Source organism: Nocardiopsis coralli (assembly GCF_014892575.1).
Taxonomy (GTDB): domain Bacteria; phylum Actinomycetota; class Actinomycetes; order Streptosporangiales; family Streptosporangiaceae; genus Nocardiopsis; species Nocardiopsis coralli.
Map to the genome: position 1 here is coordinate 1 of NZ_JADBGI010000024.1, position 57,671 is coordinate 57,671.

The 57,671-nt window shown below is 72.0% G+C and carries 46 protein-coding genes and 1 pseudogene (1 of these 47 running past the window's edge); 25 read left to right on the forward strand and 22 right to left on the reverse strand.

Annotated features, from left to right (window positions below; all coding sequences use genetic code 11):
• Window positions 1–47: 47 nt before the first annotated feature.
• From IDM40_RS22195 to IDM40_RS22210, 4 genes are all read right to left on the reverse strand, one after another.
• Window positions 48–506, reverse strand: coding sequence for a MaoC family dehydratase (locus IDM40_RS22195; RefSeq protein ID WP_328807095.1), 459 nt, complete (start codon window positions 504–506; stop codon window positions 48–50).
• Between the two features lie 89 nt (window positions 507–595).
• Entirely contained in the window at window positions 596–1,690 is a 1,095-nt protein-coding gene (locus tag IDM40_RS22200; RefSeq protein ID WP_193123981.1) for an enolase C-terminal domain-like protein, read from the reverse strand.
• Between the two features lie 202 nt (window positions 1,691–1,892).
• On the reverse strand, window positions 1,893–3,014 hold the full coding sequence (ald, locus tag IDM40_RS22205; RefSeq protein ID WP_193123982.1) for an alanine dehydrogenase: 1,122 nt from the start codon (window positions 3,012–3,014) through the stop codon (window positions 1,893–1,895).
• A gap of 145 nt (window positions 3,015–3,159) precedes the next feature.
• Window positions 3,160–4,377 carry a dihydroorotase gene (locus tag IDM40_RS22210; protein WP_193123983.1) on the reverse strand — a complete coding sequence of 406 codons (1,218 nt, stop codon included), beginning with the start codon at window positions 4,375–4,377 and terminating at the stop codon, window positions 3,160–3,162.
• 424 nt (window positions 4,378–4,801) lie between these two features.
• On the opposite strand from IDM40_RS22210, the gene IDM40_RS22215 reads away from it, so the two are divergent.
• Window positions 4,802–6,991, forward strand: coding sequence for a cytochrome c oxidase assembly protein (locus IDM40_RS22215; RefSeq protein WP_328807096.1), 2,190 nt, complete (start codon window positions 4,802–4,804; stop codon window positions 6,989–6,991).
• Between the two features lie 201 nt (window positions 6,992–7,192).
• Entirely contained in the window at window positions 7,193–8,083 is an 891-nt protein-coding gene (locus tag IDM40_RS22220; protein ID WP_193123984.1) for a TIGR03621 family F420-dependent LLM class oxidoreductase, read from the forward strand.
• Between the two features lie 52 nt (window positions 8,084–8,135).
• Here the strand turns inward: IDM40_RS22220 and IDM40_RS22225 are convergent, their stop codons facing one another.
• From IDM40_RS22225 to IDM40_RS22250, 6 genes are all read right to left on the reverse strand, one after another.
• Window positions 8,136–8,564, reverse strand: coding sequence for a hypothetical protein (locus IDM40_RS22225; protein ID WP_193123985.1), 429 nt, complete (start codon window positions 8,562–8,564; stop codon window positions 8,136–8,138).
• Between the two features lie 106 nt (window positions 8,565–8,670).
• Complete coding sequence (locus IDM40_RS22230) at window positions 8,671–10,209, reverse strand: alkaline phosphatase D family protein (protein WP_328807100.1); 1,539 nt, start codon at window positions 10,207–10,209, stop codon at window positions 8,671–8,673.
• A gap of 694 nt (window positions 10,210–10,903) precedes the next feature.
• Window positions 10,904–13,963, reverse strand: coding sequence for an AAA family ATPase (locus tag IDM40_RS22235; RefSeq protein WP_193123987.1), 3,060 nt, complete (start codon window positions 13,961–13,963; stop codon window positions 10,904–10,906).
• A complete protein-coding gene (locus IDM40_RS22240; RefSeq protein ID WP_193123988.1) occupies window positions 13,963–15,120 on the reverse strand; it encodes an exonuclease SbcCD subunit D in 1,158 nt (385 codons plus the stop codon). The genes IDM40_RS22235 and IDM40_RS22240 overlap by 1 nt, the downstream gene beginning before the upstream one ends.
• A gap of 92 nt (window positions 15,121–15,212) precedes the next feature.
• Window positions 15,213–15,872 carry an O-methyltransferase gene (locus IDM40_RS22245; protein ID WP_193123989.1) on the reverse strand — a complete coding sequence of 220 codons (660 nt, stop codon included), beginning with the start codon at window positions 15,870–15,872 and terminating at the stop codon, window positions 15,213–15,215.
• A gap of 263 nt (window positions 15,873–16,135) precedes the next feature.
• On the reverse strand, window positions 16,136–16,885 hold the full coding sequence (locus IDM40_RS22250) for a metal-dependent hydrolase (protein ID WP_193123990.1): 750 nt from the start codon (window positions 16,883–16,885) through the stop codon (window positions 16,136–16,138).
• A gap of 227 nt (window positions 16,886–17,112) precedes the next feature.
• On the opposite strand from IDM40_RS22250, the gene IDM40_RS22255 reads away from it, so the two are divergent.
• From IDM40_RS22255 to egtD, 9 genes are all read left to right on the forward strand, one after another.
• A complete protein-coding gene (locus IDM40_RS22255) occupies window positions 17,113–18,951 on the forward strand; it encodes an ABC transporter substrate-binding protein (protein WP_193123991.1) in 1,839 nt (612 codons plus the stop codon).
• Complete coding sequence (locus tag IDM40_RS22260) at window positions 18,948–20,003, forward strand: ABC transporter permease (protein WP_193123992.1); 1,056 nt, start codon at window positions 18,948–18,950, stop codon at window positions 20,001–20,003. The genes IDM40_RS22255 and IDM40_RS22260 overlap by 4 nt, the downstream gene beginning before the upstream one ends.
• A complete protein-coding gene (locus tag IDM40_RS22265; RefSeq protein ID WP_193123993.1) occupies window positions 20,000–20,953 on the forward strand; it encodes an ABC transporter permease in 954 nt (317 codons plus the stop codon). Before IDM40_RS22260 ends, IDM40_RS22265 begins: the two co-directional genes overlap by 4 nt.
• Window positions 20,950–21,963, forward strand: a complete 1,014-nt coding sequence (locus IDM40_RS22270; protein ID WP_193123994.1) for an ABC transporter ATP-binding protein — start codon at window positions 20,950–20,952, stop codon at window positions 21,961–21,963. Before IDM40_RS22265 ends, IDM40_RS22270 begins: the two co-directional genes overlap by 4 nt.
• Window positions 21,964–21,983: 20 nt before the next feature.
• The gene (locus IDM40_RS22275; RefSeq protein WP_193123995.1) at window positions 21,984–23,060 is read left to right on the forward strand and encodes an ABC transporter ATP-binding protein; all 1,077 of its coding nucleotides are present in this window, start codon (window positions 21,984–21,986) and stop codon (window positions 23,058–23,060) included.
• Between the two features lie 204 nt (window positions 23,061–23,264).
• Complete coding sequence (gene egtA, locus IDM40_RS22280; protein WP_193123996.1) at window positions 23,265–24,551, forward strand: ergothioneine biosynthesis glutamate--cysteine ligase EgtA; 1,287 nt, start codon at window positions 23,265–23,267, stop codon at window positions 24,549–24,551.
• A complete protein-coding gene (gene egtB / locus IDM40_RS22285) occupies window positions 24,548–25,885 on the forward strand; it encodes an ergothioneine biosynthesis protein EgtB (protein WP_193123997.1) in 1,338 nt (445 codons plus the stop codon). The genes egtA and egtB overlap by 4 nt, the downstream gene beginning before the upstream one ends.
• The gene (egtC, locus tag IDM40_RS22290; protein WP_193123998.1) at window positions 25,885–26,658 is read left to right on the forward strand and encodes an ergothioneine biosynthesis protein EgtC; all 774 of its coding nucleotides are present in this window, start codon (window positions 25,885–25,887) and stop codon (window positions 26,656–26,658) included. The genes egtB and egtC overlap by 1 nt, the downstream gene beginning before the upstream one ends.
• 36 nt (window positions 26,659–26,694) lie before the next feature.
• On the forward strand, window positions 26,695–27,669 hold the full coding sequence (gene egtD / locus IDM40_RS22295) for an L-histidine N(alpha)-methyltransferase (protein ID WP_193123999.1): 975 nt from the start codon (window positions 26,695–26,697) through the stop codon (window positions 27,667–27,669).
• A gap of 64 nt (window positions 27,670–27,733) precedes the next feature.
• Here the strand turns inward: egtD and IDM40_RS22300 are convergent, their stop codons facing one another.
• A complete protein-coding gene (locus IDM40_RS22300; RefSeq protein ID WP_193124000.1) occupies window positions 27,734–28,486 on the reverse strand; it encodes a VIT1/CCC1 transporter family protein in 753 nt (250 codons plus the stop codon).
• Between the two features lie 128 nt (window positions 28,487–28,614).
• On the opposite strand from IDM40_RS22300, the gene dapB reads away from it, so the two are divergent.
• Window positions 28,615–29,358 carry a 4-hydroxy-tetrahydrodipicolinate reductase gene (dapB, locus tag IDM40_RS22305; RefSeq protein ID WP_193124001.1) on the forward strand — a complete coding sequence of 248 codons (744 nt, stop codon included), beginning with the start codon at window positions 28,615–28,617 and terminating at the stop codon, window positions 29,356–29,358.
• A gap of 205 nt (window positions 29,359–29,563) precedes the next feature.
• Here dapB and IDM40_RS22310 read toward each other — a convergent pair whose 3' ends face one another.
• The 4 genes from IDM40_RS22310 to IDM40_RS22325 all read right to left on the reverse strand — a co-directional run bounded on the left by IDM40_RS22310 (window position 29,564) and on the right by IDM40_RS22325 (window position 32,427).
• Entirely contained in the window at window positions 29,564–30,241 is a 678-nt protein-coding gene (locus tag IDM40_RS22310; RefSeq protein ID WP_193124002.1) for a class I SAM-dependent methyltransferase, read from the reverse strand.
• A gap of 94 nt (window positions 30,242–30,335) precedes the next feature.
• Complete coding sequence (locus tag IDM40_RS22315; protein WP_193124003.1) at window positions 30,336–30,839, reverse strand: NUDIX domain-containing protein; 504 nt, start codon at window positions 30,837–30,839, stop codon at window positions 30,336–30,338.
• A gap of 10 nt (window positions 30,840–30,849) precedes the next feature.
• A complete protein-coding gene (locus IDM40_RS22320) occupies window positions 30,850–31,722 on the reverse strand; it encodes a 1,4-dihydroxy-2-naphthoate polyprenyltransferase (protein WP_193124004.1) in 873 nt (290 codons plus the stop codon).
• A gap of 147 nt (window positions 31,723–31,869) precedes the next feature.
• Window positions 31,870–32,427: a GNAT family N-acetyltransferase gene (locus IDM40_RS22325; protein WP_193124005.1), complete on the reverse strand. Its 558-nt coding sequence runs from the start codon at window positions 32,425–32,427 to the stop codon at window positions 31,870–31,872.
• A 108-nt stretch (window positions 32,428–32,535) separates the two neighbouring features.
• On the opposite strand from IDM40_RS22325, the gene IDM40_RS22330 reads away from it, so the two are divergent.
• The 9 genes from IDM40_RS22330 to IDM40_RS22370 all read left to right on the forward strand — a co-directional run bounded on the left by IDM40_RS22330 (window position 32,536) and on the right by IDM40_RS22370 (window position 43,325).
• On the forward strand, window positions 32,536–32,916 hold the full coding sequence (locus IDM40_RS22330) for a phage holin family protein (RefSeq protein ID WP_328807097.1): 381 nt from the start codon (window positions 32,536–32,538) through the stop codon (window positions 32,914–32,916).
• Window positions 32,917–33,306: 390 nt separating this feature from the next.
• Complete coding sequence (gene dapA, locus IDM40_RS22335; protein ID WP_193124007.1) at window positions 33,307–34,278, forward strand: 4-hydroxy-tetrahydrodipicolinate synthase; 972 nt, start codon at window positions 33,307–33,309, stop codon at window positions 34,276–34,278.
• The gene (locus IDM40_RS22340; RefSeq protein ID WP_193124008.1) at window positions 34,275–35,960 is read left to right on the forward strand and encodes a ribonuclease J; all 1,686 of its coding nucleotides are present in this window, start codon (window positions 34,275–34,277) and stop codon (window positions 35,958–35,960) included. Before dapA ends, IDM40_RS22340 begins: the two co-directional genes overlap by 4 nt.
• 224 nt (window positions 35,961–36,184) lie before the next feature.
• A complete protein-coding gene (locus IDM40_RS22345; RefSeq protein ID WP_193124009.1) occupies window positions 36,185–38,677 on the forward strand; it encodes a DNA translocase FtsK in 2,493 nt (830 codons plus the stop codon).
• A 153-nt stretch (window positions 38,678–38,830) separates the two neighbouring features.
• Window positions 38,831–39,967, forward strand: a complete 1,137-nt coding sequence (locus tag IDM40_RS22350) for a helix-turn-helix domain-containing protein (RefSeq protein ID WP_193124010.1) — start codon at window positions 38,831–38,833, stop codon at window positions 39,965–39,967.
• 238 nt (window positions 39,968–40,205) lie between these two features.
• Window positions 40,206–41,678 carry a 30S ribosomal protein S12 methylthiotransferase RimO gene (gene rimO, locus IDM40_RS22355; RefSeq protein ID WP_193124011.1) on the forward strand — a complete coding sequence of 491 codons (1,473 nt, stop codon included), beginning with the start codon at window positions 40,206–40,208 and terminating at the stop codon, window positions 41,676–41,678.
• On the forward strand, window positions 41,675–42,280 hold the full coding sequence (gene pgsA, locus IDM40_RS22360; protein WP_193124012.1) for a CDP-diacylglycerol--glycerol-3-phosphate 3-phosphatidyltransferase: 606 nt from the start codon (window positions 41,675–41,677) through the stop codon (window positions 42,278–42,280). Before rimO ends, pgsA begins: the two co-directional genes overlap by 4 nt.
• Window positions 42,277–42,810, forward strand: coding sequence for a CinA family protein (locus IDM40_RS22365; protein WP_193124013.1), 534 nt, complete (start codon window positions 42,277–42,279; stop codon window positions 42,808–42,810). The genes pgsA and IDM40_RS22365 overlap by 4 nt, the downstream gene beginning before the upstream one ends.
• Before the next feature lie 158 nt (window positions 42,811–42,968).
• A complete protein-coding gene (locus IDM40_RS22370) occupies window positions 42,969–43,325 on the forward strand; it encodes a helix-turn-helix domain-containing protein (RefSeq protein ID WP_193124014.1) in 357 nt (118 codons plus the stop codon).
• 90 nt (window positions 43,326–43,415) lie between these two features.
• Here IDM40_RS22370 and IDM40_RS22375 read toward each other — a convergent pair whose 3' ends face one another.
• From IDM40_RS22375 to IDM40_RS22395, 5 genes are all read right to left on the reverse strand, one after another.
• A complete protein-coding gene (locus tag IDM40_RS22375; RefSeq protein ID WP_193124015.1) occupies window positions 43,416–43,880 on the reverse strand; it encodes an RrF2 family transcriptional regulator in 465 nt (154 codons plus the stop codon).
• A 331-nt stretch (window positions 43,881–44,211) separates the two neighbouring features.
• Window positions 44,212–45,687: a glycoside hydrolase family 3 protein gene (locus IDM40_RS22380; protein WP_193124016.1), complete on the reverse strand. Its 1,476-nt coding sequence runs from the start codon at window positions 45,685–45,687 to the stop codon at window positions 44,212–44,214.
• Between the two features lie 101 nt (window positions 45,688–45,788).
• On the reverse strand, window positions 45,789–46,670 hold the full coding sequence (locus IDM40_RS22385) for a carbohydrate ABC transporter permease (protein ID WP_193124017.1): 882 nt from the start codon (window positions 46,668–46,670) through the stop codon (window positions 45,789–45,791).
• Window positions 46,667–47,653 carry a carbohydrate ABC transporter permease gene (locus IDM40_RS22390; RefSeq protein ID WP_193124018.1) on the reverse strand — a complete coding sequence of 329 codons (987 nt, stop codon included), beginning with the start codon at window positions 47,651–47,653 and terminating at the stop codon, window positions 46,667–46,669. The genes IDM40_RS22385 and IDM40_RS22390 overlap by 4 nt, the downstream gene beginning before the upstream one ends.
• A gap of 87 nt (window positions 47,654–47,740) precedes the next feature.
• Entirely contained in the window at window positions 47,741–49,024 is a 1,284-nt protein-coding gene (locus tag IDM40_RS22395) for an extracellular solute-binding protein (RefSeq protein WP_193124019.1), read from the reverse strand.
• A gap of 275 nt (window positions 49,025–49,299) precedes the next feature.
• Here IDM40_RS22395 and IDM40_RS22400 point away from each other — a divergent pair, with 275 nt between their 5' ends.
• Complete coding sequence (locus tag IDM40_RS22400) at window positions 49,300–50,514, forward strand: ROK family transcriptional regulator (protein WP_193124020.1); 1,215 nt, start codon at window positions 49,300–49,302, stop codon at window positions 50,512–50,514.
• Window positions 50,515–50,712: 198 nt separating this feature from the next.
• Here the strand turns inward: IDM40_RS22400 and IDM40_RS22405 are convergent, their stop codons facing one another.
• Both IDM40_RS22405 and IDM40_RS22410 read right to left on the reverse strand, forming a co-directional pair.
• Window positions 50,713–51,204, reverse strand: a complete 492-nt coding sequence (locus IDM40_RS22405; protein WP_193124021.1) for a GNAT family N-acetyltransferase — start codon at window positions 51,202–51,204, stop codon at window positions 50,713–50,715.
• A gap of 89 nt (window positions 51,205–51,293) precedes the next feature.
• Window positions 51,294–55,817, reverse strand: coding sequence for an ATP-dependent helicase (locus IDM40_RS22410; protein WP_193124022.1), 4,524 nt, complete (start codon window positions 55,815–55,817; stop codon window positions 51,294–51,296).
• 77 nt (window positions 55,818–55,894) lie between these two features.
• Between IDM40_RS22410 and IDM40_RS22415 the strand changes: the two genes are divergently transcribed.
• The 3 genes and pseudogenes from IDM40_RS22415 to recA all read left to right on the forward strand — a co-directional run.
• Window positions 55,895–56,089, forward strand: a complete 195-nt coding sequence (locus IDM40_RS22415) for a DUF3046 domain-containing protein (protein ID WP_193124023.1) — start codon at window positions 55,895–55,897, stop codon at window positions 56,087–56,089.
• A 144-nt stretch (window positions 56,090–56,233) separates the two neighbouring features.
• A pseudogene (locus IDM40_RS28975) lies at window positions 56,234–56,485 on the forward strand (recombinase RecA); the annotation flags it as partial.
• On the forward strand, window positions 56,459–57,671 hold the 5' portion of the coding sequence (gene recA, locus IDM40_RS22420; protein ID WP_407940038.1) for a recombinase RecA. 1,022 nt of this gene lie beyond the right edge of the window; only the first 1,213 of its 2,235 coding nucleotides appear in the window; it begins with the start codon at window positions 56,459–56,461; the stop codon falls past the right edge of the window. The pseudogene IDM40_RS28975 and the gene recA, both read left to right, overlap by 27 nt.

The window sequence follows — 57,671 nt, forward strand, 5'->3', positions numbered from 1 at the left end:
GGAGGTTTACGGGCCCGCCGCTTGACATAGAAGCGTCCCGCAGTCGGCTAGGGGACCCAGAGCCCGAGCGACTCGGCCACGAGCGCGGGGCGCTCCTCGCCCTCGATCTCCACGGTGTGGGTGACGGTGAGCAGAAGGCCCTTCTCGGACTCCTTCACCTCACTGAGCTCGGCCACGTCGCGCACGCGCGAGCCCGAGGCGACCGGCTGGAGGAAGCGCACCTTGTTCAGGCCGTAGTTGATCGACATCTTCGGGGGCTTCGCGACCTTGATGAGCTGCGGGGAGAAGTGCGCCAGCAGCGACAGCGACAGGTACCCGTGGGCGATCGTGGTCCCGAAGGGGCCGGCGGCGGCCTTCTCGTGGTCCACGTGGATCCACTGGTGGTCGCTGGTCGCGTCGGCGAAGAGGTCGATCCGGCTCTGGTCGATCGTGAGCCAGTCGGTCGGGCCCAGACGCGCGCCCTTGGCCTGGGCGACCTCCTGGACATCGGCGAATTCGCGCACCACGCCTCCGTTCGTCGGGTCCGGTTCATGGGGCCGGACGGGTGCGCTCACTCTACCTAACAGCGTTCGGTTAATGGAGGGGTGGGAGCGCCTCAGGTGTGCAGCGGACCCAACACCAGCGACTTGGCCGTACGCCCCTCCAGCACGTGCCGGTCGATGCCGTGGCCCAGCCCGCTCTCGGTCAACGGCACCGGAACCACACCCTCGTGCGCGCGCACCGGGGGCGAGACCACGTCGCGCCCGCGCCGTCCCGCGGGCGGCATCTCCACCGGCAGGGTCGCACCCGACAGCGATGCCAGCGCCACCGTCGCCGCACGCCCCACACCCGTGGTCGCCGAAGAACCGCACCAGACCTGCCACCCGGCGTCCACCGCCCGGTCCACGGCCCTCCGTGCCGGGGTCAGGCCGCCCAGCCGGGAGAGGTCGATGCCGAGCGCGCCGCCCGCCTCGGCCCGGACCACCGCGTCCACGTCCTCCAGGCACGTCAACGGGCGGTACAGCGCCACCGGCGTACGCAGCTCCGTCGACAGCCGGGCGTGCGCCTCCAGATCCCCCGGGTCGAAGGGGTCCTCGATCGCCAACAGACCCAGGCGGTCGAGCGCGTGCAGCGCCTCCAGGTGCTCGGGGGACTCGGTGTAACGGCCGCCCGCGTCGATCTGCAGCACCAGGAACGGGAAGCTCGCCTGCACCGCGTGCACCACGTCGAGGTCCCAGCCGGGGGAGACCTCCAGGCGGATGCGGCGGAACCCCGCGCCCACCTGGCGGTTGACCTCGCGCACCACCGACTCCACCGTCTTCTGCTGCGGCAGTGTCACCCCCGCCGTCAACGCCGTGCGCTCACCGCCCAGCGCGTGCGCCAAGGGTGTGTGCCGGCGGCGGCTCCAGAGGTCCCAGCAGGCGGTGTCGAGGGCGCCCGCGACCGCCGGGTCCCACGGGAGGTCGGCCCAGGCGTCGGAGGCCTCGGTCGGACGGCTCCAGGCGTGGTCGAACAGGGCCGGGGCGAACTGTGCCTCCAGCGACTCCCACTGCCGGGGGCTCGCTCCGGGGACCTCGCCCCAACCGCTGACACCGTCCTCGTCGGAGACCCGGACCAGCACCGGAGCGCCGCGCCCACCAGAGGGCGCGCGCAGCCGCACGAGCTCGAGCTCGACGATCCGGGTCGTGGTCGCCGCTCCGGTGTGTGCCACGCTGTTCCACCTTCGACAGTGCCGTCGTGCGTCGGACCCCGGGCCGCGATGGTCACGGCCCGGTCACCCTTCGACGGTACCCCCGGTTCGAGGGGGCGACCACCCCGAAGCCGCTGCCTGTGGACGCCTGCGTTCCTGGTCACAGAAGCGCCGGGCCGCGAGGGTGTCCCACGCGACCCGGCGCTCTGTTCGCGGCGACCGGTCAGCCCTCGGCCAGCACCTGCTCCAGCGGCTGGTGCTTGAGGTCGTGCGCCCGCGCGACCGGCTCGTAGACCACCTGGCCGTCGTGGGTGTTGAGCCCGCCGGCCAGCGCCGGGTCGTCGCGCAGGGCCTGGCGCCAACCCTTCTCCACGAGCTGGATCACGTACTGGAGGGTGTCCTTGGTCAGCGCGTGCGTGGAGGTGTTGGGCACCGCGCCGGGCATGTTCGCCACGCAGTAGAACACGGTGTCGTGCACTTCGAACGTGGGGTCGTCGTGCGTGGTCGGGCGGGAGTCCTCGAAGCATCCGCCCTGGTCGATGGCGATGTCGACCAGCACCGCACCCGGGCGCATGCGCGAGACCAGCTCGTTGGAGATCAGCTTGGGTGCCTTCGCGCCGGGCACGAGCACCGCGCCGATCACCATGTCCGACTCCAGCACCGACTGCTCCAGCTCCAGGGCGTTGGAGACCACCGTCTTCACCTGGCCCCGGTAGACCTCGTCGAGGTGGCGCAGCTTGCGCACGTTGAGGTCCAGGACCGTGACGTCGGCGCCCATGCCCACCGCGATCTGGGTCGCGTTGAGGCCCGAGACACCCGCGCCGACGACCGTGACACGGGCCGGGCGCACACCGGGCACCCCGCCCATCAGCACACCCCGGCCGCCGTTCGGGCGCTGGAGCGTCACCGAACCGACCTGGGGTGCCAGGCGGCCCGCGACCTCCGACATCGGGGCGAGGAGGGGGAGGGTGCCGTCGGAGGCCTGGACGGTCTCGTAGGCGATCCCGGTGACGCCGCGCTCCAGCAGTGCGTCGGTGCACTCGCGGGACGCGGCCAGGTGGAGGTAGGTGAAGAGGGTCTGCCCGCGGCGCATGCGGTGGTACTCGGCGGGCACGGGCTCCTTGACCTTGAGGATCAGGTCGCCGAACTCCCACACCTCGTCGGCGGTGTCGAGGATGCGGGCCCCTGCCTCGGCGTACTCCTCGTCGCCGATGGAGGAGCCCAGACCGGCGTCGTGTTCGACCGCGACCTCGTGGCCGCGGCTGACGAGTTCGTGCACCCCGGCGGGGGTGATGGCCACTCGGTACTCGTGGTTCTTGATCTCACGGGGCACGCCGATGCGCACGTTTCCTCCTCGGTATCTCCGTTGATACCCCTACTGTGACCTGCGAGGGCCACCCCACGCTATCGCCAACATGCATGCCACTGCGGCACCTTGTTGACAGGGTGTAAGGGCGATGTGTGGCCTGTGACACGGGGGAAATCGGGGGTCATTCCGGTGCCCTCGACCGGCCGGCCACCCACACACGTTCCACTCGTCCACGTACCCGCATCCCCGCGTAGGGACCCGGGTCGGACGCAGGGATGTGGACCTCCGCGCCGGGGTCGAAGGCGACCAGGTCCGCGTCGCGCCCCTCGGCGATGCACCCCTTGTCTCCCAGCCCCACCAGCGCCGCCGGTGTCTGCGCCGTCCACCGCGCGAGGGTGTCCAGCCCCAGCCCGCGGCGGGCCAGCGCCGTCCACAGCGCCGAACGGCTCCACTCCAGGGTGTGCAGCCCGTACGCCGGGAGGTGGCCGGAGGAGACCGTCGTGTCCTCCGGCTCCAGGCCCGGGGCGAGGGTGCTCCACAGGGCCCGGCGGTTGGCGTCCGAACGCAGCGGAGGCCGGAACGCGTGCCCGACGGAGTCGGGGGTCAGGTTCTCCGCGGGCAGGCACAGGTAGTGCGGGCTGGTCTGCGCGCTCAGCCGCACCCCCACCGACGCCGAGGCCGCCAACAGGGCAGCGCACTCCGCGGCGGTGAACGGGGTGATGTGCGTGCGGGTGCCCGTGACCCGGGCGGCCCCGATGACCCGCTCCAGGCCCCGGCGCTCGGCCCGCGGCGGGCGCTGTTCCGCCTCGAACGGGGGAGTGCCCAGCTCACGCGCGTCCTCCGCGTGCACGAACAGCACGGCGTCCAGGGTCGTCAGCTCCGCCATCGCCTTGCGCAGACGCACGTCGTCGATGGCCGCCATGTCCGGGGCGCCGCCGTCCGAGAGCGAGCACTGGAACGCCAACGCCCCGGCGGCGTGCAGATCGGCGATGTCCAGCGGGCCCGACGCCTGGGTCAGCCCACCGGTCAGGAACACCGACACCGGTGCCCCCGCGGACGCACGCTGGTGCACCTGGAGGGCGTCGGCGCTGGTCACGGACGGTCGTGCGGGGGCAGGGGCCGCCACGATCGTGGTCACCCCTCCGGCCAGAGCCGCTTCCGCCGCTCGGCGGTAGGAGTCCTCCAGGTCGCGCCCGGGCACGTGTACCCCGGTCCCCAGGTCGATCCCGCCCGGCAACAGCGCGACCCCGCCGAGGTCCACCTGTTCACGGGCCCGCAACGGTGCGTCGTGGGCGGCCACGGCCTCCACCCTGCCCTGCCGCAGTCCGACCGCCGCCGGGCCGACCCCTGCCGGGGCCACCACCAGCTCGGACCGGACCACGCAGTCGAACTCGGTCATCGTCGTCCCCTCATCGTCGTCCCGGCCGACGCTCCGTCCGAGAAGACCGTGCAACAGGCACGGGTGATGGCAGGCGGGGAGGACGGGCGCGCGGGAACACACGACGCTCTGCAGTGTGCTGCGTGCCACAACGACCTTACAGCGGGCGAGCGTTCGGGAAGGGGGAAACCTCACCATCGGAGGCCCCGGATCCCCTGCGTGTACCGAATTCGTGCGCTTCCCCGGGTTTGCAAGCGAACCCCTGTCCGACAAGGTGTAGTAGACGGTCTAGTGTCTGACTGGTGGACGCCTCCCAGGGCTCTGACCAGTACCGCGCCGCCCCCGCGACCGTCGGGGGAGGTGACGGGTGGGCGGGCGTCCGACCGGCGTCCCGGCCACGGGCCCGGACTGCCCGACCGAACATCCCTCGAACCCGGAGTGGCGCGTGGCTCCTCCCGCACAGAACGACACATCGACCCAGGTGGACCATCCCGATGCCCCCGGCACCGGACGGGTCCCACTCTTCGCCGGTGCGGCCGTGGTGCTGTCCCTGGCCAGCCTGGCATTGACCCTGGTCCTGGGAGGGGCCGCCTTCCCAGAGGTGATCCCAGGACTGCCGGACTCCGGTGAGGCCGTGCGCTGGGGCTACCCGATCGCCAAGGTCGTCATGGACGGCTCCGCGCTCATGGCCGTCGGGCTGCTGCTCATGGCGGTGGTCTTCCTGCCGTCCGAGCGCGGGCGCCTGACACCGCAGGCCGTCGGGTACGTGCGGGCCGCCACCTGGGCCGCGCTCGCCTGGGCCGTGGCCGCCGTGTTCACCCTGTACTTCCAGGCCGCCGAGTTCCTGGCCGCCACCGTCGGCCAGGTCAGCGTCGACGAGGTCACCGCCTACGCCGGTTCGGTCGGCGGCGGCATCGCGCTCATGTTCGTGGTGCTGCTGACCACGGGTGTCGCCCTGTTCGGCCGCACCGTCGTCTCGGCCACCGGCGGCCTCTGGCTGCTGGTCTTCGCCGGGATCGCGACCACGCCCCCCGCCCTGACCGGCCACTCGGCCTCCGCCGGCGCGCACGAGCTCGCCGTCACCGGCCTGGCGCTGCACATCATCACCGTGTGCGCCTGGGTCGGCGGTCTCATCGCCGTGGCCTACCACGCCATGCGCCGGGACGCCCAGGATCCGGTCGTGGCCGTCAACCGGTTCAGCCGCACCGCCCTGTGGCTCTACATCGGTGTCGCCATCAGTGGTGTGGCCAGCGCGCTCGCCCGCCTGTACTCCCTCGAGGACCTCTTCCTCACCGAGTACGGGCTCATCATCGTGGTCAAGGCCGCCATCTTCGCGGTCCTGGGTGTGTTCGGGTACATGCACCGCACCTCCGCGCTCAAGCGGATCGACGGTGCACCCGCCGGGGCCGCGGGCGAGACGCTGCGCCGCGGACTGTTCCTGCGGCTGGCGTCGGTCGAGGCGCTCATCATGGCCTCGGTCGTCGGTGTGTCCGTCGGACTGGGCCGCACCGCGCCGCCCCCGCCGCCCGAGAGCGAGGTCGACCCGGCCGCGGCGATCCTCGGGTTCCCCGTGCCGCCGCCCATGGACCTGCAGAACATCCTCACGCTGTGGCGCCCCGACCTGTTCTTCATCATGTTCGTGGTCGTGGCCGGCGGCCTCTACCTCGGCGGTGTGATGCGCCTGCGCAGGCGCGGGGACAGCTGGCCGATCGTGCGCACGGTCGCGTTCACGGCCGGCCTGCTGACGATCGTGGCCGTACAGCTCACCGGGTTCGCGACCTACGCGATGGTGCTGTTCTCCCAGCACATGATCCAGCACATGGTCATCTCCATGCTCACGCCGATCCTGCTGGTGCTGGGAGCCCCCGCCACGCTGGCGCTGCGGGCGCTGAAGCCCGCGCGGGTACGGGGCGACCGGGGCCCGCGCGAGTGGGTGAACCTGTTCCTGAACAGCAGGTTCTCGCAGGTCGTGACGCACCCGGGTGTGGCGGCGCCGCTGTTCGTGTTCAGCCCCTACGTCCTGTACTTCACGCCGCTGTTCCCGGCGCTCATGAACGACCATCTCGGTCACATGTTCATGAGCGTGCACTTCCTCATCACCGGGTTCCTCTTCTACTGGATCATCATCGGCCTCGACCCCGCCCCGCGGAAGGTCCCGTTCCTGCTGCGGATCCTGCTGCTGTTCGTGGTCATGGCCTTCCACGCGTTCTTCGGCGTGACGATCATGATGCAGACGGCGCCGATGGCCATGGACTTCTACAGCCAGTTCGAGGTGCCCTGGAGCGACCAGGCCGAGGACCAGTACGCGGGCGGCGGTATCGCGTGGGCGCTCGGTGAGATCCCGACGCTGCTGGTGACCGTCGCGCTGCTCTTCCAGTGGTCGAAGGACGACGAGCGCACGGAACGCCGGCGCGCACGCCACGCCTCCCGCGGCGATTCGGACGACGCCGACATGGACGCGTACAACGCCTACCTGGCCGAGCTGGCCCGCCGTTCGGGCGGCGGCACGGCCGTGCAGCAGGCGCCGGAGCGCACCACGGAGGACACCGTCGGCGAGGACGGGGACACCGGATCCGGCGCGGACGGCGACGGCGAGGCCGGTGGGTCCCCCGACAGCGGTGGCCCGCGCGGCTGAATCGATCCCGGGGCATCGACCCCGGTCGACGGGCGGGGTTCCCAGGTGGGTCCCCGCCCGTCGGCGTGTGCGGGGGAGCGCGGGCGACGGGGTGCCGGCCGCGGTTCGTCGTTCCGGTCGGCCCCGCGCCGTCCACCTGCATGGTTCTCCTGTCGGCAGAGAGGGGTGGTGCGCCGCAGGGCGATGGTGTTGGCTCGGCCCATGAGACCGTTCCGCTTCGGCGTCAACGCACCGTTGGACGACCCCGCCACCTGGGCCCGGACGTGCCACACCATCGAGGAGGAGGGCTTCGACCTGCTCCTGTGCCCCGACCACCTCGGGGCGCCCTCGCCCTTCGCGTTCCTGGCGGCCGCCGCGCGGGAGACCACCCGCCTGAGGCTGGGGACCTACGTGCTCAACAACGAGTTCTGGAACCCGGCCCTGCTCGCGCGCGAGGCGGCGACCGTCGACGTGGTCTCGGGCGGACGCCTCGAACTCGGGCTGGGCGCGGGCCACATGAAGAGCGAGTTCGACGACGCCGGGATCCCATGGCGTCCGCACGCCGAACGGGTAGCCCGCCTGGAGCGGAGCCTGGCCGAGCTCGACACCCGCCTGCGCGAGGGCGGTCAGGAGCCGGCGCCCGTGCAGCGGCCGCGTCCCCCGTTCCTGGTGGGCGGGCACGGACCGGCCACCCTCGATCTGGCCGCGCGGTGGGGCGACACCGTGGCGTTCAGCGGGCTCACCCAACGCCGGGACGCCGAACCGGGGCAGTTCACCCTGGCCGGCTCCGCGCAGACCCTGGAACGGGTGGAACGCGTGCGAGCGGCCACGGACGGGCGCTCACCCGAGTTCAGCGTGCTCCTGCAGGCCGTGAAGGTCACCGACGACGTCGAGTCGACCGCGGCCGAACTCGTCGAGTTCTTCGGGGCCGAGGCCGTTCCCGAGGGCGAACCGCTGTGGGAGAACCCGTACGTGCTCCTGGGCACGCCCGAGGAGATGGCGCGGGCCCTGCGCGAACGGCGGGAACGGTTCGGGTTCACCCACGTGGTCACCCACGCGCCGTTCCGTGCCGACCTCGCGCGCGTCATCCCTCTGCTGCGCGAGCAGGGCTGAGGCCGGGGCGGCCCGGGGCCGTGCAAGGGCGGCCGGACGAGAGGGGGCGGGCTCAGGCGGCCAGCAGGCCCACGATTGAGCCCAACAACCCCATGAGAAGGCAGATGCCCAGGCCGGCCAACAGCACCGGCAGCGAGGGACGCAGCTTGGCCAGCGCCGGCTGCCCGCTGACCGCGGCCTGTCGGCGCGCCACGACCGGAAGCAGGGCGATGTTGACCGCGTAGACGATCGCGACCACGCACGTGGCCGTGACGAAGGCGGTCCCGAACCCGGCACCGGTCGTCAGCGCGTTGGTGGCCGCCAGACTCGGCAGCGCCACCAGCAGCACGATCGACGCGCACCCGAAGGCCAGCCGCACCCGCGGCGAGGCTCCACGTGCGCTCCCGGAGGCGACCAGGAGGAGACCGATGAGGGCGGCCATGACGATGGCGCCCCCGATTCCGAACACGGCGATGTTGACCAGCGAATTCACGTCGGTCATTGTCTCACTGGTGTCGGTGTGCCCGGTTCCGGGTCCCGGGGAGGGAAGCGGCGCGGGGACACGGCCGCGGACGGCCGGCCCCCGTGCGTTCCGGTCGGCCGGGGTGTCAGTCGCGGGGGCGGGCCCCCGGTTCACCGGCGTCGATGACGAAGGTGGCGCGGTCGCGGATGGGGGCTCCCGGCTCGCTCACCCGGTCGACCACCCGGAAGTCGGCGGTCCACTGCTCGGGCGTGAGGGTGTTGCGAACATAACCCCGGCGGCGGTTGAGGAACCGGATGTGCGGGTTGCCGCGGAGCTGGACCTCGTCGGTCGGGTCCTGTTCCGATCCGTCCTGGCCGCTGGTGAACGAGGTACCGACCAGTTCGGTGGCGACGGTCTCCGAGTCCGGGTCGTCGAAGTCGGCCTTGACGTCCACCACGTAGTTGGCGTGCACGTCGCCGGTGAGCACCACGGGGGAGCCGACGCCGGCGAGCTCGTCGCGGACCGCGTCGCGTTCCACCCGGTAGTTGTCCCAGGCGTCGTCGCTGAACTCGTGCGGAGGGCCGTCCGCGAAGTCGCGCTGGGAGAAGAACACCTGCTGGGCGAGCACGTTCCAGACCGCCCTCGACCCGGACAGGCGGGAGGACAGCCACCGGCGCTGTTCGGCGCCCAGGAGCGTACGTTCCGGGTCGTCGCGTTCGTCGTCCTCCACCTGCGGGTCCCGGTACTGGCGGGTGTCGAGCATGTGCAGGTCGACGAGGGTGCCGTAGGAGAGCGTGCGGTAGAGGTGCAGGTCGGGGCCGTTCGGCCGTTGGGGCCTGCGTAGGGGCATGTGTTCGTAGTAGGCCTTGAGGGCGCGGGCGCGGCGTCTCAGGAAGCGTTCGCGCGGGATGTCCTCCTCGTAGGAGGTGTCGTCGGCCCAGTTGTTCTCGAGCTCGTGGTCGTCGAAGACCACCGCCCAGGGGAACGCTGCGTGGGCGGCCTGGAGGTCGGTGTCGGTCTTGTACTGGGCGTGGCGCAGACGGTATTCGGCCAGTGAGCGGACCTCGACCTCGGGGAAGTGCCCGCGGCCGATCTCGCCCTGGTCCTCGGTCTCGTAGATGTAGTCGCCGAGGAAGGCCACCAGGTCCAGGTCCTCCTCGGCGAGGTGGGCCTGGGCGGTGTAGTGGCCGTTGGTGTAGCTCTGGCAGCTGGCGATGGCGAAGGTGAAGCGGTCCGGGCGGGAACCCGGTTCCGGGGCGGTGCGGGTGCGGCCGACGGGGCTGATCTCGCCGTCCCAGCGGAAACGGTAGAAGTAGTCGGCGCTCGGGCGCAGGCCGCCGGGTTCCACATGGACGGAGTGTGCGTCGTCGGGACCGGTCTCGGCGGTGCCGGAAGCGACGACGTCGGAGAAGTGTTCGTCGTGCGCGACCTGCCACTCGACCTCGACGGTGCGGTCGGGCATGCCGCCCAGACCGTCCTCGGCCAGGGGGTCGGGTGCCAGACGGGTCCAGAGCACGACGCTGTCGTGGAAGGGGTCGCCGGAGGCGACGCCCAGGGTGAAGGGTTCGGTCATCACGGAGCCTCGGGGGGTGGGGGACGGGGGGACGTCCGCGTGCGCGGATGACTGTCGACTGTCCCCGAGTGCTACCCCGCGGGGCGGTGGACCACCGCGTTCTCCAGAGATTCTCCGGAACCCTGCCCATCCGGTGCCCCGCGCGCCGCTGGAGATTCCCTCGACCCTCCGGCGCCTGCGCACGTGCGTGTGCCCGGCGCCCGTTGCGCGTGCCCCTCGCACTGCGCTGAGGCGTGCCTTCGGAGATTCCCTGAAGTCCTTCGCGCGCACGGTGTGGTCCACGAGCAGGACGCGTGCCCTGGAGGTGGGCGTGCGTGCAGCTCCGCCGGTCCGCGGCTCTCACGCGCGCCGATCCTGCGTGGGATCCCTGCGCGCGTGTGCAGGCGCTCTGGCGCAGCCCCTCGTGCATGGACCGGGCGTTCCTCGGGGCGGCCGTGCGCGTGGAGAATCTCTGCGTGGTCCGACGTGTGCCCCTTGCCCTGTGCGGCCGGGGCCCCGCCGGGGCGCAGGGCAAGGGCGTTGAAGCATCTCCATGCCCTGCGCCGTACGCCTGCATGCGTGCGCCGGGCGTGGGCATGGCGCGTCCTGGGGGCCGCGCTTGCTTGCCTGTGCCCGCGTTCGCGCGTTCGCGCGTTCGCGCGTTCGCGCGTGCGCACGTGGCGCGTGAGAGCCGGGGGACCTGCGTTCTTCGAGCACGGCCGGGGCGCGCGTTGCTCAACTCGTGCGCATCCGTGCGCGGCTCGAGGGGGCGGCATGTGGGGGCTGGAGAATCTCCGGCGGTCGGAACGGCGCCCGTGCCCCCGGGTCAGCCCAGGTGCTCGACGCGTGACCCCGACGACCCCTTGTGCACCCGCAACTGCGACGTCACCCGGTCGCGCAGGTCGGCCACGTGGCTGACGACCCCGACCGCGCGGCCGCCGTCGCGCAACCCGTCCAGCACCTCGAGGACCTCCTCCAGCGTGTCCTCGTCCAACGTCCCGAACCCCTCGTCCACGAACAGGGTGTCGATGTCAGCGCCGCCTGCCTCGGCGCCGGCGACGTCCCCCAACCCCAGCGCCAGGGCCAGGGAACTGAAGAAGGTCTCCCCGCCGGACAGTGTCGCCGGGTCCCGCTCCACCCCCGTCCAGGCGTCGAGCACCCGCATGCCCAACCCGCCGGCGGAACGCGCGCGCCCGTCCCCGGCGGCCTTGTCGACGGTGTACCGCAGCTCGTACCGGCCGTCCGACATCGTCGCGAGCCGGTCGTTGGCGGCGGCCACCACCTGCTCCAGCCGCGCCGCGAGCACGTACGCGGACAACCGCACGTGGTCCTCGTTGTCGGCGGCGGTGCCCGAGGTCAGGGCCCGCATGTTCTCCGCGAGGGCGTACCGGTGCAGCACCGGTTCCGACCCCGCCAGGCACGAGTCCAACTCCACCCGGAGCTCGGCCAGCCGCCGCGCCCGGTCCCGCAGCCCACCGCGCCAGGCCACCGCCTCGTCCGCGGCCCGCCCGGCACGCGAGGCCGCCTCGCCCAGGGCCTCCAGGTCCGGCACGGGCCCGGCACCGGTCAGTTCCGGGTCCTCCAGCACCGCGCGGACCGCAGCCACTTCGTCGTCGTGCGCCCGCGCCCGTTCGCGCAGGTCCCGCCGTTCGGGGTCGGACAGCGCCGCCGCCCACACCTGTTCCTCGGTGGTCGACGAGAGCCCTGCCTCGGAAGGCTCGCCGTCCCCACCGCGCAGGTCCACCCCGGCCAACCGGCGCCTGACCTCCGCCTCGGCCTCCCGCAGCTCCTCCACGGCCCGGTCGCGCGAGGTGGCAGCCTCGGCCGCCGCACCCAACCGGTCCGCCTCCGACACCAGCCGCCGGGCCCGCGCGTCGATGGTCGGATCGTCGCCCCGCGCGGCGTCCAACACCCCGGTCAGCCGTTCGCGTTCGGCCACCGCGGCCTCGCGTGCGCTGGTCACCTCCGACACCCGCAGCGCCAGCGTGCCCTCACGTTCGCGGGCCCGCTCCAGGTCGGTCCCGGCGCGCTCCAACGCCTCCTCCAGACGCTGGACGGTGTCGGCCGCCGCCCGCGCCTCCGACAGGGCCTCGGAACGTGTACCCACCTCGGCCCGCGCGTCGGCGACCCCGCGCCCCTCGGCCCGTTCGGCGGCGGCCGTACGCCGCTCGCGCAGCACGGTCTCGGCGTTCTCGGCCTCGCTCCGGCGCACCGCGGCAGCGTCGGCCGCAGAGTGTGCCGCCTTCTCCTCCTCCGCCGAGACCACACCCTCGGGCCCGGCGACGGCGGGGGAGGGGTGCTCCGCGGAACCGCACACCGCGCACGGCTCGCCCTCGGCCAGGTCGGCGGCGAGCTCCGCCGCCATGTGCCCGATCCGCCGCTCGCGCAGCGCCAGGGCGTGGTCGCGCGCCTCCTGGGCCGCGTCCACGGCCGTGCGCCGACGCTCCTCGGCCCCGGCCAGTTCACCGGAGAGCCGCTCCTGATCCTGCGCCGCCGACAACCGCGCCCGCGCCGTCGCCAGAGCCGTCTCCGCGCCTTCGGCCCGGGCGGCCTGCTCCCGCGCCTCGGTGAGCTCACGGGTCAACGACTCCACCCGCGGCGGCAACACGGAAACCTGCTCCCGCGTAGCCTCCAAATCACGTGCCAGGCGCTGCAGCTCCGCGTCGTGCCCGGCCACCGTCCGGCCCAGGTCGCGCAGCCGTTCGGCGTCCCCGCGCAGCAGCTCCAGGCGTGCGTGCTCGTCCCGGCGTTCCTGCTCGGCCGAGCGCAGCGCCTTCTGCGGACGCGGCGCCCCGGCGTCGGGCCACTCGCCGGCGACCGGAACCCCGAGGGCCGTGCGGTCCACCCCCGGCAGCCCCTCCACCAGGGCCAACCGCTCCGCGAGTTCGGCCTCGGCCTTGTCCCTCTTCGTGCGCCGCTGGTCCCGCGCGTGCAGCGACGGGAGCACCGTGTCCGCCCGCTCGGCCGCGGCCAACCGCACGTCGATCCCGGAACGCTCCTGCGCCCGCTCCTTCAACTCCGCGTCCCGGAGCCGCGCCGCGGACAGGCGCTCGTGCCGGTCGCGCACCGCACGCCCGCGCTCCAGCTCCGCGCGTGCCTCCTCGCGCTCGGCTACCACCCCGGCGGTGACCGTCTCGGCGTCGCGTGCCGTCGCAGCGGTCACCGACGCAGCCTCGGCCGCCCACGCCGACAGCTCGGCCGGGTCCTGCGGGGCCTCGGACCGCGCCGCCTCCGCCAACCGCCCGGCGGCACCGCGCACCGCCTCCTCGGCCGATTCGACCTCCCTACGCAGCTTGGATGCGTGCCCGCGGAACCACTCCTCCACGTCCCGGAACACCCGGGTGTTGAAGATCCGCTCGAGCGACTCGCGCCGCTCCTCCGACCGGGCCCGCAGGAACCGCGCGAAGTCCCCCTGCGGCAACATCGCCACCTGGCAGAACTGGTCCAACGTCAGCCCCACGAGGTCGCCGATGAACTGCCCGGCCTCGTCGGGGCGCGTCGTGACCCCGACCCACGAACCCTCGACCCGCTCGGCCACCACGACCTTGGCGTTCTCGACCTTCGTGCCGCGGCCGCGCTTCTTGGGCCGCTCCCACCGGGGCTTGCGTGCGATGTGCAGGCGCCGCCCGCCGCAGGTGAACTCCAAGGTCACCTCGGGCTCGCGGTCCAACGGGGCGTGGTCGCTCTTGGGGGAGCGGTCGTTCTGGCGTGCACCCGGCACCCGCCCGTACAGCGCGAAACACACCGCGTCGAGCACCGAGGTCTTGCCCGCTCCCGTCGGCCCGTGCACCAGGAACAGCCCGCCCGAGGTCAGGCGGTCGAAATCCACCTGCTCCTGCCCGGCGAAAGGCCCGAAGGCCCGCACCGTGAGGGTGTGCAGCCGCATCAGCGGGCCCCTTCCTGGAGGCGGACCTCTTCGACGGCGGTGTCCACGAGCGCGCGTTCCTCCTCGGACACGGGTGCGCCCCGAGCCCACTCCACGAAGTCGGCCACCACCGCACGTTCGTCGCGGCCGGAGACCTTCGCGGTGACCGGACGGCGTTCGGGCGCACCGCCCTCGGGGTCGAAGTCCAACATGAGCGTGTGCGGGAAACGCTCCCGCAGCCGGTCCATGGGCCGGGACGGGCGGCGCGGGTCGGTGAGGGTGATTTGCAGCCAGTGCCCGGTGAAGCGTTCCCACTCGGCCCCGGACAGCAGGTCGTCGATGCGCCCGCGGACACGGGCCAGCGGACGCGGGACCGGGGCCCGCACGAACTCCGCGCCGGCCAGGCCCGAGGCGTCCAGGTCCACGATCCAGTACCCCTTGACCTGGTGTTCCTCGGAGAAGGAGTAGGCCAGCGGGCTCCCGCAGTACCGCACCGCCGGGCTCAGTGCCTGGCGCCCGTGCAGGTGCCCCAGCGCGGCGTAGTCCACCCCGTCGAAGATCGTCTGCGGCACGTGGCTCGCCCCGCCCACCGAGATGTCGCGCTCGCTGTCGGAGGGCTCGCCGCCGGTCACGAACGCGTGGGACAGCACCACCGACCGGGTCCCGGGGCGTTCGGCGAGGTCGGCGCGGACGAGGTCCATCGCGTGGCCGAGCGCGGCCGGGTGCCCCCGTTCGGAGAGCCCCCAGTGGTGGCGGGCGATCTCCGGCTCGAGGTAGGGGATGCCGTAGAAGGCGACGGGACCGTGCTCGTCCTCGACCACCACCGGGGTGCCCACACCGTCCATGGAACTGCGCAGGTGCACCCCGGAGGCGTCGATGAGGTCGGTGGCGAAGGACATGCGCGCCATCGAGTCGTGGTTGCCGCTGATGAGTACCGCCCGAGCCCCGGTGGCGTGGATGCGCGCCAGGGTGCGGTCGAACAGGCGCACCGCGTCGACCGGGGGCAGGGCGCGGTCGTAGAGGTCGCCGGCGACGACGACCACGTCGACGGCCTCGGTGCGGATGGTCTCGACGAGGTGGTCCAGGACGCGGCTCTGCGCGTCGAGGAGGTTCTCGCGGTGGAAGGAACGGCCCAGGTGCCAGTCCGAGGTGTGCAACAGGCGCATGGCACTGGACATTACCGAAGGTTGGGCCGGGGCGTGAGGGCCTCGTGTGGACCTGTGGACAACGGTGGTCGCCCCGGCCCGGGCCCCCAGCCCCGCCCACACCGTCAGTTCTTGCGGGCCAGCGTCAACCCGTCGCCGAGGGGCAGCAGCACCTGTGTGACACGGTCGTCGGCCACGAGCCGGTCGTTGAAGTCCCGGATGCCCTGGACGTGCGGCTCGGTGTTGTCGGGGTCGACCACCCGACCGTGGGAGAGAGTGTTGTCGGCCAGCAGCAGCCCGCCCGCACGCATGCGCGGGACGAGCTCCTCCCAGTAGTCGATGTAGCCGGTCTTGTCGGCGTCCAGGAAGGCGATGTCGAACTGCTCCTGCTCGGGCAGGCCCTGCAGCGACTCCAGCGCGGGGCCGATGCGCAGGTCGATGCGGTCTGCCACGCCCGCGCGTTCCCAGTAGCGCCGGGCCACCGACGTCCACTCCTCGCTGATGTCCAGCGCGAGCAGGCGGCCGTCGGAGGGCAGGCCCCGGGCGAAGCAGATGGAGGAGTACCCGGTGAAGGTACCGATCTCCACGACGTCGCGTGCGCCCTGGATCCGGGTGAGCAGGGTCGTGAAGGCGCCCTGCTCGGCTCCGATCTGCATGCCCTTGTGGTCGGGGTACAGGCGTGCGGTCTCCTCGGCGAGCTCGGCCAGCACCGGGTCGACGGGGTCGGTGTGGTCGACGATGTAGGCCTGGAGCTCGGGGGTGATGGTTTCCGTGGTTCGAGTCACGCCGCCAGCCTAGGGCCTGCTTGGCGAACACCCAGTTACCTGCTGCGCGTCGCCCCAGCGGCACCCTCGCTGCGTTCTCATCAGTCAACGGCACATCCAGGCCGACTCCTTCTTCGGCCTTGCGATTGCACCACTGTCCCGCCCGTCGCCCGCCACCACCCTCAACGGACGCCTCCGGCGCAGTATTCGTCGAAGCGACGGAAGGCGTCCACCAAACAGGCCCTGACTTCCCACCCGCCGGTGGCCTCCCACCGCGCGGCCGGTCACCAGCTGACGATGTCGGAACCGCCCGTGGCCTGGCTGTGGTCGGGCAGGATCTCCGGCCAGTCGAACAGGTACACCGAACCGAGGACCACGCCGACCGTCAGCAGCGGCGTGATGACCTTCTGCTCGAAGGGGCCGTCGGTGGCGAAGCCCTTCCCCTGCCCGATGCGCTGCCGGTAGAAGGGCCAGAAGATCGGAACGCCCATCTTCGTGACCATGTCGCCGAAGAAGTGCAGGATCACGCCGAACGCGACCGCCATGCCCAGCCAGCTGTAGTCGGTGCCCGTCGCGTACAGCGCCAACGTGATCGCGCCGGTGGCCAGGGCGTTGATGATGCCCGAGGCCGTGCGGTTCTTGTCCAGGCCGAAACCCAGGCCCTGGAGCGCGATACCGATCAGCAGGAACACGAAGATCTGCACGGCGAGGTCCGACCACAGTGCCAGCAGCGTCACGATCGTGCCCATGAGCGCGGCGAAGAAGAACGAGTGCGTGCCCATCCGGTGCCCGCCGAACAGGAAGTTCAGCATGTCGCTGAGCACCTCGGTGACCTTGCCGTAGGTCTTGGTCACCGTCGCGCTGCGGTGGTCGACGTCGGGCAACAACGCTGCACCCGCGCACACCAATGAGCCGGCGATGATCTCTCCCGGCCCCAACTCGAAGGTGAGTCCGAAGATCTCCCGGTCCTGAACGGCGGCGGCCACGGCCATTCCGCCCACCACGCCACTGAGTGCGTGCGAGTGCCCCATCATGTCCGGAAACCGTAGCGGAGTATGCCAAGGGCAGCCAATCGGGGGGAATTGCGGACGCCAAATCCTCGCCGACCGCGCTCCTGAGCCGCGGTTCGGACGCGAATGGATACCGATGTCACGGCGCCCGCCGAAGATCGTTGACCCCCTTCGGTCGGCGTTGGTAAACAACCAACAACCCCCAGCGGTGGCCCGGCCACCGACCCCACGAACCACGACAGGGGCCGTTCATGAAAAGTCCGTACCCTCCCGTCGGCACCCTTTCTCGGCGCTCCGCGTCAGCGGCTGCCGCCCTGCTCCTCGTCGGAAGCATGAGCGCGGTACCGGCCGCTGCCGACGAAGGCGGCACCGACACTCTGACCGTGGCCATGTCCCAGCAGGTCGACACGTTCAACCCGTTCATCGCGCAGCTCGCGGTGACGACCAACATCCTCAACCACGTCTACGACCGGCTGGTCACCGTCGACCCCGAGACCAACGAACCGGCCCCCGCCCTGGCCGAGAGCTGGGAGGCCTCCGACGACGGCCTCACGTGGACCTTCGACCTGCGCGACGACGTGTACTTCAGCGACGGCGAGCAGCTCACCGCCGACGACGTGGTCTGGACCCTCACCACGATCATGGAGAACGAGGACGCCGCGGTCGCCTCCGGCAACTACGTGTCCGCGTTCGAGGAGGTCACCGCCGAGGACGACACCACCGTCGTCGTCGACCTCGAGCAGCCCCAGGCCACCATGACCGCGCTCAACATCCCGATCGTGCCCCAGCACGTGTGGGAGCCCGTCCTCGAGGAGGAGGGCGACGCGTTCGCGGACTACGACAACGAGGACTTCCCCGTCGTGGGCAGCGGCCCGTTCGTCCTGGCCGAGCACGACCGCGGACAGTCGATCCGCCTGGAGGCCAACCCCGACCACTGGCGCGGCGCCCCCGGCTTCGACGAGCTGGTCTTCCGCTACTACACGGAGCAGGACGCCGCAGTCGAGGCCCTGCGCAACGGCGAGGTCTCCCTCGTCTACGAGCTCACCGAGGCCCAGGCCACCTCCCTGGAGGACGTCGGCGACGTCGAGGTCAACTCCGCCGACGGCAAGCGGTTCCAGGCCTTCACCATCAACCCCGGCGCCGAGACCCAGGACGGCGAGGAGTTCGGCGACGGCCACCCGGCTCTGTCCGACAAGACGCTGCGCCAGGCGATCGTCATGGCCCTGGACAACGACGAGATCGTCGAACGCGGCCACAACGGCCAGGCGGTCGCGGCCGGCGGTTACATCCCGCCGCGTTACGAGGACTTCCACTGGGCGCCGGAGGGCGACGAGGCCACCCTCGACTTCGACCCCGACGCCGCCAACGAGATGCTCGACGACGCCGGTTACGAGACCGGTGACGACGGGGTGCGCACCTCACCCGAGGGCGACCGCCTCGAACTGCGCATGCACGTTCACTCCGACCGGCCGGACAACGTGCAGACCGGCCAGATCATGGAGGAGCGCCTCGGCGACATCGGCATCGAGGTCGACAACCAGACCGTCGACCCGGGCATCCTCAGCGACGCCCTCTACGACGCCGAGTACGACCTCATCTTCACCGGGTGGACCGTCAACCCCGACCCGGACTACGTGTTCAGCATCCACACCTGCGACGGCCTGCCCACCGAACCGGGCACGATGCAGGGGGACGCGTACTTCTGCAACGAGGAGTACGACGAGCTCTACGAGGCCCAGCTCGAGGAGCACGAGGACCTCGACCAGCGCGCCGAACACGTCCACCGGATGCAGGAGATCCTCTACGACGAGGCCGTGGTCAACGTCCTGAGCTACCCGAACATCATGGAGGCCTACCGGACCGACCAGATCTCCGACATCCAGCTCGAGCCCGCCGACGGGGGCAACATCTGGGGCCAGGACGGTTACTGGGCCTTCTGGTCGGCCGAACCCGCCGGGGAGGACGCGCAGTCCGGCGCCGGGATCCCCACCGGGGTCCTCATCGGCGGCGGCGTGGTCGTGCTCCTCCTCGTGGCCGGTGGGGCCTTCTTCCTCCTCCGCCGCCGCGCCACCACGGGGGACCGCGAGTGACCGCGACCCCCACAGCGACCGAGGAACCGGCCGGGTCGCCCCGCGAGGACGCCCCGGCCGGGGGCGGCGGCCGCGTACGCCGGGTGGTCCTGTACGTGCTGGGCCGCCTGACCACCGCCGTGGTCTCCCTCGGCGCCGTCATCGTCGCCGGCTTCTTCCTGTTCCGGATCCTGCCCGGCGACCCGGTCCGCGCCATGACCGAGGGGCGCGAGGTCAGCCTGGAACAGCAGGAGGAGCTGCGCCGCCAGTTCGGGCTCGACCAGCCCCTGTGGGCCCAGTTCCTCGACTACGCGAGCGGGCTCCTGCGCCTGGACCTGGGTGTGTCCTTCCAGTACCGCGAACCGGTAGCCGACCTCATCCTGGAACGCCTGGGCCCCACACTGCTGCTGGCCGGGACCGGAACCCTCCTGGCGGCCCTGCTCGGCCTCTTCCTCGGCGCCCGCGCCGGGTGGCGGCCCGGCGGGCGGGGCGACCGCGTCAACACCGCGGTGGCCCTGTTCTTCTGGTCGGTGCCCACGTTCTGGCTGGGCCTGCTGCTCATCGTGCTGCTGGCCTCCGGCCGCGGCTTCTTCCCCGGCCTCTTCCCGACCAGCGGCATGACCGCCCCCGACGCCACCGGCTTCGAGGCGGTCGTGAGCACCGCCCACCACATGGTGCTGCCGGTGGTCACCATGGTCGCGGTCATCTATGCGCAGTACCTGATGATCATGCGCTCGTCCCTCATCGACGAGAAGGGCGCCGACTACCTCACCACCGCCCGCGCCAAGGGGCTGCGCGACGCCCTCGTGCGCCGGCGCCACGCGGTGCCCAACGCACTGCTGCCCACGGTGACGCTGGTCTTCCTCAACCTGGGCCAGGTCGTCTCCGGGGTCATCCTCGTCGAGACGGTCTTCTCCTGGCCCGGGCTCGGTTACCTGTTCTACTCCGGCCTGCACGTGCCCGACCTGGGCCTGGTGCAGGGCCTCTTCGTGCTCTTCGCCGCCTCGGTGATCCTCATGAACCTGCTGGCGGACCTGGTGTATCCGCTGCTCGACCCCAGGGTGCGCCCATGACCGACCTCGACCCGCGCCCGAGCCCCGCGGCCCCCGTGCCCTCGCCCCGCGCCCTGGCCCGGCGGCGCAGGCAGCGTGCGCTGGGCCGGTTCGCCCGCTCCTACGCACACAATCGCGCCGGGATGTTCGGTCTGCTGTCGTTGCTGGTCATCGCGACGGCGGCCCTGACCGCGCCGATGTTCATCGAGCAGTCCCACCTGAGCATCACCGGTGCGCCGGGACAGCCCTACGAACCGCCCAGCGCCGAGTACCCGCTGGGCACCGACAACTTCGGCCGCTCGGTGCTCGACCTCATCATCTGGGGCGCACGCGTGTCCCTGGCCGTCGGGCTGCTCGCCACCGTCGTCTCGGTCACCCTGGGCACCGTCATCGGCATCACGGCGGGACACTTCGGCTCCTCCGGAGGCACCGGCGGACGCATCGCCTCGACGGTGCTCATGCGCATCACCGACTGGTTCCTGGTGCTGCCGACCCTGGTGCTCGCGGTCGCACTGGCGGCCGTCCTGCCCGGCGGCACCGGAACCATCGTCGTCGCGATCGGCCTGACCGTCTGGCCGCCCACCGCCCGCCTCGTGCGCGCCCAGACCCTGGCGGTGGAGGCCCGGCCCTACGTCGAACGCGCCCGCGCCCTGGGCGGCGGCCACACCCACGTCATGCTCTGGCACGTGCTGCCCAACGTCATGCCCGTGGTGCTGGCCCAGACCACCCTGCTCGTGGCGACCTCGATCATCGCCGAGTCCACCCTGGCGTTCCTGGGCATGGGCGACCCGACCACGATCTCCTGGGGCGGCATCCTCGAGGCGGCCCGCACCGCCGGCGCCGTCAGCGCGGGCATCTGGTGGTACATGGTCCCGCCCGGGTTGGCCATCGCCGTGGTCGCGCTGTCCTTCACCCTCTGCGGGCGCGCGGTCGAGTCCGTCATCAACCCCCGTCTCAGGGAGAACCGTTGACTTCCCTCCTCGACGTCCAGGACCTCCACGTGACCTACCGGACCGAGGGCGGGGACGTGCCCGCGGTCCGCGGGGTGAACCTGTCCCTGGGCCCCGGCGACACCCTGGGCCTGGCCGGGGAGTCCGGCAGCGGCAAGTCGACCGTGGCCCTGTCGCTGCTGCGGCTGCTGCCGGCCACCGCCCGCGTCGAGGGCTCGGTCCTGCTCGAGGGCGAGGACGTCCTGGCCATGCGCTGGGGAACCCTGCGCGCGGTGCGCTGGGTCGGGGCCTCGGTCATCTTCCAGGGCGCCATGCACTCCCTCAACCCCGTGCGGCGGATCGGCGACCAGATCGCCGAACCCATGCAGATCCACGGGACCGCCAAGGGCGCCGACGCCGCCGAACGTGTGCAGGGCCTGCTGCGCCAGGTGGGTCTGCCCGCCTCCCGCGCCCGCGACTATCCCCACCAGCTCTCCGGCGGCCAGCGCCAGCGCGTCATGATCGCCATGGCCCTGGCGTGCGAACCCCGCCTGGTCATCGCCGACGAGGCCACCACCGCCCTTGACGTGATGATCCAGGCGCAGATCCTGGACCTGCTGCGCTCCCTGGTCGCCGAGCACGGGATCGGCATGCTCATGATCAGCCACGACCTGTCCGTGCTGGCCGAGACCTGCGATCGCGTCGGGATCATGTACGCCGGACGTGTCGTGGAACAGGGCCCTGCCTCGGGCGTCGTGCACGCACCCGCCCACCCCTACGCCGGCGCCCTGAGCGCGGCCTTCCCCACGATCGGCGACCCCGCCTCGCGCCTGGCGCCGCGGGGTCTGCCCGGGGACCCGCCCGACCCCGCCGACCCGCCGGCGGGTTGTGTGTTCCGCCCGCGCTGCCCGGTCTCGGAGGAGGTCTGCGCGACCCTGGACCCGCCCCTGTGGCCCGTCGACCCCGACGAACACGGCGACTCCGACCGCCACGCGGCGTGTGTGCACGTGGGGCCCGAACGCCCCGTGCCCGCCGCGGGTGAAGTCCGATGACCCGCCCCGAGGAGACACACGTGAGCTCGACCGAGACCGACCCGCCGGTGTCGTCCGACCCCTCCGGCGCCGCACCGGTGTCCACCCCCTTGCTCAGCGCCGACGACGTCCGGGTGGCCTTCTCCGCAGGGTTCGCGCCCGGCGGTACCGCGGGCACCGCGCACGCCGTCGACGGTGTCAACCTCGACGTGGGACACGGGGAGATCATCGCGCTGGTCGGCGAGTCCGGCTGCGGCAAGACCACTCTGGCCCGGGTGCTGCTGGGCCTGGAACGTCCCACCGGCGGCCAGGTGGTCTTCGAGGGCGCCCCGCTGGGGTACCGCTCCCGCGCGCTCAAGAGTTACCGCCGCCGCGTCCAGCTCGTACAGCAGGACCCCACCGGGTCCCTCAACCCGCGGCGCACCGTCTACGAGTCGGTCGCCGAGGGCCTGCGCGTGCACCGGGGAACCACCGCCGACGAGGCCGAACGGGTGGGGGAGGCCCTGGCTCGCGCTGGGCTGCGCCCGGCCGACCGGTTCTTCGCGCGCTACCCCCACGAGCTCTCCGGCGGCCAGCGCCAGCGTGTGGTCATCGCCGGCGCCCTGGTGCTGGAACCGGAGGTGCTGGTGGCCGACGAACCGGTGGCCTCCCTGGACGCCTCGGTGCGCGGCGAGATCCTGCGCCTGCTGCTGGAACTGCGCCGGGACCTCGGGCTCTCGGCGCTGGTGGCCACCCACGACCTCGGGCTGGCCTGGAACATCGCCGACCGGGTCGCGGTCATGTACCTGGGCCGGGTCGTGGAGCTGGGTTCGGTCGAGGACGTGCTGTCGGCACCCGCCCACCCCTACACCCGGGCCCTGCTGTCGGTGCTGCCGGACGCACCCTCGGAGGAGGGGCCGGTCGTGCTCAGCGGTGAGCCGCCGGACCCCAAGCGTGTGCCCGGCGGCTGCCGGTTCCACCCGCGCTGCCCGATCCTGGCCTCCGGCGAGGCCGAGCGCGCGGGTGTGGCCGAACGCTGCCGCACCGAGGACCCGCGGATCCTGCCGGGAGGCGACGAGCGGCGGGTCGCCTGCCACTGGGCCGCGGCCGACGACGAGGGCCGCCTTCCTGTTGTGTGACGGGCATCACATGCCACCCCGTGTGTAGGAGAGCAACCGCAGGAGCAGCGCGCTGACGCGGCGTGTCGCACCGGCGGTGCCCGACAAAGCAGGACCCAGCACGACACATCGCTCCGATCCGCCCATTGCGTACGTTCGCGACACCCACATGCCGGGCAGTACATGGGAGGCCACCCCATGTGGTGATCGCGATGGGAGCGACCGATGGTCCACACCCTGTCCAAGGACGAAGTCCACGAACACATCAGCGGGGTCTGCTTCAAGACCGGGCCTCCCGGCAAGGTCGGGGCCGAGACCGAATGGCTGGTCACCGACCCCGAACACCCCACCGAACCCGTCGACCTCGACCGCCTCCGCACCCTGCTGGAGGACGGCGGACCCCCGCCCGCGGGCAGCGGGGTCACCTACGAACCCGGCGGACAGCTCGAACTGAGCTCACCCGCCCTCCCGGGCCCGGCCCGAGCGCACGAGGCCCTGGCCACCGACCTCGCGCACGTCGACAAGCTGCTCGCCGAAGGGGGACTCCGTGTCCTCGGAAGCGCCGTCGACCCCGCACGCGCCCCGGTCCGGCAACTGCGCACACCCAGGTACACCGCCATGGAGCGATTCTTCGACGACCGCCGGCACGCCTCCGGCACCGTCATGATGTGCAGCACCGCCTCGATCCAGGTCTGCCTGGACACCGGCGCCGACCACGACGACCTCACCGCCCGCTGGCACTTCCTGCACCGCCTCGGGCCCGTCCTCGTGGCCGCCTTCGCCAACTCGCCCGTCTGGCGCGGCCGCCGCACCGGCTGGAAGTCCACCCGCTGGGCCGTGTGGGCCGGGATCGACGGAACACGCACCCGCCCCGTGCCCGACGGCACCGCCGCCGACCCCGTCACCGCCTGGACCGACTACGCCCTCGCCGCCCAGGTCATGGCCCTGCCCGCCGACCCCGGCGGAGGGGACGAGTGGATCGCCGGGCCCGGGTTCACCCTCGCCGAGTGGGTCGACGGGGCCGGCCCGCGCCCCCTGACCCTGCCCGACCTCGACCTCCACCTGAGCACGCTCTTCCCGCCCGTGCGCCCCCGCGGGTGGTGGGAACTGCGCATGATCGACACCGTGCCCTGGCACTGGTGGCCGGTCCCCGTCGCCCTCGCCGCCGCCCTCACCGACGACCCCGGCGCACGCGCCGTCGCCGAGGAGGCCACCGAACGCCTCAGCCGCGGACCGGTCCCCGCCCCCGACCTGTGGCTGCGCTCGGCCCTGTCCGGACCCGCCGACCCCGAGCTGGCCGCGTGCGCGCGCGAGTGCTTCGACGCCGCCGTCGCCGCCCTGCCCGGTATGGGCTCGGCCGGTCTGGCCGCCCTCGTCGACGACTACGCCGACCAGTACGTCCGGCGCGGCCTCAGCCCCGCCGACACCTGGCCGCACGTGCCACGGCCCCGCGCAGCGCCCACGAAGGGGGCCGCGCAGGGCCGACCCGCAGTGAAGGGAGGAACAGGGTGAACCAGGAACACGAACGCGCCAAGGAGCGCATCGCCACCGAACTGGACCACAGCCGCCACCGCAGCAACGGGCTCACGCTCGACGCCCTGGACGACGAGGGCCTGCGCGCCCAGCACTCACCGCTGATGTCGCCGCTGGTCTGGGACCTCGCGCACGTCGGCAACTACGAGGAACAGTGGCTGCTGCGCGCGGCGGGCGGCCGCGAGGCCCTGCGCCCCGACATCGACGGGCTCTACGACGCGTTCGAGAACCCGCGTTCGGACCGCCCCTCCCTGCCGCTGCTCGACCCGGTCGAGGCCTACGAGTACAACGCGCGCGTGCGCCGCGAGGTCCTCGACGTGCTCTCCGGCGCCGACCTGGGCCGGGCGGAGGAGACCGCCGGCGAACGTTCCCTGCTCGACTCCGGGTTCGTCTTCCACATGGTGATCCAGCACGAGCACATGCACGACGAGACCATGCTCGCCACCCACCAGCTGCGCCGCGGCGCCCCCGTGCTGCTGGAACCGGCCCGGCGCGTGCGCTCGCTCAAACCCCCGGTGCACGAAGAGGTCTACGTCCCGCCGGGCACCTTCACCATGGGAACCGACGACGACCCCTGGGCCTTCGACAACGAACGCCCGGCCCGCGGCATCCACCTGGACGGCTACTGGATCGACACCCGGCCCGTCACCAACGCCGCCTACATGGACTTCATCGACGACGGGGGTTACGAGAACCGCCGCTGGTGGAGCAAGGACGGCTGGAAGTGGCGCACCAAGAAGAAGGCGTTCGCGCCCGCGTTCTGGACCCGCGAACCCCAGGGCTGGTCGCGGCGCCGGTTCGGCCGGCAGGAGATGCTCCCGCCTGACGAACCCGTCCAGCACGTGAGCTTCTTCGAGGCCCAGGCCTACGCCGCCTGGGCGGGCAAGCGCCTGCCCAGCGAGGCCGAGTGGGAGAAGGCCGCCCGCTGGGATCCGGCCACCGGGGCCTCCCACCGCTACCCCTGGGGTGAGGAGGAACCCACGTCCCGCCACGCCAACCTCGGCCAGCGCGCCCTCGGCCCGGCCCCGGCCGGACGCCACCCCGAGGGTGCCTCGCCGCTGGGCGTGCAGCAGCTCATCGGCGACGTGTGGGAGTGGACCTCCACGACCTTCCACGGCTATCCCGGGTTCGAGGCCTTCCCGTACCGCGAGTACTCGGAGGTCTTCTTCGACGACGGGTACAAGGTCCTGCGCGGCGGTTCCTGGGCCACTCACCCCACGGCGGTGCGCTCCACGTTCCGCAACTGGGACCACCCGATCAGGCGGCAGATCTTCAGCGGGTTCCGCTGCGCACGGAACGCCGACGACACCTGATGTGCCGCCACCTCGCCTACTTGGGGCCGCCGCGTACGCTGCACGACCTGCTGTACGCGGCGCCCCACGCACTGCACACCCAGTCGTGGGCGCCGCGCATGCAGCGCCACGGCACCGTCAACGCCGACGGGTTCGGGGTCGGCTGGTACCCCGGGCCCGCGGCCGGCGCGGAGGGCGCCCCAGTGAAGGACGGCCCGGCCGAGCCGCTGCGCTACCGCCGGGCCATGCCCATGTGGGCCGACGCCTCCTTCGCCGACGCCGCCCGCGCCATCACCTCCGGGTGCGTGGTCGCGGCGGTGCGCGACGCCACGGTCGGGTTCGGCTCGGAGGAATCCGGCGCCCAGCCCTTCCGCGCCGACACCCTGCTGTTCAGCCACAACGGAGCGGCCAAGGACGACAGCGCTCTCGTGCAGGCCTTCGCCGCGCCCCCGCCCGAGGGTGCCCTGGACGCACGCGCGCCCGTCGACTCCGCGCCCCTGTTCGCGCACACCGTGCGCACCTGGCGCGGCTCGGGCGATCTGCCCGGCGCCCTGGCCACCGTGGTCCGCCAGGCCAGGGAACGCTCCGAGGGTCGGTACAACCTGCTCGCCTCCGACGGCACCGCCTTGGCCGCGACCGCTGCCGGCGACACGTTGTTCACCTTCCACGAGCCCGGGGGAGGGGTCTTCATCGCCTCCGAGCCGTTCGACGACGCACCCGGCTGGCACGAAGTGCCCGACGGTTCCCTCGTCGTGGCGACCCGCGACGGGACCCGCATCCATCCCATCGGCTGAGCAGCCCCTCCACCACCGGCGCCCGAGGAGGCACCCATGTTCCGGATCGACCGCAACCTCACCGCCGACGACCTCGGCAAGGCCCTGCGCAGGGACGTGGCCGAGGGGCTCACCTCCCGGCCCAAACAGCTCCCGCCCAAGTGGTTCTACGACGCCCGCGGCAGCGCCCTGTTCGAGGAGATCACCCAGCTGCCGGAGTACTACCCCACCCGCGCGGAACGCGAGATCCTCGCCCGCCGTGTCGACGAGATCGCCGCTGCCGCCGACGCCTCCGCCCTCATCGAGCTCGGTTCCGGCTCGGGCCTCAAGACCCGCCTGCTGCTCGACGCGCTCGGACGCCACGGCGGTCTCACCCGGTTCGTCCCGGTCGACGTCAGCGGGGACTTCCTCGCCGAGTCGGCCGAGGAACTGGCCGGGGCCTACCCGCGCCTGGACGTGCACGCGGTGGTGGGCGACTTCGAGGAACACCTCGGGCTCCTACCGGTCTCGGAGGAGGGCGGGCGCCAGCTCCTGGCGGTCCTCGGTTCCACCATCGGTAACCAGGTTCCCGACCGCCGCGCCGGGTTCCTGCGCGACATCCACGGGGCCCTCAGGGGCGGTGACCGGCTCCTGCTCGGCGTCGACCTGGTCAAGGACCCCGACCGGCTCGTGGCCGCCTACGACGACGCCCAGGGGGTCACCGCCGAGTTCGACCGCAACGTCCTGTCGGTCATCAACACGGAACTGGGCGCCGACTTCGACCCCGCCGCTTTCGACCACGTCGCACGCTGGAACGCCGAGCAGGAGTGGATCGAGATGCGCCTGCGCGCACGCCGCGACCAGACGGTGCACGTGGCCGACCTCGACCTGACCGTGCGCTTCGACGAGGGGGAGGAGATGCTCACCGAGATCTCCGCGAAGTTCCGGCAGGAGGGGATCTCCGCCGAGCTCGACGCCGCCGGGTTCACCCTCGAACACTGGTGGACCGACCCCGACGGCGACTTCGCGATGGCGCTGGCCCGGGTGCGCTGACCCGCGTTCCGGGGCCGACCGTTCAGCGGGTGCCCGGACGCCGCGGCGTCCAGGCACCCGCTCCTCACAGACCGGTGGCGGTGCCGAGCAAGGACCCGATCAGGTACGTGACCACCATCGCGAACGACCCGCCCACCACACAGCGCAGGGCCGCACGCAACGGCAGCGCCCCGCCCAGGCGGGCACTGACCGCCCCCAACAGCCCCGTCGCGAACAGCACCGCCACCACCGTCACCGGCAGCCGCCACGCGTCCGCGCTCAACAGCATCGCCGAGAGCGGGATCAACGCACCCAGGAAGAACGAGACCATGCTCGCCCCCGCGGCCTGCCACGGGTTGACGCGGTACTCGTTCAGCCCCAGCTCGACCTCCACGTGCGCGCGCAGGGCGTTGTGCTCGGTGAGCTCCTTGGCCACCTCGTGGGAGAGCCGGTCGCTCAACCCGCGCTCGCGGTACATGCCGGCGAGCTCCTCCAACTCACCCCCCGGGTCGGCCGCCAGCTCCTCGCGCTCGCGTGCGATCGCGGCCCGTTCGGTGTCGCGCTGGGTGCTCACCGACACGTACTCGCCCGCGGCCATCGACAGCGCCCCGGCGACCGTGCCCGCAACACCCGCCACCAGCAGGGCGTCCCGGTGCGTGGTCGCCCCGGCCACACCCACCACCAGGCCCGCGGTGGAGATGATGCCGTCGTTGGCACCGAGTACCGCCGCCCTCAGGGAATTCAGCAGGGAACCCAGACGCTTCTGGGAGCGTTCGGCGTGCGAGCCGTCCCCGGAGCGGCGCCCGGGGCCCCGCTCACCACCGTTTCCTCGTCGCATCGCCACATGGTCCCCCGCAGCGCTCCGGGCCCCGGGGACCCACGCCGCGCCCGCGCGCGACCCACCGTGAGCAGGCCGACCCCGCCTCGTGTGCGGCCCCGGCCGCCGCCTCCGCTACGGTTGGACCCGTGTTCAAGGTAGGAGTTTTCGGCGCCGATGGGCGCATGGGGTCAGAGGTCGTCGCGGCAGTACAGGCCGCCGACGACATGGAACTCGTCGCGGGTGTGGACAGCGCCGCCGACCGGGACGCGGTGGGGGCGGCGGACTACGTCGTCGACTTCACCCACCCCGACGCGGTGATGGACAACCTGGAGTGGCTCATCGAGCGCGGGATCCACGCGGTCGTCGGCACCAGCGGCTTCGACGAGGCCCGCCTGGAGCGGGTGCGCGAGCTGCAGGCCGCCAACCCGGGGGCGAAGGTGCTCATCGCACCGAACTTCGGTATCGCCGCGGTCCTGATGATGCACTTCGCGCAGAAGGCCGCGCCCTACTTCGACAGCACCGAGATCATCGAGCTGCACCACCCCAACAAGGCCGACGCTCCCAGCGGTACGGCCTACCGCACCGCGGAGATGGTCGCCGAGGCGCGCCGCGAGGCCGGGACCGCCCCGATGCCCGACGCCACGACCTCCGAGATCGACGGCGCCCGCGGCGCCGACGTGGACGGGGTGCGCGTGCACGCCCTGCGCGTGGCCGGGCTCATCGCCCACCAGGAGGTCGTCTTCGGCACCTCCGGCGAGACCCTCAAGATCCGGCACGACTCGATGAACCGCACCTCCTTCATGCCCGGCGTGCTGCTGGGCGTGCGCCGCGTCGCGGACCTGCCCGAGCCGCTCACCCTCGGCCTGGAGTCCATCCTCGGCCTCGAGTGAAATCGGCCCTGTCTCCCCTGTGCCTGAACCTCAGGGGGGTTCGGGCGCAGCGCCCCGGGCAGGGTTCTGGAGGTCCCGCCAGGGGCGACTGCGCCGGAGGCGTCCGTTGAGGGTTGGTGGCGGGCGACGGGTGGGCGCGGCCGAAGCGGAGCGAGGCCCGACAAACACTGCCCCGGTCCCGCAGCACACGGGACCGGGGTTCTTCTCATGTGCCCCGGCGGCAGGTGAGGAAGATCTGCGTCTCCGGCTCGGCGCCCTCGACGGGTTCGTAGGCCACGATCCTCTCGTCCTCGATGATCAGTCCGGCCCCCTCGACCACGGAGCGCAGCTCCTCGCGCCCGTAGCCGGTGACCCGGATCTCGGCGCCCACGAAGGGGATCGGGGTGTCGTCGACCTCGGCCTCGACCATCGACAGGCACAGCACGCCGCCGGGGGTCAGGGCCGCACGGATCCGGCCGAGGGCGGTGGGGATCTGCGCCCTGGGCAGGCACAGCAACGCGAAGAACGCGACGATCGCGTCGTACTGGCGCTCGCCCGGGTCCAGGTCCATGATGTCGGCCTGCACGAACTCGGCCTCGGGCACGTTGGCGCGGGCGAGCTCGATCATGCGCGGGGAGATCTCGAAGCCCGTGACCCGTGCCCCGGACTGCGCGAGTTGGCGGGCGGTCGGCAGCCCGGTGCCCGAACCGAGGTCGAGCACCTGGCCGCCGGGCGGGATGAGGTCGAGCAGCCGGCGGGTGCGTTCCTCCTGGCCCTCCTTGTGGGGGAACGCCTCGTCGTAGCGTTCCCCGATCGTGTCGAAGGCCGCGGCCTGGAACCGGGAACGCTCGGCCCAGGTCTCGTTCCCGGGGGTCGGGCGGGGGGTGGTGTGGTCGGTGGTCACGCTCGTGTCGTTTCCTTCCCGATCGGCGTGGAGGACCTGTCACACTAGCCCTTCGCACACCCGCGGGGGAGCCCCTGTGGACGGGCACGGGGGCTCAGCCGAACACCGGGCGCCCGTCCTCCAGGTAGACCGGTCCGCGCCCGGGGACGACCTCCGACGCGGCGGCCATGCGGCGGGCGGTGTGGGCCGGCAGCAGCGAGTGCAGGTCGGCGGGGTCGACCCACGCCCACTCGGTCAGCTCCTCGGCCTGCAGGCGGATCTGTGACGCCTCCGGAGCGGCCGCGTGGAAGAGCCACTGGAGCGCGGCCGTGCGCGGGGGACGCGCGGGCACCCAGTCCACCACCGCCGGACCCAGGATCCGGGCGTGCACACCCAGCTCCTCGTACAGCTCGCGGCGGCACGCGGCCACCGGGGACTCCCCGGACTCCATGATCCCGCCCGGCACACCCCAGTTGCGCGCACCGTAGGCCCGCCGCACCAGCATCACCCCGCCCTGCTCGGAGCAGATCACCGCGCCCGAGGCGCCACGTGTGGCCGGCAGGGAGGCGTAGAAGGCCGCGGCCTGTGCGTCGTCGGAGAAGTCGTCGAGTTCGCTCACAGGGGGTGTTCTATCCCAGGAGCAGGGCCACGGAGAAGAGCACCCCGAAGGCCAGCTGGAGCTTGCCGGTCTCACCCAGGCCCAGCACCAGATCGCGGCCGACCTGGCCGCCCAGGACCCGGCGCACCGGCGGCACGGCCAGCGGCACCGACAGCAGCACCAGCGGGGCCCACCACGAGAACGGGACGAGCGCCAGCGCGAAGACGTAGGAGGCCGCGATCATGCCCGCGTACAGGCGGCGCGTCCCGGCCTCGCCCAGGCGCACCGCCAGCGTGATCTTGCCGGTCTCCCGGTCCGTGGGGATGTCGCGCAGGTTGTTGATGACCAGCACCGAGCAGGACAGCAGCCCCACCGGCACCGACGCCACCCACACCTGCCACGGGGCCGAACCCAGCTGCACGAACGCCGTGCCCACCACGGCGACCACGCCGAAGAACACGAACACCGACACCTCGCCCAGGCCCCGGTAACCGTAGGGCGAGTTCCCGCCCGTGTAGTACCAGGCCGCGGCGATCGCGGCCGCGCCGATGAGCAGCAGCCACCACGAGGAGGTGGCCACGAGCACCAGCCCGACCACACCGGCGAACGCAAAACTCCCCAACGCCGCGGCCAGGACCTGCTTCGGCGGGGCCAGCCCGGTCGCGGTCAGCCGGGTGGGCCCGGTGCGTTCCTCGGTGTCGGTGCCCTTGATCCCGTCGCTGTAGTCGTTGGCGAAGTTCACACCGATCTGCAGGGCCAGGGAGACCAGCAGGGCCAGCAGCGCCTTCCACCACACGAACCCGTCAAGGGAGAAGGCCAGGGCCGTACCGACCGCCACGGGGACGACCGAGTTCGGCAGTGTGCGGGGGCGCAACCCCGAGACCCATGCTCCGACCGTGGCCAACGTCAGGCTCCTTGCACGTGCGACAGTGCGTCCCCCGTGCGCACGCGGGCGCGGACGGGAACGCGTGGGACAACCCTCCAACCCTAGAACGGCGGCGGAGCGGACCCGACGCCGACCAGCGGTGCAAGGGCCGGGCCCCCGATGGCGTCAGGTCGCCGGGACCGCCGCGTGCAGCCGCACCATCGGCAGCAGCGTGCCGAGGTCGATCTCGCTCCGGGCCCCGTCCGGGCGCCACCCCGCCGACTCGAAGAAGGACCGGAGCGGGTTCTCCTGCTCGGCCGCCCACACGTGCACCGTCGAGAACCCGTCCTCCGACAGGTGGTCGACACACGCGTTGACCAACCGGCTCCCGTGGCCCTCGTGCGTGCGCTCGGGGTCCACGTGCAGAGCGAAGACCTCAGCGTCCGTGGCCGGCCACAGATCGGGGTCCCCGGCCGGGCCCAGCGCCGCGAACCCGGTGACAGTGCGCACACCGCCGACCTCGTCCGTGGCGACCACGAGCCGGTGCTTGGACGTGGGCGGGGAGGCCAGCGCCGACCCCCACTGCTCGGTGAAGTTCTTCCGCGCCTCGGCAGAGCCCATCTCCGAGCTCACCTCCTCGGGCAGGAGCGGGCCGTACAGGGCTTTCCACGAGGACACCTGGAGGTCGACGATGCGTTCGACGTCACCGCTGCGGGCAGGCCGGACGAACTGGGCGGTGGACACGGATGGCCTCCTGGAGGGGTGTGGCCGGTGCGGTCTCGGGCGCCCCGGAACGTACTGGAGGGCACCGGAGTTTCCCGACCTTGCCATGGCATGCGAACATCTACTCTCGTGAGCCTCATTATCAGAGTTATCGCGAACGCACTCGCCCTCTGGGCGGCTGTTTTCCTCATCGACGGCATCCACGTCGATGCTCAGGACACGACCGGACAGATCGTCGTCTACCTCGTGGTCGGCGCGATCTTCGGTGTGGTCAACGCGGTCATCAAACCGATCGTCAAAACGGTCGGCTGCCTGTTCTACGCGCTGACCCTCGGCCTCATCGGCCTGGTCGTGAACGCGCTCCTGTTCCTGCTCACCGAGTGGATCGCGGGGCTGTTCGACATTCCGTTCCGGATCGACACCTTCTGGGACGCCTTCCTCGGCGCCATCGTCGTCGCTGTCGTCAGCTTCCTGATCAGCATCGTCCTCCCGGACAAACGGGACGACTAGGAGCGGGCCAACAGGAACCCACGGCCGCCCCCGACCGAATACCCGAACACCCCTGCCCGGGGTGTGACCCGGGTCCGTGCCACGTCTGGCACGGGCCCGGGTCGGGTAGGTTCACACTCTGTGGCCCCCAACCTCGACCCACGAGGACCGGGGCCCGCCGCGCGCTCCACGCGCCCACACACTTGAACCCGCCGAGCAGGCGGGAGCACAGAGATCTTCCCCGTGACCGGGCCGTCAGAGCCGGTCGCGGTGGCGGTACGCGGTACCGCCCTGTTCCGTGCGCGAACCCATCCGCACGGCCGACCCATCCGACAGTTCCACGCACACTGAGAGGAGGAGGGGCCTCAACGGACCCCGCCCCCGGCGGTGGTCCCCGGCCTTTCACACGCGATGGTCGAAAACCAGAACCGCCCGTTCGGCAAGATGCTGACCGCCATGGTCACCCCGATGCTCGAGGACGGCGAGATCGACTACGAGGGTGCGGCCAGACTCGCCACCTACCTCGTCGACGAGCAGCACAACGACGGGCTCATCATCAGCGGCACCACCGGTGAGTCCCCCACGACCAGCGACGACGAGAAGGACCGTCTGCTCCGCTCGGTCGTCGAGGCCGTCGGGGACCGCGCCACCGTCGTGGCCGGCGTCGGCACCAACGACACCCGCCACAGCCTCAAGCTCGCCCGCTCCGCCGAGAAGGCCGGCGCGCAGGGGCTCCTCGCGGTGACGCCGTACTACAACAAGCCCCCGCAGGAGGGGCTGGTGCGGCACTTCACCTCCATCGCCGACGCCACCGAGCTGCCGGTGATGCTCTATGACATCCCGCACCGCACCGGGACGCCGATCGCCTCCGAGACGCTCGTGCGCCTGGCGGAGCACCCGCGGATCGTGGCCAACAAGGACGCCAAGGACAACCTCGGCGCCAGCTCCTGGGTCATGGAACGCACCGACCTGGCCTTCTACTGCGGCACCGACATCCTCAACCTGCCGATGATGTCCGTGGGCGGCGCCGGGTTCGTCAGCGTCGTCGGCCACATCGTCGGTAGCGACCTGCGCGACATGATCGACGCGTTCGACGCCGGCGAGGTCGCCCAGGCACTGGCCATCCACCGCCGCCTGACGCCGGTCTACACGGGCATCTTCCGCACGCAGGGCGTCATCACGGTCAAGGCCGTGCTGAACCTGTTCGGTCTGCCCTCCGGCCCGGTGCGCACGCCGCTCGCCGACGCCTCGTCCGAGCTGCAGGCACTGCTGCGCGAGGACCTGGCCGCCGCCGGCGTCAAGGGCCCCATCGGCCTCGCGCCGCACCAGGCCGTCCCGGCCAGCGCCGTCAACGTCGAGCGTCTCGCGGAGGGTTCGGTATGAGTCACCCGCACCCCGAGCTGAGCTCGCCCCCGCCCCTGGGCAAGGGCGCCCTGCGCGTGGTCGCGCTGGGCGGCCTCGGCGAGATCGGCCGCAACATGACCGTCTTCGAGTACGACGGCCGCCTGCTGATCGTCGACTGTGGTGTGCTCTTCCCCGAGGAGGAGCAGCCCGGCGTCGACCTGATCCTCCCGGACTTCGACTACATCCGGGACCGCCTCGACGACGTCGAGGCCGTCGTGCTCACCCACGGGCACGAGGACCACATCGGCGGTGTTCCGTTCCTGCTGCGCGAGCGGCCCGACATCCCGATCGTCGGCTCCAAGCTCACCCTGGCGCTCATCACCGCCAAGCTCGGCGAGCACCGCATCAAGCCCGAGACCGTGCTGGTCGAGGAGGGTGAACGCCACGAGTTCGGCCCGTTCGGCCTGGAGTTCTTCGCGGTCAACCACTCCATCCCGGACGCCCTGGCCGTGGGCATCCGGACGCCCGGCGGCAGCGTGCTGCACACCGGCGACTTCAAGATGGACCAGCTGCCGCTCGACGGGCGCCTGACCGACCTGGCCGGGTTCGCGCGCTTCGGCGACGAGGGCGTCGACCTGCTGCTGTCGGACTCCACCAACGCCGAGCAGCCCGGCTTCATCGTCAACGAGCGCAACCTCAACGAGGACATCGAGAAGGTCTTCCGCACCGCGAACAAGCGGATCGTGGTGGCCTGCTTCGCCTCGCACGTCCACCGCGTCCAGCAGGTGATCGACGCCGCCTCGCAGCACGGGCGCAAGATCGCCTTCGTGGGGCGTTCGATGGTGCGCAACATGAACATCGCCCGGGACCTGGGTTACCTCAGCATCCCCGGCGACACCATCATCGACGTCAAGCAGCTCGACAAGATGCCGCCGGACGAGGCCGTGCTGATCTGCACCGGTTCGCAGGGCGAGCCCATGTCGGCGCTGAGCCGCATGGCCAACCGCGACCACCAGATCCGCATCGAGGAGGGCGACACCGTCCTGCTCGCCTCGTCGCTGATCCCCGGCAACGAGAACTCCGTCAACCGGGTCATCAACGGCCTCACCCGCTGGGGCGCCAACGTCGTGCACAAGGGCAACGCCCTGGTACACGTGTCGGGCCACGCCCCCGCCGGCGAGCTGCTGTACGTGCTCAACATGGTGCGTCCGCGCAACTTCATGCCCGTGCACGGCGAGTGGCGCCACATGCGCGCCCACGCCGAGCTGGCGCAGAAGACCGGCGTTCCCAAGGACCGCATCGTCATCGCCGACGACGGCGTGGTGGTCGACCTGCACAAGAACCGCGCCAAGATCGTCGGCGCCGTACAGGCCGGCTACGTCTACGTCGACGGTTCCTCGGTGGGCGACGTCACCGACGCCGCGCTCAAGGACCGCCGCATCCTCGGCGAGGAGGGCTTCATCTCCGTCGTCGTGGCCGTGGACTCCAACACCGGCAAGATCCTGGGTGAGCCGGAGATCCACACGCGCGGCGCGGGTATCAAGCCCGACGCGTTCGACGACGTCATCGACCGGCTCCAGGACGCGCTGGACAAGGCCGCCGCGGACGGGGTCAGCGACCCCCACCAGCTGCGGCAGCTCGTGCGGCGCAACGCGGGCCGGTGGGTCAACGACACCTACCGCCGCCGTCCGATGATCATCCCGGTGCTCGTCGAGGTCTGACCCGCACCGGACACCGCCCGAACGGCCCGCGGCCCCCGGCCCGGGCCGTTCGGCGTGCGCGGGGGTTTTCCCGTGCCGACCCCGCCCGCCATCTCCGCGCGGGCGCGCGCGACACGCCGGGCCCGCCTCCGTGCACGGGATGGACACCTTCAGTAGGCTTCGCGCCGTGCCGGACGGGTGTGTCCGGTCCCCGAACCCCGCCGTCCCCGTGGAGGTGACCCCCGATGCCCGCGCGCGCCTCCTCCGGCGGCTCTGCCCGGAAGAAGTCCGGAGGGCGTACGTCCGCCCAGAAGAAGCGGATGCCCGAGGGCCCGATCGTCTTCGCCTTCGCCATGTTCGGCCAGTTCCTGCTCGTGCTGTGGAAGGTCATCGCCCACACCGTCGGCGGTATCGCCCGAGCGGTCGGCCGCGGGGCCCGCGACCTCGACCCCGACCTGCGCCGCGACGGCGTCGGTCTGTTGCTGCTGGCCGCGGGTGTGCTCATCGCCGCGGCAGTTTGGTGGCAGAGCGACGGGCCGCTGTTGGAGTACACCCGCCTGGTGGTCATGGGCGGGTTCGGTTCGTTCTCGCCGATCCTGCCGCTGCTGTTCCTGCCGATCGCGATCAAGCTCATGCGCACCCCGAGCACCGCCAAGCCCGGTGACGGCGGCCGGCTGGCGATCGGGTTCAGCGCGATCATGCTGGGCCTGCTCGGGCTCATCCACATCGCACACGGCGTCCCCCAGCCCGCGGAAGGCGCCGGGGCGCTGCAGCGGTCCGGCGGGCTCATCGGTTTTGTCGCCTCTGGCCCGCTGAGCATGATCATCACCCCCACGCTCACCGCCGTGCTCCTGGTGCTGGTGCTGATCTTCGGGATCCTCGTGGTGACCTCGACCCCCATCCGGCGCATCCCCGAACGCCTGCAGACGCTCTTCGGCGCACTCCTGGAGCGCGACGGCGGCCCCGACGCGGGCATCGGCATCCTCGGGGCCGACCCGGAGGAGCCCAAGCAGGGCAAGCGCAAGCGCAAGGCCGAGCCCAAGAACACCAAGGGCGGCTCGACCGTCGCCGGCGACCACGAGCGCCCCTACGACAGCCCCGTGCTGTCGGAGCAGCCCGACCCCGTCGCGCCCGCCCTCACCGACGAGGAGGACGAGGCGGAGCAGCCCAAGGCCAAGAACGGCAAGGGCAAGCGCAAGAAGACCGAGACCCCCGACCCGACCCCGGCCCCCGCCACCACCGAGCAGCTCTCCATCCCCTCCCGCGTGGTCGAGGGCGACTACGAGCTCCCGGCCCCGCCCATGCTCAAGCCCGGTTCGCCCAGCAAGGAGCGCACCAAGGCCAACGACGACGTGGTGGCCGCGCTGTCGGGCGTCATGGGCCAGTTCAAGATCGACGCCGACGTCACCGGGTTCACCCGCGGGCCCACGGTCACCCGCTACGAGATCGAGCTCGGCCCGGCGGTCAAGGTCGAGAAGGTCACCGCGTTGTCGAAGAACATCTCGCTCGCGGTCAAGAGCGCCGACGTGCGCATCCAGTCGCCCATCCCCGGCAAGTCCGCGATCGGTGTGGAGATCCCCAACACCGACAAGGACATAGTGAGTCTGGGGGACGTGCTGCGCTCGTCCGTGGCCACGTCCGACGACCACCCCATGCTCGTGGGCCTGGGCAAGGACGTCGAGGGCACCAACGTCGTCGCCAACCTCGCCAAGATGCCGCACGTGCTCGTGGCCGGTGCGACCGGCGCCGGTAAGTCGACCTGCATCAACGGGCTCATCACGTCGCTGATGATGCGGTCCACGCCGGACGAGGTGCGGATGATCCTGGTCGACCCCAAGCGGGTCGAGCTGACCATGTACGAGGGCATCCCGCACCTGATCACGCCCATCATCACCAGCCCCAAGAAGGCCGCCGAGGCCCTGCAGTGGGTGGTGGGCGAGATGGACCGCCGCTACGACGACCTGGCCGCCTCCGGGTACCGCCACATCGACGACTTCAACGCCGCGGTGCGCGCCGGCGAGCTCACGGCCCCGCCGGGCAGCGAGCGCGAGTACGAGCCGTACCCGTACCTGCTGGTCATCGTGGACGAGCTCGCCGACCTCATGATGGTCGCACCCCGCGACGTCGAGGACGCGGTCGTGCGTATCACCCAGCTGGCGCGCGCCGCCGGCATCCACCTGGTGCTGGCCACCCAGCGCCCCAGCGTCGACGTGGTCACCGGCCTGATCAAGGCCAACGTGCCCTCGCGGCTGGCCTTCGCGACCTCCAGCCTCTCGGACAGCCGCGTCATCCTCGACCAGCCCGGAGCCGAGAAGCTCGTCGGCAAGGGTGACGCGCTCTTCCTGCCCATGGGCGCGGGCAAACCCATCCGGCTGCAGAACGCGTGGGTGGGGGAGAAGGAGATCCGCGCGGTCGTCGAGCACTGCAAGAAGCAGTCCGAGCCCACCTACCGCGAGGACGTGGCCGCGGCCCAGGCGCCCAAGAAGGAGATCGACGAGGAGATCGGCGACGACCTCGACCTGCTGTTGCAGGCGACGGAGCTGGTGGTGACGACCCAGTTCGGGTCCACGTCGATGCTCCAGCGCAAGCTCCGCGTGGGGTTCGCCAAGGCCGGGCGCCTGATGGACCTCATGGAGAGCCGGGACGTGGTCGGCCCCAGCGAGGGTTCCAAGGCCCGCGACGTCCTCGTGCAGCCCGACGACCTGCCGCAGGTGCTCACCGACATCCGGGGTTCCTGACCCGGGGGTGGGCGCCTCCTGCCCCGGTTCCGCACGGGGAAACGTCCGATTTGGTGCGATCTTGGGCGCTTCATGGGGCGTGGTGTCCTGCGACTCACCGCGCTGGGTAGCAGAGTGGGGTCAGGCAACCACAATGAGTCGCGGGGAGTGTGCATGGCGACGATCGGACAGTGCCTGTCCGCCGCCCGGATCGCGGCGGGTTACACGGTCGCGGATCTCAGTACCCGGACGCGCATCAGGCCCAAGGTCCTCAGCGGGATCGAGGAGGAGGACTTCGTCCCCTGCGGCGGGGACTTCTACGCCCGAGGCCACATCCGCAGCCTCTGCCGGGCCCTCGACCTGGACCCCGAACCGCTCCTGGCCGAGTTCGACCTCGAGCACGCCGGCGGATCATCCATCTTCGTGCCCCTGCCGCGCCACGCGGCCGGGTCGCCCGCCACCGTCCGGGCCGCAGCGGCCGCACGCGAACAGACACAGGAAGTGCCCGAGGACGGCGACGAGCCCATGGCAGGCCCGCCGCCGCGGCGCATCATCGACGACACCGAACCCGAGGCCGGCACCGACCGGCCCAACCACTTCGAACGGGGACAGACCCTGCGCCGGCCCGTCCGGCGCAACCGCCCCAAGAAGAACCGGCCCAACCCGAAACCGGCGCCCGAGCCCGAGAGCCCGGACCGCGCGCACCCGCCCGCCCAGGGGCGCCACCGCGCACCGGAGCAGAGGAGCAAGGGCGCCGGTGCCGCGAAGAAGGAGCCGCGCCCGCCCGTCACCGCGACCAGCCGCGGGGGAGAGGCGGTCCGCCGCCACTGGCCCTGGGCCCTGGTCGCGGTCGTCGTGCTCGTCGGCGGCGTCGTCGGGGTCCGCGCCTGGCAGGGGGAGGAGACCAACCCGCTGCGCACCGCCCTGGAACTCATCCGGGACGACGACAGCCACGTGGACTCCTCCACCGTCACCGGCACGGCCGAGGGCGACGCGCTCGTCGACCCCGCCCACGGTGACGCGGCCGACGGCGAGGAAGCCGCGGAGGAAGAGGTCGGCGAGGTCACCTACGAACTGACCGCCGACGACCGCACCTGGGTGCAGGTCACCGGGGAGGGCGACGAGGGCCTCTACACCGGGTTCCTGGCCGAGGGCGAGGAATGGGACCACACCGGCGAGGGCGGGCTCCGCATCTGGCTCGGCAACGCCGGAGCGGTCACCGTCAGTGTCGACGGCGACGACATCGGCACCCCGGGCGAGATCGGAGAGGTCAAGGAGGTCGGTGTCGACGCCGACGGTTTCGACGACTGACCCGCACACACCGGCACCGGGAACGGGGGCCCGCACCGCACACCACGGCGGTGCGGGCCCCCGCACGCGTGGCCTGTGCCACGGCCCGCGTACGGGAGAGTGGCCTGACCACGGTAGTGTGGAAGGCCGCGGGAGGCGGCGACGCAGCCGAGGCCGCGGCCGGGCGAGACCCACGGGACCGCACCCCGCGCGCCGCGCCGCCCGCACCACTCACAGCTCTCCCACACGCTTGGAAGCCATGTCATCGCGCCGTACTGTCTCACTCGTGACCCTGGGTTGCGCGCGTAACGAGGTCGACTCCGAGGAGCTCGCCGGCCGCCTGGCCGCCGGCGGCTGGGACCTCGTCGAGGGCGACGCCCGGGCCGACGTGACCGTGGTCAACACCTGCGGATTCATCGACGCCGCCAAACAGGACTCCATCCAGACCCTGCTGGAGGCGGCAGAGGGCGGGGGCAAGGTCGTCGCCGCCGGGTGCATGGCCGAACGCTACGGTTCCGAACTCGCCGAGTCCCTGCCCGAGGCGCAGGTCATCGGGTTCGACGACTACGCCGCCATCACCGACCGCCTCGACGACGTGGTCGACGGGCGCTCCCTGGCCCCCCACGACCCCCGCGACCGGCGCACCCTGCTGCCCATCAGCCCGGTCGAACGCGACGCCTCCCAGGTCCACGTGCCCGGCCACGCCCCCCTGGAGTCCCTGCCCGGGGCCGAGGGAACCGACCTGCCCTACCGCGCCACCGTGCCGCGCCGCCGCCTGTCCGGTGGCCCCGTCGCGAACCTCAAGATCGCCTCGGGCTGCGACAGACGGTGCACCTTCTGCGCCATCCCCGCCTTCCGCGGCGCCTACGTCTCCCGCCGGCCCGACGAGGTCGTGCTCGAGGCGCAGTGGCTGGCGAGCGAGGGCGTGCGCGAGGTCTTCCTCGTCAGCGAGAACTCGACCTCCTACGGCAAGGACCTCGGCGACGTGCGCGCGCTGGAGACCCTGCTGCCGCGCCTGGCCGCCGTCGAGGGCCTGGACCGCGTCCGGGTCAGTTACCTGCAGCCCGCCGAGGTGCGCCCCGGCCTGGTCGAGGCGCTCACCGGGACCCCCGGCGTCGTGCCCTACTTCGACCTGTCCTTCCAGCACGCCAGCGGCCCCCTGCTGCGCCGCATGCGCCGCTTCGGCGACCGCGAGCGCTTCCTGGAGCTGCTGGACACCGTGCGCGAGCGCGCCCCCGAGGCCGGCGCCCGCTCCAACTTCATCGTCGGTTTCCCCGGGGAGACCGAGGAGGAGTTCGAGGAGCTCGTCGCCTTCCTCACCGAGGCCCGCCTCGACGCCATCGGGGTGTTCGGTTACTCCGACGAGGACGGCACCGAGGCCGAAGGGCACGCCGACAAGGTGCCCCAGGAGATCGTCGACGAACGTGTGGCCCGCCTGACCGACCTGGCCAACGAGCTCATGGCCCAGCGCGCGGAGGAGCGTGTGGGCACCGACGTGAGCGTCCTGGTCGAGGCGGTCCTGGAGGACGGCGCATACGAGGGCCGCGCCGCCCACCAGGCCCCCGAGGTCGACGGCAGCACGATCCTGTACGGGGAGGACCTGGCCGTGGGCGACCTCGTGCGCGCCACCGTCCTGCAGTCCGTCGGCGCCGACCTCGTGGCCGAGCAGACCGAGGACCGCGAGGACGCCGAGGCCTCCCCCCGGACCGACGGGGAAAGCGGAGACAGATGAGCAACCACGATGCCGCGGCCTCGCCCGCTCCCCGAGTGCCGTTGTGGAACATCGCGAACGTGCTCACCGTGACCCGCCTGGTCATGGTGCCGCTCTTCGTGTGGTTCATGTTCCTGGACGGCACGGGGTGGCAGCTGGCGTCCTTCGCCGTGTTCGTGCTGGCCGCCGTCACCGACCGGGTCGACGGCGAACTGGCGCGGCGGCGCAACCTCGTCACCGACTTCGGCAAGATCGCGGACCCGATCGCCGACAAGGCCCTCACCGGCGCGGCCCTGGTCGTGCTGTCGATCCAGGGCGACCTGTGGTGGTGGGTCACCATCGCGATCCTGGCCCGCGAGTGGGGCATCACCGCCCTGCGCTTCGCGGTGATCCGCTACGGGGTCATGCCCGCGAGCCAGGGCGGGAAGCTCAAGACCGTCCTGCAGATCGTCGCGATCAGCATCTACCTGTTCCCGCTGTCCCTGCTGCCCTTCACCGGCGTCTTCGTGTGGATCGCGCACCTGACCATGGGCGCCGCGCTGGCCGTGACCCTGTGGACCGGCGCCGTCTACGTCGTCGACGCCGTGCGCCTGGCGCGCAAGAAGGGGGAGGCCTCCGCGTGAGCGAGGACGGGCGCGTCGAGCTCGCCGGGGCCGCACTGGAGGCCGCCGGCTCCGCCCACCGGGCACTGCTGGCGGCCGGCCTGACCTGCGCGACCGCGGAGTCGCTGACCGGAGGGCTCATCGGCGCCCACCTCACCGCCGTCCCCGGGGCCTCGGCCACCTACCGGGGCGGGTTCGTGACCTACGCGACCGACACCAAGGCCGCGCTCCTGTGTGTACCCGAGGACCTCCTCGCCGCCGAAGGGGCCGTGCACCCCGACGTCGCCGCGCACATGGCGCGCGGGGCCCGGCGGCTGGCCGGGGCCGACCTCGGTCTCGCCGTCACCGGGGTGGCCGGACCCGAACCCCAGGACGGCCGGCCGGTCGGCACCGTCTACGCTGCCGTGGCCGGAACCGGCCCCGAAGCACGGGTGGAGCGGTTCCGTTTCACCGGAGACCGTTCGGGTATCCGTTACCGAACGGTAGAGGGTGCGCTGGCGATCCTGGTCGCCGCGGTCCACGACGGAGTGGCCGACCACACCCGTGGCTGAGGCCTTCACCCGGCCGCCTCTGCCGTTCCGGCGGGAACAAAACCACCCCAGTGCGTGGTTCCCCCTCCAGCGAACAGGAGAACGAGAGGTGCCCGAATCGGGCGTGGGACAGGTACGCTGTTGTATATGAAGGTCGCTACCGGTGGGAGGGAGCGCGAATGATGGTCCTGCTTCGTCACCTACTGGGTGACGTGCTCAGGCGGCTCAGGCAACGCCAGGGCCGCACCCTCCGTGAGGTGTCGGCCGACGCTCGCGTATCCCTCGGATACCTGTCGGAGGTCGAGCGGGGACAGAAGGAAGCGTCTTCGGAGCTGCTCTCCTCGATCTGCACCGCGCTCGGTGTCCCGCTCTCCCAGGTACTCAGAGAGGTCTCCGACCAGCTCGCTCTCGCCGAGCTCCAGGAAGCCGCACTGCTCAGCGACTCCGTCGCATCCGAGCCCGTGCCGGCCCAGGAACTCGGCATCGACCCGGTACCGGACCGCGTTCCCCAGGTCCCCGACATGGTGGGGGTCTGAGGCCGGACCGGAACCGTCCGTACCGAGTCACCACGACCACGACGAAGGAGCCGTCCACCCCGGGGTGGACGGCTCCTTCGTGTTCACTGCTCATCTATGGGTGTGGTTGACCCAGGCCTCGGGGTCCTCGGCCAGCGAACGCACCCGCGGAGGGAGCTCGTTCGTGGCCAGGTGGTGCAGTGTGACCCCCTCCAGGATGGAGCGTTCACTGGCCCGCAGGGCGATCCACACCTGTTGCAGGCTGCGGGCTGCCCCGTCGTAGTCCACCTCCTCGGGGCGTTCCCCGCGCACGTTGGCGAGGGGACCGTCGACCGCCCTGATGATGTCTGCCAGGGAGATCTCGGCGGGGTCTCGTGCCAGCCAGTAACCGCCGACGGGCCCGCGTTGACTGCGGACCAGGCCGGCGCGACGGAGCTGGGTGAGGATGTTCTCCAGGAATTTTCCGGGGATGTCCTGTGCGCGAGCGAGCTGCTCGGCCGTCACCGGCCCGTCGGGGGAGACGGCGAGTTCTGCGGCCGCGCGGAGCGCGTAGTCGACCCGGGCTGAAAGGCGCATGCTGTGATTATGCCGTGTTCGGAAGGGCGAATGGGGCACTGATCGGTCGGCGCGGTGGCCGGACCTTCGTCGGGCTGCGGTACGGAGTGTCCGCCGGGGCGACCCGAGGGCGACCGCCGGACACTTCCAAGGGTACTTCTCCTACCGGCTCACAGGGACATGCCCAGCACACCTGCTTCGAGACAGTCCCCACGCCCCTGCGAACCTACCCGCCACGGAACGCCCGCGCGAGGGCCCCGAACCTTGGCCGTTTCCGGCCTCGGCCGGGCCCGTACGGAAGGGGCGCCGAGCCGGGGGCCGGACGTGGGGCGCAGCTTCTGGCGCCGGGCGGTCAGACGGTGGGGCTCGCGCCCTGGAGCGCGCCCTCGGCGCCCAACAGCTCGGCGGCGCTGCGGCTGTTGACGTGCGCGGCACCGTAGGTGCTCACGTACACGCCGGTCCCCGGGCGCCAGATGGGCAGCCCCATCTCCACGACGACCGCGTCGGGGCGACCCGCGAGCAGGGCGAGCACCAGGTCCCGGGCTCCCGGGTAACGGTGCGCGTCCCGCACCACGATCACCAGGTCGCGGCCGCGGGCGCGGGTGAGCAGGCCCTCCGCGGCGGCGGGGTCCGGCACGACCCGCACCGTGTCGGCGAACCAGGGCGCGAGCCCCCACGGCACCTCACCGACGGCCACACCGGGCGGGGCGTCGACCTCCACCACCAGCGGGTCGTGCGGGCGCGGGGGAGCCCCCTCGACGCGGGTGGCCCGGCGTGCGACGGACAGCCCCACACCGCCCGGGGCGGGCGCGGACGCCCGCAGCGCCGCACGCTCGCGGGCCCAGGCACGCAGCTCGGCGTTGCGCGCGGCGGCCTCCTCCAGACGCTCGCCGGACAGCCGCCCCTGCTGTACCGCCTCCACCAGGGCCGTGCGCACCGCCGCGACCTGGTCGGCGTAGACGAACCGGCCCAGGCACAGCAGATCGCACCCGGCTGCGACGGCGAGCACGCTGGCCTCGGGGATCCCGATGTCCCCGCTCACCCCCTGCATCTCCATCGCGTCGCTGACCACCGTGCCCGTGAACCCGAGTTCCTCGCGCAGGACCCGGTTGAGTACGTGGTGGTTGAGGGTCGAGGGCCCGGGGCCGCCCAGCGCCGGCATCTCGATGTGCGCGGTCAGCACCGACCGCACCCCCGCGTCCACCGCCGAACGGAACGGCCGCAGCTCGCGTTCGCGCAGCACGTCCGCCCCGGCCTCCACCCGCGGGAGCACGTGGTGGGAGTCCTGCGAGGTCGCCCCGTGCCCCGGGAAGTGCTTGGCGCAGGCCACCACCCCCGCGTCGTGCAGCCCCAGCACCGAGGCCTCCGCGTGCCGTGCCACGAGGGCGGGGTCGGCCCCGAACGAACGCGTTCCGATCACCGGGTTGTCGTCGGCGACGTTGACGTCCACCGACGGGGCCAGGTCCATGTTGAAGCCCAGGTCGGCCAGGTGGCCGCCCATCTCCCGGTGGGTGTCCCGGGTCAGCCCGGTGTCGTCGACCGCTCCCAGCGCCGCGTTGCCCGGATAGTCGCTGCCGCGCGCCTGCCCGATGCGGGTGACGTCGCCGCCCTCCTCGTCCAGGGAGATCAGCGGGGTGTCGGCGGCCTCGCCCAGACGGGCGTTCAGGGCACGGATCTGCTCCGGGCTCTCGAGGTTGTTGTGGAACAGACAGACACCCGAGACGCCGTCGGCCAACCCCTCCAGGACCCATCGTGGTGCGTGATGGGACTCGAAGGGCACCATCAGCGTGGCGTTGGCCAGACGGGCCAGTGCGGGGTCGAGCGGCATCGCGAACTCCGTTCGGTGATCAGGCGGGTGCCCGTTCGGGCAGACGTGAGCGGGACACGGCGGCGCGGTCGTGCCGGAGCGCACCGGCCCCGGCCGGGGGCTCAGCCCTTGACCGCGCCCATGGTCAGGCCGGAGACCATCCGGCGTTGGACGAACAGGAAGAAGATCATCACGGGCACGGTCAGCAGGGTCGAGGCGGCCATGATGGAGCCCCACTCGACCGAGACCGCCCCGAAGTAGTACTGGAGCGAGATCGGCAGCGTGAACGCACCGGTGTTGTTCTGCAGGAACGTGAAGGCGACGAGGAACTCGTTCCACGCGGTGATGAAGGCGAAGATGCTCGCCGCCCCCAGCCCGGGCGCGACCAGCGGCATGAGGATGCGCCAGAAGATCGTCCACCCGCTGGCCCCGTCGATGGCGGCGGCCTCCTCCAGGGACTTGGGCACCGCGGCCACGAAGTTGCGGATCATCAGGATCGTGATCGGCAGTGCCACCGCCACGTAGACCACGAACACCCCGGAGAGGTTGTTGACCAGCTCCATGTCCAGGGTCCGGCCCAGGTGGAAGAAGTTGACGAACAGCGAGATGATCAGCGCCTCGACCGGCACCATCTGGATGACCATGAGCATCATGATGAAGGCGCTGCGCAGCGAGAACCGGAAACGCGCCACGGCCACCGCAGCCAGCAGCGAGACCAGCGCCGCCACGGTCACCGATCCCACGGTCACGATGAGGCTGTTGGTGAGGAAGGACCAGAACGAGGCGCCCGGGATCAGCACCCCCGACAGCACCCGTTCGAAGTGCTCCAGGGTGAGTTCGCCCGGGAACAGCGTGGGTTCGCGCGTGAAGATCTCCCCGGTCGGGCGCAGCGCCGTGGCCAGCACCCAGTACACGGGGAAGACGGCGAAGAGGAACACGGCGAGCGCGGCGGCGTACATCCACACCCGCCCGAGGATCCGGCGGACCCGGTAGCGGTCGTTCATCGGGCCTCCTCCTGGCGGATCATCACACGCAGGTAGTACGCGCTGATGGCGAGCACCAGGACGGTCATGATCACCGCGATCGCCGATCCCATCCCGTAGTTGGGCGGGGTCGAGGCGAAACCGAGCTGGTAGATGTAGGTCGGGATGAGGGCGACGTCCCGGTTGGAGACCCCGCCGGCGAGGATGAACAGCTGGGTGAAGATCCGGAAGTCCCAGATGATCTGCAGCACCAGGAGCAGGGCGAACAGCGGGCGCAGCATCGGGAAGGTGACGTTCCAGAAGGCCTTCCAGGCGCCGGCCCCGTCGATGCGTACGGCCTCGTACAGCTCACCGGGGATCGACTTGAGCCCGGCCAGGATGCTGATGGCCACGAACGGGAACGACTGCCAGACCACCGTCACCACGAGGATGGGGAACAGGGTCCCGGGTGAGCCGAACCAGTTGAAGTCCTGCCAGCCGCCGCCCACGAGCCAGTCCGGCAGCGTGCTCAATACGGCGTTGACCAGCCCGTAGCGGGTATCGAACAGCCACCGGTAGACGATGGCGGCGCTGATGACGGGGGTGGCCCAGGCCAGCATCAGGCCCAGCCCGAGCACGGTCGAGGCCCAGGCCGGGAGCTTGTGCATGAGGATGCCCACGAGGGTGCCCAGCACCATCGTCAGCACCACCATGGCCAGGCAGACCACGATCGTGTTCCGGAAGATCTCCCAGAAGCGTTCGTCGGTCAGCACGTTCAGGTAGTGGGCGAAGGAGTTCCACTCGGCCGGCTGTCCCTGGAGCTGGTGGAGGCCGTAGCCGTGCAGCGACATCCAGACCATCTGGAGGATCGGCCACAGCAGCACCAGCGCCAGGATCACCAGGGCCGGGAGGATCAGCAGGTAGGGGATCATGCGGCGGCGTCTGTACGCCGTGAGCCGGGCCGAGGCGCGGCTCCGCTCTTCGGGGGGCTCGGGGACCACGGCTGGTCCCGCGGGTCGGTTCATGGGCGATCTCACCTGGCGTCGTTCGGGGGCGGCCGGCGGGCGGCCGCCCCGTCGGGGGGTGTGCCGCGCGGGGCGGCCTCCTGGCGCTTACTCGTCCGTCGGGCGGTTGAGCGCCTCGGTGAGTTCCTCGTTGAGTTCGGGCAGCACGTCGTCGGCGTCCTCGCCCTCGGCCAGGCGCTCGACGGCGTTCTGGACCGTGGCCAGCTCCCACTGGACGTGGCCCCAGTTGGGGGTGTCGGGGAAGAGCCGCAGGTCGCCGGTGGCCTGGGTGGCGGCGCCGGACTGCACCGGGTCCTCCTGGAAGGTGTCGCTCTCCAGCACGTCCTCGAACGTGGGGAACATGGACGCGATCTCGTTGTAGGGGACCGCGTTCTCCTTGCTGTTGAGCGTGGTGATGTAGTCGAAGGCGGCCTCGGGGTGCTCGGATGTGCCCCACACGGCCAGGTCGGAGCCGCCGCCGAAGGCCGGGGCCATGCCGTCGACCCCGGGGATGGGGACGGTGGCCCAGTGCTCGGAGTGCTCGTCGTTGATGTCGGCGATCTGGTCGGCGGCCCAGGGTCCGTCGATGAACATGCCGACCTCGCGGTTGGCGAAGTCCGCGTGGGCGCACTCGACCTCGTCGATGCCCACGCAGGCGCTGGGGGAGTGGCCCTCGGTGATCAGGTCGGCGTAGAACTCCAGGCCCTCGGCGGTCTCGGGGGAGTCGAGCTCGCCGGCCCACTCGTCGCCGTCCTCCACGGCGAACTCGCCGCCGGCGGCCCACACGAAGCTGCCGATGCCGTTGACGAAGTCGGTGGGCGCGGCCATCCCGGGGATGTCGTACTCGTCCTGGAGGGCGTCGGCGACCTCGATGAGCTCGTCCCAGGTCTCGGGCGGCTCGTGGCCGATCTCCTCGAGCTGGTCGGTATTGTACCAGAGGGCGCGTACGCCGCTGTACCACGGGACGGTGTACTGGGCGTCGTCGAAGGTGCCGTTGGCGTAGGCGGACTCCAGGAGGTCGTCGCGGTCCTCCCAGTCCTCGGCCAGGTCGGAGACGTCGTAGAGGGCGCCGGAGTCGGCCCAGGTGGCGACCTGGTCGTTGCCGATCTCGACCACGTCGGGGCCGCCGCTGACCATGGCGGTCTGGAACCGCTGGGAGAACTCGCCCCACGGGATCCACTGGATGTCGACCTCGGTGTCGGGGTAGAGCTCCTGGTACTGCCCGGTGACCTCGTCCATGAACTCGTTCTGGTCCGCGCTGGCATCACCCATGCGCCACACGGTGAGGGTGTCGGGTGCCTCGCCGGAACCCGCGCCGTCGTCGGAACCTCCGCCGCAGGCCGCGGCCAACAGCACCACGGCGCCGGCCGCGGCGATCCTGGGGAACCTCATGTGTACCTCTCTCCCTTCGCGCGGCCGGCTGGGGCGGGCCGACCGTGCACGAGCCGACCTGGGACCATGGGGGAGGTCCGGGGGGCTCGACGTCCGTATGGGGTGTGTGCTGGGATTTGCACGTTGTCCGCCCCGCCGGTTGGACCGGGAGGGTCTGAACGCCGCCGTCGTGGGAGAAGCGCCGTGCGGACCTACCGGGACGTGACCTCCTGTGAGGTTGTGAGTTAAATTAACAGGAAACTTTCCTAATAAAAACAGGGTGAGGTATCACGGTTATGTCTCAACGTCCGGGCACTCCCAGGCTGCTCCGCCAGCTCAACGACCGGGCGGCGCTGGAGTTGCTCCTGACGTCAGGTCCGCTGACCCGGACCCAGCTCGGCACCCACACGGGGCTGTCCAAGGTCACCGCCTCCCAGCTCCTCGCCCGGCTGGAGGAACGCGACCTCGTACGGGTCGTGGGCAGCAAGGCCGGCGGGCGCGGACCCAACGCCGCGCTGTACGCGGTCGTGCCCGAGAGCGCCTACGTCGCCGCCCTCGACGTCAGCGCCCAGCGCGTGACCGCCACCATCGCCGACATCACCGGCGAGGTCGTGGCCGACGTCAGCGTCGACCCCACGACCTCCGACGACCCGGTCACCCTCGTGCACACCGCCGTGCGCCGCCTCGTCGAGACCGCCGGGGTGCCGCTCGACAAGCTCCGCGCGTGTGTCATCGGCACGCCCGGCGTCGTCGACCCGCGCACCGGCGACATCCGGTTCTCCTTCGACCTCATGTCCTGGCACGAGGGGATCCTGGAGGCCCTGCGCGCCGACCTGGAACGGTCGGTGATGATCGAGAACGACGTGAACCTGGCCGCCCTGGCCGAGCACGCCGAGGGCGCCGCCGAAGGGGTCCCGGAGTTCGTGCTCATCTGGCTCAGCGCCGCCGGCGGCGTGGGCATGTCCACCATGATCGACGGGCGCATCCACCGCGGGCGTTCGGGCGGCGCGGGCGAGATCGGCTACCTGCCGGTGCCCGGCGCGCCCCTGCCGACCGACGTCGGGCTCTCCGGCGGCTACGAGTCGCTGCAGGACGACGGCGCCCGCGAACTCCCGCACGGGTTCCAGGCCCTGGTCAAGGCCGGGCAGGTCGTGAAGCTGGCCGCGGAGCACGGGATCACCGGTGAGGACGTCACCGACGTGGTGCGCTCGGCCGCCGAGGCCGACACCCCCGAGGCCGGAGCGTTCCTGGACGCCTTCGCCGAGCGGTTGGCCCGCGGCGTCGCCGCCGTCAGCGTGGTGCTCGACCCGGGGCTCGTGGTGCTGGGCGGCGACGTGGCCCGCGCCGGCGGGACCAAGCTGGCCGAACGGGTGCAGGCCGCGACCGCGCGCATCGCACCCAACGGGACCGAGGTCGGGGCCGGCCGCGTCGAGGGCAGCCCCGTGGTGCGCGGCGCACTGCTGCACGCGCTGGAACGCGCCCGCGACGAGGTCTTCTCCTCCACCGTCTGACGGGGGCCGAGCCCTTCGCCCGAGCCCCGGCGCCCTCACCCGCCGGTGCTCGGGTGTGCGGCTACCGGGGTTCGAAGGAGTCGAAGACGTGCTCCCGGACCCCGGCGTAGTCGTCGGCGGCCTCGGCCGGAAGGTTGAAGAGGACGTTGTAGTTCTCCTCCCCGCCGACGGACACGGTCCAGGCGGGACCGGGACCGGTCAGACCTCGCGGCGCATCACGACCCGCGGGGCCACCCGGATCGGCGCCTCGTCCTCCCACAGGCGGTGCAGCTGCGGGCCCCACTCGGCCTCGGGCACCTCCCGGAACCCGCGGCGCGCGTACCAGGGGCCGTTCCACGACAGGTCGCGGAAGGTCGTCAGGGTCACCGCCCGGCGGCCCTGCGCGCGGGCGCGGGCGCACACCTCCTCGAGCAGGCGGGAGCCCACGCCCCGGCGCCCCACCGCAGGGTCCACCGCCAGCTCCTCCAGGTGGAGCGCCCCGTCGACCGTGCCCACGGCGGCCGAGCCCAGGACCCGGCCGGTCCCGGGGTCCTCGGCGACCAGCACCGCCTCGGCGTGGTCGAACGTCTCCTCCGGATCGTCGGGCGGCAGCTCGATCCCCGCGTCGGCGAACATCCGGCCCGCAGCCAGGTTCACCTCGGCCAGAGCCCCGGTGTCCTCCGACCGCATCTCCCGCACCCGCACCTGCATCCCAGCACCCCCGTGTTCCGACCGTTCCCGCGTCCTTCGTACCGTGCCCCGGGCCCCGGAACCAGTGCTTTTCCGCGCCCGGCCGGGGATCAGCGGCGCAGGCGCAGACCCTTGGGGCTCACGTGGAAACCGGCCGCGACGAGGGCGGAGTCCAACGGCGTCCCGAACACCTCGCCGCCGTCGGCCTTGTCCACCGTGACCGAGTCCGGACCCCGCTCGCGCACCGCCGCCACCAGCGCCCGCGCCGCACGCTCCAGCAGCGCGGGCGGGGCACCGAACGTCGACGCCGTGCCCGACGACAACCGCAGGTACAGCGTCGGCTCGCCCCCGTCCAGCACCACCAGCGCCCGCGCGGACGCCGACGGGCTCGACTCGCCCGCGGACGGCCACTTCAACAGGCGCCCGTACGGGTTGGCCGGGTCGCTCGCCGCCAGCACCACCGGCTCCGACGGCCCGCCCGGGCCCTCGCCGGCGAGCGGGCGCAGCCGGTCCACCGCCCCCGGTGAGGCGAACTGCGCACCGCCCAGGCCCTCGACGAAGTAACCCCGCCGCACCCGGCCGGACTCCTCCAGCGAACGCAGGACCTGGTACTCCTCCCGGCCCAGGCCGCCGCCCCGCTCGCCCGGCGCCAGCAGGCCGTAGGCGTCCAGCCGGGCCTCCACCCGCGCGAGCACCCGCCGCGTGGGGTCGGGCTCCGGTTCGGGCAGCAGCGACCACCGCCCCGCCGCCGTGGGCGGGCCCGACCGCGACGGCATCACCGGGCGCGACCGGCGCCCGCCCCGCGAGGGGGTCCGCCTCCGCGCCGCCGGGGAACCCGAGCCCAACCGCACCCGCAGCGGGGCCATCGAGTCGTTGGTGGCCCGGGCCGCCCACACCAGCTCCCACAGCGCCCGCACCAGATCCCCGTCGGAGACCGTCGTGTCCACCGCGCGCGCCACCCGGTCGGAGACGTCACGGAAGAACATCCCGCCCCCGCCCGAGAGCACCTCCAGGACCGCCGCGGCCACGTCGTCCCCCTCCGGCAGCGGTGCCGGGTCCGGCAACAGCAACGGTGCCTCGTCGGCCGGGACCAGATACACCCGCCCGTCGCCCCCGGGCAGCTCGCCCGCCCCGGCCCACACCACCTCGCCGGCCTGCGTGAGCTCGTCCAACAACGCCGGGGTGTACCCCTCGACCCGGGACGGCAGCACCGAGGTCTCCAGCTCCGAGGCGAGCACCGCCTCCCCGCGCAACGCCTCCACCGCCGAGAACACCGCGTCCGGCCCCCGCAACCGCTCGCCCGGAACCGCGTTCTGCCACAGCGGCACGAACCGGGCCAGGACCGCGGGCGCCACCGGCTCGGCCTCACCCCGCAAGCGGGCGATCGACCCCCGGCGGAGACGGCGCAGCACCTCGGTCCCGCACCACTCCTCGCCCCGGCCACCCGGACGGAACCCGCCGCGGGTCACCCGCCCGTCCGCCGCCAGCGACCGCAGCACACCCTCCACGACGTCCTCCGGCAGCCCCCACCGCCGCGCCGCCTCACCCGACGTGAACGGCCCGTGCGTGCGCGCGTACCGCGACACCAGATCCCCGCGCGGGTCGGCCACCGGTTCCAGGAACGCCGCCGGGATCCCCTCCGGCAACACCGCACCGGCCCCGTCCCGCAACCGGGCGGCGTCCTCGACCGCGGCCCAGCGCTCCTCACCGCCGACCCGCACCCGGAACACCCGTCCCTGCTCGGCCAACCCCGCCAACCACCCCGGGTCGGCCCCGCGCTCGACCGCCTCCTCCGTGCTCAGCGGCCCCACCTCGCGCAACAGGTCGGCCAGGGCCTCCGAACCCGGAACCGGGGCGTCCAGCCGCTGCAGCCCCGCCTCGACCTCCTCCACCACCCGCGGGTCCAGCAGCTCCCGCAGGTCGGCCTCGCCCAACAGGTCCCGCAGCAGCGACGTGTCCAGCGTCAAAGCCTGCGCCCGCGACTCCGCCGCTGGGGCGTCGCCCTCGTACAGGAACGCCGCCGTGTAGTCCATCAACAGCGAGCGTGCGAACGGCGACGGGTGATCGGTACGCACCTCCACCACGCGTGTGCGCCGCTCCCGGATCGACCGGAGGACCTCCACCAGCGCCGGAACGTCGAACACGTCCCGCAGGCACTCGCGCACCGTCTCCAACACGATCGGGAACGACCCGTACTGCCCAGCCACCGACAACAGGTGCTGCGAGCGCAACCGCTGCTGCCACAACGGCATCCGCCGGTCGGGACGCTGGCGCGGCAGCAGCAGCGCCCGGGCCGCGCACTCCCGGAACCTGGCCGCGAACAGCGCCGACCCGGTCAGCTCCTGCGTCACCAGGTCGGTCACCGCGTCCGGGTCCAACGACACCAGGTCCGCCAGCTCCCGCGAGAGCGCGCCCGGATCGTGCTCGACGTCGGGCAGGCGCAGCACGATCCCGTCGTCGCCGTGCACCGCCTGCGCGTCCACCCCGAACCGCTCCCGCAACCGGGACCCCAGCGCCAGCGCCCACGGCGCGTGCACGCGAGCCCCCAACGGCGAGTGCACCACCACCCGCCAGTCGCCCACCTGGTCGCGGAAGTGCTCGACCACCACCGTGCGGTCGTCGGGCACCTCCCCGGTCGCCTCGCGCTGCTCCGACAGGTAACCCAGCAGGTTGTCTGCGGCCCAGGTGTCCAACCCCGACCCCTCGGCCCACCCCCGCGCCTCGTCGGGTTCGGCCGCGGCCAGCTCGCGCACCGTCGCGCCCACCGCACGCCCCAGCTCCGCCGGGCGCCCCTGCGAGTCGGCCTTCCAGAACGGCATCCGACCCGGGCGCCCCGGCGCGGGGGAGACCATGACCCGGTCGGCGGTGATCGCGTCGATGCGCCACGACGTCGACCCCAGCACGAAGACGTCGCCCACCCGCGACTCGTAGACCATCTCCTCGTCCAGCTCACCCACCCGCGTGGGCGCGCGGCCGCTGCCCGAACCGGACAGGTGCACACCGTACAGACCGCGGTCGGGGATGGTCCCGCCGCTGATCACCGCCAGCCGCTGCGCACCCGGCCGCGACCGCAGCACGTCGGCGTCGCGGTCCCACACCACCCGCGGCCGCAGCTCCGCGAACTCGTCGGAGGGGTAACGGCCCGACACCATGTCCAGCACCGACTCCAGAACCCCGTCGGTGATCTCCGCGAAGGGAGCCGCGCCCCGCACGGTCTCCGCCAGCCCGGCCACCGTCCACTCGTCCATCGCGACCATCGCCACGATCTGTTGCGCGAGCACGTCGAGCGGGTTGGAGGGCATCGACAGTTCCTCGATCGCCCCCTCGCGCATACGCCCGGTCACCACCGTCGTCGCGAGCAGGTCGCCCCGGAACTGCGGCAGGAACACCCCGCGCGAGGTCTCGCCGACCTGGTGCCCGGCCCGCCCCACGCGCTGCAGGCCGCTCGCCACCGACGGGGGCGACGACACCTGGACCACCAGGTCGACCGCGCCCATGTCCACACCCAGCTCCAGGCTCGACGTGGCCACCACACAGGGCAGGCGCCCGGCCTTGAGGTCGTCCTCGATGATCTCCCGCTCGGCCTTGGACATCGACCCGTGGTGGGCGCGCGCCACGACCGCCTCCGCGCCCCGGCTCTGGCCCGCCTGCCCGATGACCAGCGCCGTCATCTCCTCGTCCGGCAGCTCCACCCCGAGGCGATCCGCGTGCAGGTCGTTCAGGCGCGCACACAGGCGCTCGGCCGTGCGCCGCCCGTTGGTGAACACGATCGTGGACCGGTGTTCGAGCACCAGGTCGAGCACCCGACGCTCCAGGTGCGGCCACACCGAACCCCGGCTCATACCCTGCTCGCCCGAGCGCGCGTCACGGCCGGCGGCGGGGTCGGGCGCCTCGCCGGGCTCCTCCAGGTCCGGGACGGGCGCCTCCACCCGCAGGTCCATCGACGGGCGGTCCGGGGGAGCCACCACCTGCGCCCCGCCCAGGAAGCGGGCCACGACCTCGCGCGGGCGCACCGTCGCCGACAGCCCGATGCGCTGGGGCGGGTGCTCGGTCAGCGCACCCAACCGCTCCAGGCTCAGCGCCAGGTGCGCGCCCCGTTTGGTGCCGGCCAGGGCGTGCACCTCGTCGACGATGACGGTCTCGACGCCCGCCAGCCCTTCCCGGGCCCGCGAGGTCAGCACGAGGAACAGCGACTCCGGGGTCGTGATGAGCACGTCCGGCGGGTGCGTGGACATCCGGCGGCGTTCCTGGGCCGGGGTGTCCCCGGTGCGCACCCCCACGGTGACGGGGGAGACCTCCTGACCGGAGGCCTGCGCCTCGGTCAGGATGCCCGCCAGCGGGGCACGCAGGTTGCGTTCGATGTCCACGGCCAGGGCCTTGAGCGGGGACACGTACAGCACCCGGCACCGGCGCGCGCGGTCCTCGGGCACCGGCTCGGCCACCAGCCGGTCCAGCGACCACAGGAAGGCCGACAGCGTCTTGCCCGAACCCGTGGGCGCCACGACCAGGGTGTCCTCACCCCGGGAGATGGCGTCCCACGCCTGGTGCTGCGCGGGCGTGGCCCCGTCGGGGAAGGCGTACTCGAACCAGGTGCGGGTGGCCGGCCCGAACCGTTCCAGAGGGTCGCTGCTCATCGGGCCAGTGTGACCCGCGCCCCCGACATTCGTCAGCAGGGCCGGGGCGGACGCGCCGATCACCGATACTGGGGCCGATGCGACTCACGCTCTTCTGGAACAACATGCACACACAGTTCGGCGAGGCCTACGCCGAGAGCCTCGCCAAGGACTACGTCATCGAACAGCTCGGCTCGCGCACGGTGGAGCAGGCCCTGGCCGACGGCGTCTCGGCCAAGGAGGTCTGGAGGGCGGTGTGTGACGCGTTCGACCTTCCGGCCTCGGCCCGCTGAGCGGGACGGCCCGTGGTGCCGCCTTCCCCGAACCACATGGAGTTCGCACGGTAATCGAACAGGGGTTCGGGTAGTGTGGGTTGTCCACAGGCGGACGCCGAGCGTCGAGTTTTGTCGTACCGAGCGCGTAGCGTCAGGCCCATCATGAAGAAAAAGGCATCGACCCAACAGGGGAATCCCGTGGCATCTGGAGACCGAGACAAGGCTCTCGACACAGCGCTCGCGCAGATCGAGCGGCAGTTCGGCAAGGGCTCCGTCATGCGCCTGGGCGACGACGACCGCCCGCCGATCGAGTCGATCCCCACCGGGGCCATCGCGCTCGACGCCGCGCTCGGTATCGGTGGTATCCCCAAGGGCCGGGTCGTGGAGGTGTACGGCCCCGAATCCAGCGGTAAGTGCCTCACCGCCGACACCCACGTGTGGACCGACCGGGGCATGGAGACCATCGCCGAACTCTTCGAGCGCGCCGGGCAGAGCGCCACCTGCACGAGCCGGGTCACCGAGATCCGGGAGCAGGGCATCCGGGTGGTCAACGAGCGCGGGGAGCTGGAGACCGTCGCCGCTCTGACCCACAACAACCGGAAGCCCGTCCTGCGCCTGACCACTGCCTCCGGGCGCCGGCTCAGCGTCACCCACAACCACCCACTGCGCGTGGTCAACGACGCGGGTTTCATCGTCTGGCGCAAGGCCGGTGAGCTGAACGAGGGCGACACGCTCGTCTCCGCGAGGTTCGGTGCCAACGAGGCCGCCCTCGGCTCCGGACTCAGCGAGGACGAGGCGGTCTTCCTCGGATACCTCGTGGCCGAAGGCACCCTCGGGTCCGAGACGTCCATGCGCTTCACCAACGGTGACGACGAGGTCGGCCGCGAGTTCACCTCGATCGCCACCTGGCTCTTCGACACCGAGGTCAAGACCTACCAGGGCAACAACTGCACCGAATACGTGCTGCCCGGGAAGAAGCTGCGCGAGCACGTCGCCGAGCGCTACGGCCTCGACCTCGTGGGCTCGGCCGGCAAGAGCATCCCCGCCGTGATCCGCACCGGCGGGGACAAGATCCAGCGCGCTTTCCTCTCCGCGCTCTTCGAGGGTGACGGGTGGATCGACACCAGTTCCACCGTCGGCCTGGCCAGCGCTTCAGAGCAGCTGGCACGCGACGTGCAGCACCTGCTCTACGGCCTGGGCATCCCCGCGTCGCTCTACACCAAGTACAACCCCGAGTACGAGCGCGACTACTGGACCGTCTCGGTCAACCCTTCGCTGGCCCACCGCTTCCTCAGCGAGATCGGGTTCCGCTCCCAGCGCCGTGCAGCCCAGGTGGAGGCGAACTTCCGACTCTCCTCCCGGAGCCCGCAGTGCGAGAACATCCCGAACCTGGGCGGATTGATCCGCAGCCTGCGTGACAGCTTCGGCGGTGACCGGGACTTCGACCGCATCGCGGGCGACCTCTTCAGCAAGGACGGTGTTCTGCCCTGCAGCCGCAACCGACTGGTGGAGATCATCGAGTGGGCGGACAGCCGGGAACAGAAGCCTTCGGCCTCCGCCGAGGCCATCCTGGCCCACCTGCGTGAACTCCTGACCTTGC

Excerpts from the sequence above, each read along its gene's own strand:
- rimO (WP_193124011.1), top strand. The coding sequence starts at position 40,206 with ATGTCATCGCGCCGTACTGTCTCACTCGTGACCCTGGGTTGCGCGCGT.
- IDM40_RS22265 (WP_193123993.1), top strand. The coding sequence starts at position 20,000 with ATGACCGACCTCGACCCGCGCCCGAGCCCCGCGGCCCCCGTGCCCTCG.
- IDM40_RS22240 (WP_193123988.1), bottom strand. The coding sequence starts at position 15,120 with ATGTCCAGTGCCATGCGCCTGTTGCACACCTCGGACTGGCACCTGGGC.
- IDM40_RS22415 (WP_193124023.1), top strand. The coding sequence starts at position 55,895 with ATGCGACTCACGCTCTTCTGGAACAACATGCACACACAGTTCGGCGAG.
- dapA (WP_193124007.1), top strand. The coding sequence starts at position 33,307 with ATGGTCGAAAACCAGAACCGCCCGTTCGGCAAGATGCTGACCGCCATG.
- IDM40_RS22225 (WP_193123985.1), bottom strand. The coding sequence starts at position 8,564 with ATGACCGACGTGAATTCGCTGGTCAACATCGCCGTGTTCGGAATCGGG.
- egtC (WP_193123998.1), top strand. The coding sequence starts at position 25,885 with ATGTGCCGCCACCTCGCCTACTTGGGGCCGCCGCGTACGCTGCACGAC.
- IDM40_RS22300 (WP_193124000.1), bottom strand. The coding sequence starts at position 28,486 with ATGCGACGAGGAAACGGTGGTGAGCGGGGCCCCGGGCGCCGCTCCGGG.
- IDM40_RS22400 (WP_193124020.1), top strand. The coding sequence starts at position 49,300 with ATGTCTCAACGTCCGGGCACTCCCAGGCTGCTCCGCCAGCTCAACGAC.
- IDM40_RS22395 (WP_193124019.1), bottom strand. The coding sequence starts at position 49,024 with ATGAGGTTCCCCAGGATCGCCGCGGCCGGCGCCGTGGTGCTGTTGGCC.
- IDM40_RS22210 (WP_193123983.1), bottom strand. The coding sequence starts at position 4,377 with ATGACCGAGTTCGACTGCGTGGTCCGGTCCGAGCTGGTGGTGGCCCCG.
- IDM40_RS22235 (WP_193123987.1), bottom strand. The coding sequence starts at position 13,963 with ATGCGGCTGCACACCCTCACGGTGCGGGCCTTCGGGCCTTTCGCCGGG.
- egtD (WP_193123999.1), top strand. The coding sequence starts at position 26,695 with ATGTTCCGGATCGACCGCAACCTCACCGCCGACGACCTCGGCAAGGCC.
- IDM40_RS22350 (WP_193124010.1), top strand. The coding sequence starts at position 38,831 with ATGGCGACGATCGGACAGTGCCTGTCCGCCGCCCGGATCGCGGCGGGT.
- IDM40_RS22340 (WP_193124008.1), top strand. The coding sequence starts at position 34,275 with ATGAGTCACCCGCACCCCGAGCTGAGCTCGCCCCCGCCCCTGGGCAAG.
- IDM40_RS22345 (WP_193124009.1), top strand. The coding sequence starts at position 36,185 with ATGCCCGCGCGCGCCTCCTCCGGCGGCTCTGCCCGGAAGAAGTCCGGA.
- IDM40_RS22380 (WP_193124016.1), bottom strand. The coding sequence starts at position 45,687 with ATGCCGCTCGACCCCGCACTGGCCCGTCTGGCCAACGCCACGCTGATG.
- IDM40_RS22385 (WP_193124017.1), bottom strand. The coding sequence starts at position 46,670 with ATGAACGACCGCTACCGGGTCCGCCGGATCCTCGGGCGGGTGTGGATG.
- IDM40_RS22250 (WP_193123990.1), bottom strand. The coding sequence starts at position 16,885 with ATGATGGGGCACTCGCACGCACTCAGTGGCGTGGTGGGCGGAATGGCC.
- IDM40_RS22410 (WP_193124022.1), bottom strand. The coding sequence starts at position 55,817 with ATGAGCAGCGACCCTCTGGAACGGTTCGGGCCGGCCACCCGCACCTGG.
- IDM40_RS22390 (WP_193124018.1), bottom strand. The coding sequence starts at position 47,653 with ATGAACCGACCCGCGGGACCAGCCGTGGTCCCCGAGCCCCCCGAAGAG.
- IDM40_RS22220 (WP_193123984.1), top strand. The coding sequence starts at position 7,193 with ATGAGACCGTTCCGCTTCGGCGTCAACGCACCGTTGGACGACCCCGCC.
- IDM40_RS22370 (WP_193124014.1), top strand. The coding sequence starts at position 42,969 with ATGATGGTCCTGCTTCGTCACCTACTGGGTGACGTGCTCAGGCGGCTC.
- IDM40_RS22375 (WP_193124015.1), bottom strand. The coding sequence starts at position 43,880 with ATGCGCCTTTCAGCCCGGGTCGACTACGCGCTCCGCGCGGCCGCAGAA.
- egtA (WP_193123996.1), top strand. The coding sequence starts at position 23,265 with ATGGTCCACACCCTGTCCAAGGACGAAGTCCACGAACACATCAGCGGG.
- IDM40_RS22255 (WP_193123991.1), top strand. The coding sequence starts at position 17,113 with ATGAAAAGTCCGTACCCTCCCGTCGGCACCCTTTCTCGGCGCTCCGCG.
- pgsA (WP_193124012.1), top strand. The coding sequence starts at position 41,675 with ATGAGCAACCACGATGCCGCGGCCTCGCCCGCTCCCCGAGTGCCGTTG.
- IDM40_RS22405 (WP_193124021.1), bottom strand. The coding sequence starts at position 51,204 with ATGCAGGTGCGGGTGCGGGAGATGCGGTCGGAGGACACCGGGGCTCTG.